Raw genomic sequence first — 54,206 nt, forward strand, 5'->3', positions numbered from 1 at the left:
ACGCGAGGCAGACGAACAGCGTGCCGAGCAGGACGGGCTCGCCCCACCGGGCGGAGGCGAGGTTCACGGCCACCCCGAGCAGCACCGCACCGACGACCGTGTGGGTGAGCCCGCGATGGGTGCCGCGGCCGGTGTCGCGGCGGCCCTTCGTCAGGTCGTACACCAACGCGGACAGCGGCCGGATCACCCGCGACGCCAGCCACGACGCCACGGAGAACCGGCGGGTGGCCTCGGAGGACGGGTGGTCGAGGTCCGGGAGCAGAGCGGCCCCCGCGCACACCCCGGCGAAAGTCAGGATCGATCCCGCGGAGGGCTGGACGTCGGCGATCCGCGGCGCGAACCCCGCGACCGCGAGCCCCAGGGCCGCACCGGACGTGGCATGAGAGACCCCGAGCACCCGAGAACCGTAGGCGCGCGGCGCGGCACCGGCCGCGAGGCACGCCGTGACCGCCCACCCCGATCGCCACATGGTCACCCGTGGCGGTTGTGACGGGTCGGTCGGGGTCGCGTCGATCTACAGACCCAGGTGGCCCAGAATGCGTTGCGCCGCCAGGGTGGCGGTCAGATCGCCCCCGCGGACCTCGGCCTCCAGCGTCGGCAGCTCCGCCTGCACCGCAGGGTCCGTCGCGACCCGGTCCAGGAGCTGGTCACGGACCATCGCCCACATCCACTCCACCTGCTGCGTCGCGCGCTTCGGTGACAGCTCGCCGTGCTCGTCGAGGGTGGCGCGGTGCTCGGTGACCTTCTCCCACACCTCTGCCATTCCGGCCCCGGTCTGCGCGCTGCAGGCCAGTACCGGCGGCTGCCAGCTCTCGCTGGTGGGCGTCATCATCCGCAGCGCGCCGGCCAGCTCGCGCGCGGCGGCCTTCGCGGGGCGCTCGTGGTCGCCGTCGGCCTTGTTGACCGCGACGACGTCGGCGAGCTCGAGGATGCCCTTCTTGATGCCCTGGAGCGCGTCGCCGGTGCGGGCGATGGTGAGCAGCAGGAACGTGTCGACCATCCCCGCGACCGTCACCTCCGACTGCCCCACGCCCACGGTCTCCACCAGCACCACGTCGAAGCCCGCGGCCTCCATCAGCACGATCGTCTCGCGGGTGGCGCGGGCGACCCCGCCCAGCGTGCCCGCCGACGGCGACGGCCGGACGAACGCGTTCGCGTCGTTGGCGAGCTTGGCCATCCGGGTCTTGTCGCCGAGGATCGAGCCGCGGGTGCGCGTGGACGAGGGGTCGACGGCCAGCACGGCGACCTTGTGGCCGGCGCCGGTGAGCATCGTGCCGAGCGCCTCGATGAACGTCGACTTGCCGACGCCGGGCACGCCGCTGATGCCCACGCGATGAGCCCCACCCGCCTGCGGCAGCAGCTCCATCAACAGCTGCTGGGCGGCCTCGCGGTGGTCGGCCCGGCGGCTCTCGACGAGCGTGACGGCCCGCGCGAGCACCGACCGGTTGCCCTCCAGCACCCCCTTGGCGAGCGCAGGGACGTCGACGGCTCGGCGCTCAGCCACAGAACACCTCGTGCGCGGATATCGGTGTCCCGACCCTGATCTCCGCGCACGGGCGCGGTAGCGCAGGTCTCATCTGTCCAACGCGGCCGTCAGCTTGGCCAGCAGCTCGACGGCCGACTCCGCGATCACCGTGCCGGGCGGGAACACCGCCGCCGCGCCCATCTCGAGGAGCGTGGGCACGTCGGCGGGCGGGATCACCCCGCCCACGATGATCATGATGTCGGACCGGTCGAGCTTCGCCAGCTCGTCGCGCAGCTCCGGCACCAGCGTCAAGTGGCCCGCGGCGAGCGACGACACCCCGACGACGTGCACGTCGGCCTCCACGGCCTGGCGCGCCACCTCCGCGGGGGTCTGGAACAGCGGGCCCACGTCGACGTCGAAGCCGAGGTCGGCGAACGCCGTGGAGATCACCTTCTGGCCGCGGTCGTGGCCGTCCTGGCCCATCTTCGCGACCAGGATGCGGGGCTGGCGGCCCTCCGCCTCCGCGAACTCCTCGACGGCCTCGCGCGCCCGGGCCACGGCGGGGCTGGTGCCCGATTCCTTCGAGTACACGCCGGAGATGATCCTGATCTGTCCCGCGTGCCGGCCGAACACCTTCTCCAGCGCGTCGGAGATCTCCCCGACGGTGGCCATCGCGCGGGACGCGTCGACGGCGAGGTGCAGCAGGTTCTGCTCGTCGGTGCGGGTGGAGCCCTCGGCGATCCGGGCGGCCGCGTTGGTGAGGGCGGTGAGCGCGGAGTCGACCCGGCGGTCGTCGCGCTCCTCGCGCAGGCGCCGCAGCTTCTCCAACTGCTCGGTGCGGACCCCGGCGTTGTCGACCTTGCGGACCTCCAGCTCCTCGTCCGAGGTGGCGACGTACTTGTTGATACCGATGACGGGCTGGCGGCCGGAGTCGATGCGGGCCTGGGTGCGGGCCGCGGCCTCCTCGACACGCAGCTTCGGGATGCCCTCGTCGATGGCCTGCGCCATGCCGCCGGCCTGCTCGACCTCGGTGATGTGCGCCCACGCGCGCCGGGCGAGGTCGTAGGTGAGCCGCTCGACGTAGTGGCTGCCGCCCCACGGGTCGATCACGTTCGTGGTGCCGGACTCCTGCTGCAGCAGCAGCTGGGTGTTGCGCGCGATGCGCGCGGAGAAGTCGGTGGGCAGCGCGAGCGCCTCGTCGAGGGCGTTGGTGTGCAGGCTCTGCGTGTGGCCCTGGGTGGCGGCCATCGCCTCGATGCAGGTGCGCATGACGTTGTTGTAGGGGTCCTGCGCGGTGAGCGACCAGCCCGAGGTCTGGCTGTGGGTGCGCAGCGAGAGCGACTTCGCGTTCTTCGGGTCGAACTGGTGCACCAGCTTCGACCACAGCAGCCGCGCGGCCCGGAGCTTCGCGACCTCCATGAAGAAGTTCATGCCGATCGCCCAGAAGAAGCTCAGGCGGGGCGCGAACGTGTCGACGTCCAGCCCGGCGTCGATCCCGGCGCGCAGGTACTCGACGCCGTCGGCGAGCGTGTAGGCCAGCTCCAGGTCGTTCGTCGCGCCGGCTTCCTGGATGTGGTAGCCGGAGATGGAGATCGAGTTGAACTTCGGCATCTCCCGCGAGGTGTAGGAGAAGATGTCGGAGATGATCTGCATCGAGGGCTGCGGCGGGTAGATGTAGGTGTTGCGGACCATGAACTCCTTGAGGATGTCGTTCTGGATGGTCCCCGTGAGCTGCGCCGGCTTCACCCCCTGCTCCTCCGCCGCGACGATGTAGAGCGCGAGCACCGGGAGCACCGCACCGTTCATGGTCATCGAGACCGACATCCTGTCGAGCGGGATGCCGTCGAAGAGCTGGCGCATGTCGTAGATCGAGTCGATGGCCACGCCCGCCATGCCGACGTCACCGGCCACGCGGGGGTGGTCGGAGTCGTAGCCGCGGTGGGTGGCCAGGTCGAACGCGATCGACAGGCCCTTCTGCCCGGCGGCGAGGTTGCGCCGGTAGAACGCGTTGGACTCCGTGGCGGTGGAGAAGCCCGCGTACTGGCGGATCGTCCACGGCTGCGTCGCGTACATGGCCGGGTAGGGCCCGCGCAGGTACGGCGTGATCCCGGGGTAGGTGTCGAGGAAGTCGACGCCGTCGAGGTCGGCGGCCGTGTAGAGCGGCTTGACGCCGATGCCCTCGGGCGCCTCCCACGTCTCGGGCGCGGGGTCGGGGGCCCACTCACCGGTGGGGGCGCCGGTCTCCAGCGAGACGGTGGTGAAGTCGGGAATGGTCATCGCGCGCCTCCTGGGGTCGTGCGCGGAAATCCGGGCGGGAACACTGTTATCCGCTCACGGGTGGTCACAGGGCGGACCACACCGCGTCGATGGTGGCCAGAGCGTCGCCGCCGGCGTAGAGCTGCGCGTCGACGCCCGGCACGTCGGCCTTGCCGGCGAGCAGGACGTAGGTGGCGCCGGCCTCGCGCAGCGCGGCGACGGTGGCCTCGGCGCGCTCGCCGTAGAGCGCATCGGTGCTGCAGAGGACCGCGACCGGCGAGCCGGTGTCGGTCCAGGCCTTCACCACGTCCTCGACGGTCTCGGTCGGCCCGGCCTCGACGGCCTCGATCCCCCCCGCCTGCAACAGGTTGCGGGCGAAGCCGGCGCGGGCGGTGTAGGCCGCGAGCGGGCCCAGCGTGGCCAGGAACGCGCGCGGTCGGGCGCCGGACTCGGCGAGCACCGTGTCGGAGCGGTCGCGGTAGGACTCGTAGGCCCCGGCGGGGCGGTAGACCGGGAGACCGCCGCCGGCCGCGGCCGGGAGCGGGTCGCGGTGGACCGGCTTCTCGTCGAGGTCGGGGAACTCGCTGACGCCGGTCAGCGGCACCTTCCGCGTCGCGATGTCCTTCTGGCGCTTCGCACGCACTCCGGCGATCTGCTCGGCCACGAACCCGGAGTCCAGCGCCGCGACGGCGCCGCCGGCGGCCTCGATCTCCTGGAAGAACGCCCAGGCGGCCTTCGCGAGGGAGTCGGTGAGCGACTCGACGAACCAGGAGCCGCCTGCCGGGTCGATCACGCGGGCGAGGTGCGACTCCTCCACCAGCAGCGACTGGGTGTTGCGCGCGATCCGCCGCGAGAACGGGGTGGACCGACCCAGCGCCGCGTCGAACGGCGCGACCGTGACGGCGTCGGCCCCGCCCACGCCGGCCGCGAACCCGGCGACGGTGCCGCGCAGCAGGTTCACGTAGGGGTCGCGGCGGGTGAGCATCGTCGGGGACGCGACGGCGTGCTGGGTCTGTGTGGTCCCCGGCGCGGCGCCGCTCGCCTCCAGCACCCGGGCCCAGACCCGGCGGCCGGCGCGGAGCTTCGCGATGGTCGGGAACTGCTCGGCGGTGGCGGCGACGCGGAACTCCAGCAGCCGCGCGGCCGCGTCGACGTCCACGCCCGCCCCGGTCAGCGTGCGCAGGTAGGCGACGCCCGCGGCGAGGGAGAACCCGAGCTCCTGGGCGTCGGACCCGCCCGCGGAGTGCACGGGCAACCCGTCGACGACGATCGCCTTCACCTGCGGGAACTCCGCCACGACCCGCTGGGCGAGCGGGACGACCGAGTCGAGGTCCGGGCCGGAGCCGGTGCGGGCGCGCACCCCGATCGGGTCGACCCCGAGCGTGCCGAGCAGCGCGACCGGATCGATCCCGCGCTCGGTGGCCAGCGCCAGGAACTCCTCGGCGCCCCCACCATCGAGCACGATCGGCGCGAGGTCGAGGAACACTCCGTCGAGCACGGTGGGCAGGTCGGCCGGGGCGGTGCCGCCGTCGCCGACGGTGAGCCAGATCGAGTTGACGCCGTTCTCGAGGTCGGCGAGCACCGCGGTGTGGGCGGTCTGCGGGTCGGGCTCGGCGTGGCGTTGCCGCACGTCCCAGCCGTCCGGCACCGGCCCCCGGGCGCGTGCGCCGCGGACGAACGGCTGCTGCCCCGGCACCCCGGCGGCGGGGAGGTCGGCGACGTCCTCGGCGGTGTAGAGCGGGAGGACCCCGATGCCCTCGGGTGAGGTGCGCACGAGCTTCGCGACGCCGGCGCCGGGCTCCGCGTCGTCGGTGATGCGCCGGGACTTCTTCAGCACCCCGTCGACCAGCTCCACCCACTGCTCACGGGAGGCGGCGGGGAACTCCCCGGCCAGCACGAGCTCGTCGGGTGCTTCAGGTGCGCCTGCTTCTTCGCGGCCGTCGACCATGCGCGGAGTCTAGTGACAGTCGGGGTTGACCGTTCCACTCCGAGACGGGTGACACCGCTTACTCGGCGAACCGCGGGGACAACTGCAGCGCCATCCGCGGGCAGTCGCGCACGGCCTGCTCGGCGGCTCCGCGCAGGGCCCGCGGGACGGGCACGTCGGTGGCGGTGAGCGGGTAGCCCCACTCGTCGCGGCCGATGAGCTCGGGCAGGAGCTCGACGCAGCCGCCGCGGCCGCGGCAGCGGGTCCAGTCCAGGTGCAGGGTCGTCATGATCGGGCTCCGAAGACGCGCAGGGCACTGCCGACCAGCCGCACGGTGCCGTCGGGGTGGTGGCAGGCGCCGCGGCCCTCGGTGAGCCCGGCGAGGCGGTACAGCTCGGCCCGATCATCAGGCCGGCTCCCGTGTCCGGCCGCGACCCGCCCCAGCTCGGCGGCGAGGCGCGGCAGCCCGTTGACGCACGGTCCGCACTGGCCGGCGCTCTGCCCGGCAAGGTAGGCGGTGATGCGGGCGGTCTCGGCGAGACCCGACGCCCCGGCCGGGAGCACGATGAGCACCCCCGCGCCCGGTGACGCGCCGAACGTGCCCAGCGACGCCCGGCAGAACGCGGCGCCCGCGACCTCGTGCGGGGCCAGCCAGGCGCCGTGGAAGCCCCCGACCAGCACCGGGGTCTCGCCACGCGGACCGGCGAGCCCGACGACGTCTCGCAGGGGCGCCCCGTGGTCCACCTCGAACACCCCCGGCCGTGCGACCGCGCCGCTGATCGTCACCAGCGCGGTGCCGGGCTCGGCCGCGGTGCCGCGGGAGCGGAACCAGGCCGCGCCGGACCGCGCGATCAGCCCGAGGTGGGCCAGGGTCTCCACGTTCTGGACGAGGGTCGGCCGGCCGTGCACCCCGGACTCCACCACCCGCCGGAACTTGTCCCCGGGCACCGCTCGACGCCCCTCCAGCCCCGCGACGACGGCCGTCTCCTCCCCGGAGACGAAGTGCTCCCCCGCGGCCACGACGTCGACCGGTACACGGTCGGAGCGCTGCGCCACGGCCGCCCGCACCGCGGCGACCGCAGCCGGTGTGACCACGAGATGCGCCCGGTCGGCGCCGACCGCGTCGGCCGCCACCGCCAGCCCGTCGAGCACGAGATGCGGCGCGGTGGTGAGCAGCACCCGATCCTTGGAGCTGGCCGGCTCGCCCTCCGAGCCGTTGCCGACGACGACGGGCGTCCGGCCGGTGACCGTCACCGCGGCGTTCACGGCAGCGAGCTTGCGCGCCATCGGGAATCCGGCACCGCCGCGCCCGGTGAGGCCGGCGGCCGCGACCTCGGCGATCACGGCGGCTCCGCGCAGCGGCACCGGGCGCAGCGGCGGGCGTGTCGCGTCCAGGAGCGGGCTGGTACGCACAGGCGGGTCCAGGGTGGCGGTCATCGGGGTCCTTCCGGGGGTCCGGTGCCGACGAGAGGCGGCGCGGTGACGGGAACGGGGGCGAGGTCGGGCACCTCCGCGAAGCGCTCGGAGACCCGCCAGCCGACCGCGGCGAGCACGGTGGCGACACACACCCCGGTGATCGTGAGCATCCAGCCGGTCGAGGCGTCGGAGCCGGAGCCCAGGCCATGGGCCAGGGCGATCGGCCAGGACGCGTAGGCGGCCCAGTGGATCCCGCGCCAGACGCGGGGCCCGATCCGGTCGCGCAGCACGCTCGTGACTACCAGCGCCAGGATCAGGTCGAGCCCGAGGGCCCCGAGGCCGTACCAGAACGGGTGCGCGCCCGCGGAGAACGGGACGACGAGCGACACGAGGTTCAGCCCCGCGTAGGGGTCGAACAGCAGCGTGCCGACGTGGATCGCCAGGAACACCCCGGCGAGCAGGCTCGCGCTGCGGTGCACGGCGGTGACGGCGAAGCGGGGCAGCCCGGGCAGCGGTCGGCCCGACCGCGTCGCGACGCCCAGCGCGACGACGAGGGTGAGCAGGACGAGCGACACGACGCCGGTGCCGCGGCCGAGGTACCACAGGGCGTCGCTCATGACGGCCACTCTCCGAGAGCCACGATCGTGAACGAGGCTCCGTCGAGGCGGGCCGGGACGCCGAGCGAGCGCAGCCACGGCAGCGCGTCGAGCCCGCGCACGACCGCCGCGGTCGTGAGCGTGTTGGCCTCGACGCACGTGCCGGCGGCGACGCTGACGGTGCGCCACACGGGCTTCGCCGGGACGCCGGTGCGGGGGTCGAGCAGGTGGTGGGCCGTGCCGTGGTCCCAGATGCGGCTCACGGTGCTGGACGTGGCCAGCGCGCCGCCGGCGGCCAGGGTGACCGGGGCGACCGGGTCCTCCGCCTGGTCGCGGACGAGCACGCGCCAGCCGTCGTCGGGGGCGGGACCGGCGGTGGCGATGTCGCCGCCCAGCGCCACGAGCACCCCGGTGCCGCACGCGCGCGCCACCTCGGCGGCGCTGCGGTCGGCCGCCCAGGCCTTGGCCGTGGCGCCGAGGTCGAGCTGCGTGCCCGCGGGCACGGTGAGGGTGTCGCCGTCGAGGCGAAGGCGCCGCCAGGCCGGTTCGGGGGCGGCCAGGAAGGTCCGGATCGGTCCGCCTCCGAGCAGGGCGAAGTCCCGGTCGTAGCCGGCGGCGTTCATCGCGTGGGCGAGAGTCGGGTCGACGTCGCCGTCGGTCCGCTCGGCCGCCAGCACCGCCGTCGTCACGAGCTCGGCCAGCATCGGGCTCACCGGGGTCGGCGAGCCGTCGCCGGGGAGCATCATGATCTCGGAGTCGGGGCGGAAGCGGTTGCACGCCGCCTCCACCTGCCGCGTCACGTCCTCCACCACGCGGCGGGCCACGGGCAGCGCGTCCGGGTCGGTGACCACGAGCCGCGCCGTGGTGCTCCACAGCGGCCACTGGGCGGTGCCCGGCCCCACCGGGAGGGTCTCCAGGAGCGGCATCACGAGCCGCCCGAGGAGGCCTGTGATCCGCCACTCGTCGAGCCCTGGCCGACCGAGGTCCCCGAGGGCTGCCAGGAGTTCGACGACGAGCCGTCGGTGGAGGTCGTGGCGGTGGTGGAGGAGCTGGTCGTGCTCGCGGAGGCAGTGCCGTGACCGGCGACGACGGCGAGACCGACGGCCCCGGCCACGCCCACACCGGCGATCGCCGCCGTCACGAGGACGACCCTGCGCTGTCCCGCTGCACGCGGTGTCCGGTTCATGCATCCGACGGTGCCGACGTTGCCTGTGCGTCCGCTGTGCCGATCATGTGGACGCGATTCTTCTACGCGGTGTAGAACTACTACAGAACGTAGAAGTTCCCGTGAGGAGGCTCCCGTGGATGCCCTGGACCTGTCCCGCTGGCAGTTCGGGATCACGACGATCTACCACTTCCTGTTCGTCCCGCTGACGATCGGTCTGTCGGTCGTCGTCGCCGCGCTGCAGACCGCGTGGCACCGCACCGGGCGGCCGGAGTACCTGCGCGCCACGAAGTTCTTCGGGAAGCTGTTCCTGATCAACTTCGCGATGGGCGTGGTCACCGGGATCGTGCAGGAGTTCCAGTTCGGGATGAACTGGTCGGCCTACTCGACGTTCGTCGGCGACGTCTTCGGCGCCCCGCTGGCCCTGGAGGCGCTGCTGGCGTTCTTCCTGGAGTCCACGTTCATCGGTCTGTGGATCTTCGGCTGGGACCGGCTGCCGAAGCGCGTGCACCTGGCCACCATCTGGCTGGCCGCGATCGGCTCCAACCTCTCGGCGTTCTTCATCCTGGCCGCGAACGCGTGGATGCGGCACCCCGTCGGCTTCGTCGTGGACCCGATCACGAGACGGGCCCGGCTCACCGACATCGTCGCGGTGCTGACCAACCCGCAGGCGATCTCCACCTACGTGCACGTGCTCGGCGCGTCGTTCGTGGTGGCCGGGCTGTTCGTGGTGGCGGTGAGCGCGCTACGCATTCTCCGCGGAGATCACGACGACCTCTTCCGTCGCACGCTGCGCGCGGGCCTCGCCACCACCGCGGTCGCCGGCATCGTCGTCGCCCTCTCGGGGCACAACCAGGCCCAGCTGTTGGCCGGGTACTCGCCGATGAAGCTCGCGTCGGCCGAGGCGCTGTGGAAGACCGAGCAGCCCGCCGGGTTCTCGCTGTTCGCCGTCGGCGACGTCGAGGGCAGCCGCAACAGCATCAACGTCCAGATCCCGTACCTGCTGAGCTTCCTGGCCACCGACACGTTCTCCGCGCCCGTGCAGGGCATCACCGAGCTGCAGGCCCAGAGCGTCGCGCAGTACGGACCCGGCGACTACATCCCCGACGTGCCCGTCCTGTACTGGGCGTTCCGGCTGATGATGGGGCTGGGCATGGCCGGTGTCGGCGTCGGCGTGGCCGGGCTGTGGCTCACCCGTCGCGGTCGGCTGCCGGTGCAGCGCTGGATGTACAAGCTGGCCATCGCGGCCCTGCCCGCGGCGTTGGCGGCCAACATCTTCGGCTGGGTGCTGACCGAGGTCGGCCGGCAGCCCTGGACGGTGGTGGGCGAGCTGCTCACCGCGGCCAGCGTCTCCCCCGGCGTCAGCCTCGTCGAGGTCGCGATCTCACTCACGGTGTTCACCGCCCTCTACGGCGCGCTCGCGGTCGTCGAGGCCCGGTTGCTGTGGCGCTACGTGAAGGCCGGGCCCGAGCCCGTCGACACCGCCGCCGCGTCGTCCGATTCAGGGGAGCCGGAGAAGCTCCCGGCGTTCGGGTACTAGGAGAGCCGTCATGGACCTGCCCACCGTCTGGTTCGTCGCCATCGCCGTGCTGTGGACCGGCTACTTCGTCCTGGAGGGGTTCGACTTCGGCGTCGGCATGCTGCTGCCGGCGCTCGGCCGCCACCGCGGCACGGCGCTGAAGGCCATCGGCCCGGTCTGGGACGGCAACGAGGTCTGGCTGATCACCGCGATCGGCGCGATGTTCGCCGCCTTCCCCGCCTGGTACGGGGCCACGCTGTCGGGCTTCTACGTGCCGGTGCTGCTCGTCGTGCTCGCGCTGATCGTGCGGGGGGTGGCACTGGAGTACCGGGGGAAGGCCCCGCGGAGCGAAGGCGGAGCGGGCGTCGACACGGCCGGCGAGCAGTGGCGCGCCCGGTGCGACCTCGGGATCGTCGTCGGCAGCGCCGTCCCGGCGTTCGTCTGGGGCCTGGTGTTCGCCAACCTCGTGCGCGGCGTCGAGCTGGGCGCCGACGGCGTGGTCACCTCGTCGCCGGCGGACCTGCTCAACCCCTACGCGCTGCTGGGCGGCCTGGTGACGCTCACGCTGTTCGCCCTGCACGGCGCGGTGTTCGTGGCCCTGAAGACCGACGGGCCCGCGCGGTTCCTGGGCCGGGCCCTGGTGAAGCGGCTGGCCCCGGTGGCGGTCGTGGCCCTGGCCGTCTTCCTGGCGCAGACCGCGGCCGGTTGGGTCACCGTCGTCGTCGTGGGGCTCCTCGTCGCCGCGGCGCTGCTCGCCGTGCGGGGGCGGGAGGGGTGGGCGTTCGTCGCCACCGCCGTCACGATCGCGGCGCTGACCGTGGTGATCTTCGGGTCGCTGTACCCGGCGGTACTGCCGTCGCTGACCGACCCCGCGTTCGACCTCACGGTGGCCAACGCCGCATCGGGGCCCTACACGCTGACGCTGCTGAGCTGGGTGGGCGGGATCTTCCTGCCGGTCGTGATCGCCTACCAGTCGTGGAGCTACTGGGTCTTCCGCCGGCGCGTGACGGCATGAAGCCGCTGGACCCGCGGCTGGTGGCGACCACCCGGTCGGTCCGGGTCCACCTCGTCGTCGCGATCGCGTGCGGAGCGGCGCTGACCGGGCTGATCCTGGTGCAGGCCCGGCTGCTGGCGGGGGTGATCTCGGGCGGGCCGGCCACGGCCGCGCTCGCGGCGCTCGCCCTCGTCGTGTCCGCCCGGGTCGTCCTGGCCTACGGGGCCGAGACCGCGGCCCTGCGCAGCGCGGCGCGCGTCAAGTCCGATCTGCGCCGCCGGCTGGTCGCCCACGTGACCGGCCCGGCCGCCGACCCCGTGACGACCGACGCGGGCGAGCTCGCCACCCTCGCGACCCGGGGCCTCGACGCGCTCGACGACTACGTGGCCCGCTACCTGCCCCAGCTCGTGCTCGCCGTGCTCGTGCCCGTCGCCGTGCTGGTCGTCGTGGCGCGCGCCGACTGGATCTCCGCGCTGGTCATCGCCTGCACCGTGCCGCTGATCCCGGTGTTCATGGCCCTGATCGGCTGGCACACCCAGGACCGGACGGCCCGCCAGTGGCGGCTGCTGGAGCGGCTCGGCGGCCATTTCCTCGACGTGGTCGAGGGCCTGCCGACGCTCGCGATCTTCCGCCGGGCGAAGGCCGAGGCCGAACTGATCCGCCGCGTGACCGACGAGCACCGCCGCGCCACGATGGGCACGCTGCGCGTCGCGTTCCTCTCGGCGTTCGTCCTGGAGCTGCTCGCGACGATCGCGGTGGCCCTGGTGGCCGTCGAGGTGGGGCTGCGGCTGCTCTACGGCCAGCTCGGCCTGGACACCGCCCTGCTCGTCCTGGTCCTCGCTCCGGAGGCCTACCTGCCGCTGCGCGAGGTCGGGGCGCGGTTCCACGCGAGCATGGAGGGCGTCGCGGCCGCCGGGCGGGTGTTCGCGGTCCTGGACGGCCCCGGCGGGCCCGCGCCCGAGCCGGCCGCTCCCGCCGAGCCGCCCACCGGCGCCGAGATCCGCTTCCACGGCGTCGGCCTGACCTACCCGGGCCGCACGGAACCGGCGCTGGCGGGCGTCGACCTGGTGCTGCGCCCCGGCACCACCACGCTCGTGACGGGCCGCAGCGGCGCGGGCAAGACCACGCTCCTGTCGCTGCTGCTGCGCTTCACCGAACCCGACGCGGGCCGGATCACGGTGGGCGAGGTCGATCTCGCGGACATCCCCGCCGGGGACTGGCGCCGCCGGGTGGCCTGGGTTCCCCAACGCCCCTACCTCCTCGACGCGTCGGTGGCCGACAACATCCGGCTCGGCACCATCGGCGGGGACGTCGAGACGGCCGCACGCCTGGCCGGCGCCCACGACGTGATCACCGCCCTCCCCGACGGCTACGCCACCCGCCTCGGTGAGCGCGGTACGAGGCTCTCGGCCGGGCAGCGCCAGCGGATCGCCCTGGCGCGCGCGTTCCTGCGGGTGGCGCGGACCCCCGACGCGATCGTCCTGCTCGACGAGCCGACGGCCCACCTGGACCCGGAGAACGCGGCCCTGGTCCGGGCCGGCGTGGCGCGCCTCCTGGAGGGCCGCACGGGGCTGATCGTGGCCCACGACGGAGGCTGGTCGGGGCTGGCCGACGAGGTGGTGGCCCTCCCCTGGTGCCAGGAAAGCCACTTTGCTGGCATCGGGGGTGGCTCGTGAGTCCTCTGCTGAGGATGGTCGCTCTTGCTCGGCCGCGGGGAGCGCGGTTCGCCCTCGGGGTGCTCGCCGGCGCCGTCGCCACCGCCTCCGCCGTCGCCCTGCTCGCGGCCGCGGCCTGGCTGATCGCGACCGCCGCCGAGCACCCGCCGCTCACGGCACTGAGCGTCGCGATCGTCGCCACCCGTGCGCTCGGCGTCACCCGTGGCCTCGCCCGCTACCTGGAACGCCTCGTCACCCACGACGCCGCGCTGCGCACCCTCGCCGACGTGCGGGTCCGGGTGTACGCGCGGCTGGCGGCCACCGAGCCCGTGCGCCGGTTCCGCTCCGGTGACCTCGTCACCCGCCTCGTCGGCGACACCGACGCCACCCAGGACCTGCTGATCCGTGGACTCACCCCACCGTTGGCCGCGCTCGTGGCCGGCGCCGGGGTCGTCACGTTGTCGACCATCGTGTTCGTACCGGGCGGGCTCGTGCTCGCCGCCGGGTTGGTGCTCGGCGGGCTCGCCGTGCCGCTGGCCGCCGCCGCGGCCGGGCGCGGCCCCGGGCGCCGCCGGGCCGCCGCGAACGCCGATCTGTCGACGGCGCTCGTCGACGCCCTGCACGGCGCCCCCGACCTCGTCGCCTACGGCGCCATGCCCGCCGCCGTGGCCCGCATCGCACGCGCCGACGCCGAGCTCACCCGCGTGGCCCGCCGCGACGCCGGCCTCCTCGGGCTGGGCGCCGGCGCATCCGCGCTGGTCACGGGACTGACGCTGTGGGCGACGCTGCTGCTGGGCGTCGCCCACCTGGGCACGGTGTCCCTCGCCGTCGTCGTGCTCACCGCCCTGGCCGCGTTCGAGATCGTCGCCCCGCTGCCCGCGGCGGCGGCGCGGCTCGGGGCGGTGCGGGCGTCGGGCGCCCGGTTGTTCGACGTGCTCGACACCCCGCCCGCCGTGCAGCTCCGGCCCGCGGGCCCCGTCACCGCGGAGCGCGGCCTGCACGTGCGGGACCTGCGCGTGCGCTACGCCCCCGGCGAGCCCTGGGCCCTCGACGGCCTCGACCTCGACGTCGCCCCCGGACAGCGCGTGGCGGTGGTCGGACCGAGCGGAGCGGGCAAGAGCACACTCGCCGACGTGCTGTTGCGCTTCCGCGACCCCGACGCGGGCACCGTCGCGCTCGACGGCGTCGACCTCACGTCCCAGGAGCCCTACGACACCAGGGCCACGATCAGTGGTGTGCCCCAGGACCCGCACGTCTTCGCGAGCACCGTCGCGGCGAACCTGCGCCTGGCCCGGGAGGGAGCCACCGACGCCGACCTGCGCGACGTGCTCGACCGCGTCGGCATGGGCTCCACCACGCTCGACGAGGAGGTCGGCGCCCACGGCACGCGCCTGTCGGGCGGCATGCGCCAGCGTCTCGCCCTGGCCCGGGCGCTGCTCGCCGACCCGCGGATCCTCGTGCTCGACGAACCGACAACCCACCTGGACCCGAACACGGCCCGTGCCGTCCTCGACGATCTCCTCGACGCCACCGCGGACCGTTCGATGCTCCTCGTGACCCACGACCTCGCCGGGCTCGACCGGCTCGACGAGATCGTCGTCGTCCGCGAGGGTCGGGTGGAGCAGCGCGGCACCGACGCCGAGCTCCGCGCCCGTCCCGGCTGGTACGCCGCCGCCACCACTCTCAGCGATCGATAGGCTACTACCCGTGACTGCGTTCTCACGCCGACCACCATCACGGCACCTGTTCCCGCCGCGCCGCCGGTCCGGGAGTCTCGGGCTGGCCCTGCCTGTCCTCGCCCTGCTCACAGTCGTCCTCACCGCCTGCGCGAGCACCCCGCCGCCCGCGTCGGTCGTCACCACGGTGACCGCGGCGCTGGCCGGCGACTGGAACTGGCAGAAGCAGGGCTCGCCGATGGCCCTCGGCGTCACCCACACGCAGTCGAGCCTCGATCCCGAGGAGCCGGCGGCCGCCCGGCAGAGCGGCGAGCAGATCCTCCGGACCGCCGACGCCGGCGGCTGGCAGAACGTCCACCTGATGGGCTTCGGCACGCTCAACCCCGAGGCCTCCCCCGGCGACTACGACTGGTCCAGCCTCGACACGCGCATGAAGCTCGTCAAGGACACGGGCGGGAAGACCGTCCTGACGCTGTGCTGCTCACCGGACTGGATGAAGGGCGGCGCGCCGGGCCAGACCGACTGGTCGCAGATCGAGGTGGCCCCCACCCCGGACCACTACGACGACTTCGCCGCCCTCGCCGCGGCGGCGGTGAAGCGCTACCCGCAGATCCAGCGCGTGCTGGTCTGGAACGAGCTCAAGGGCTTCTACGACGACAGCCGGAACCGCTGGGACTTCGAGGCCTACACCGCGCTCTACAACAAGGTCTACACCGCGGTGAAGGCCGTGCGCCCCGACCTCCCCGTCGGCGGGCCCTACATCGTGCTCGACAGCCTCGACCCCGGCCAGAACGACGGCTCCGACATCAGCGGCCAGTGGGGCGTGGCCGACCAGCGCCCGCTCGACGTCATCACCTACTGGCTGCAGCACAAGGTGGGCGCCGACTTCCTGGCCGTCGACGGCGGCACGTCCACCCGTCAGATGACGCCCCCCACGTCGCTGCGCGAGGGGGCCCAGAAGTTCGCCGACCTCGACGCCTGGCTGAAACAGCAGACCGACCTGCCGATCTGGTGGGCCGAGTTCTACCCGGACCTGCCCGGCGGCGGCGACAGCGCGCCCAACAGCCCGGCCAGCGCCGCCGCCACCCTGTCCGCGCTGGCGGCGTTCGCGCGGTCGGGGGCCGCCGGGGCCCTGCTGTGGGGGCCGCAGGCGAGCAGGGACCTCGGCTACGCCGCGCTGTGGACCGACAGCACGAAGTCCGGCGGCGGCCGGGCCACCCCGCTCACCGCGGCCTGGCAGTGGCTGGTACCCCGGCTGGCCAGGGGCGACGTGGAGATCGGCTACTCCACGACCCTGCCGCTGGTGGCGTTCCGCGAGGGCGGCAGCGCGCTGGTGGTGAACCTGACCGGCGACGCCGTCACCGTGCCGAAGGCCGCCGACCCGATCCCCGCGTGGACGTCGTCGATCACCAGCATCAGCTCATGAGGGGGCGCCGGGCACGTCCGGCAGCACCGTGAGCGTGCTCGGCGCACCCGGGAGGATCTTGCGCACGTAGGAGCGCGCGGCCGCGGTCGTGCCCACGTCCTTGCCCTCCTGCTCCGACAGGAACCACCGGTGCTCCAGGATTTCGTGGAACACCTCGGCGGGCGCGAGCCGGTCGTCCAGCTCGGCCGGCACCATGCCCATCACCCGGTCGAAGATCTCCGACCGCCAGCGGTGCGCCGCCACCGTCTCCGGCACCGGGCGGCCTTCCTTCTGTTCGAGGTGGGCGCGGTAGCTCAGCACGTCGTTGAGCAGGCGCCGGGCCTGGTTCTCGGTGACCTGCAGGCCCGTCAGCGCGAACAGCCGGGTGCGGTGGCGGCCCGCCTCGGCCACCCGCGTGTGCACCCGCAGCCGCGTGCCCTCGTCGGTGGTGATCAGCTCGATCTCGTCGACGTCGAAGCCCAGCTCGTTGAGCCGGTCCACCCGCTCGGCCACGCGGTAGCGCTGCTCGTCGGGGCGGAAGTGCTCCTCGCGCGTCAGCTCGTCCCACAGCGCGTGGTAGCGGCGCGGGATCTCCCCGGCGATCTCGACGGGGTCGACGTCGGGCGGCAGCAGCCCGCCGTACTGCAGGTCGAACAGCTCCCCGCCCACGCGCTCGGCGGCGTAGTCGATGTCGAAGCGGCGCTGGCCGTCGCTGAGCGTCGCGTGCATCTCGGCGGTCTCGGCGTCGACGAGGTAGGCACCGATGCTGCCCGCGTCCGGGCGGAACAGGGTGTTGGACAGCGAGCAGTCACCCCAGAACAGCCCCGCGAGGTGCAGCCGCACGAGCAGCTGCACCATCGCGTCGACGAGGCGGTCGGTGGTCTGCGGCGTGTGCCCGTGGCTGAACACGTAGCGGTAGGACATGGAGTAGTCCAGGAACCGTGTGACCAGGATGGCGTCCTGCGGGGTGTTCTCGTCGATCCACGCCCGCTCCACGCAGACGCCCAGCACCGACACCGACGGCATCCCGAGGGTCTCCAGCTCGCCGAGCAGGCGGTACTCCCGGCGGGCCAGGCGCTCGTCGATCTCCTTGAGCGCGTAGACCATGCCGTCGACCTCGACGAACCGCACGACGTGCCGCGAGATGCCGCGGTGCGCCATCTCGAGCAGCCGGTCGTCCTCCCAGGTCTCCAGCGGCTGCTCCCAGGGCAGGGACAGAAGGCCCGCCGCCTGGGACGCCGGGGGCCGGAAGATGAAGCGCATCAGGCCTTCGGGCCGCCCGCCACGTAGATGACCTGGCCCGAGACGAACCCGGCGCCCTCGCTGACGAAGAACGACACGGTGTGGGCGATGTCGTCGACCTGCCCGGCGCGGGCCACCGGGATGGCGGCGGCGCGCGCGGACACGTAGGTCTCCCAGTCCTCGCCGATGCGCTCCGCGGTGGCCTTGGTCATGTCGCTGACGATGAACCCCGGCGCGATGCAGTTGGCGGTGACGCCGAACTTGCCCAGCTCGATGGCGAGGGTCTTGGTGAAGCCCTGCAGGCCCGCCTTGGCCGTGGAGTAGTTGGCCTGGCCGCGGTTGCCCAGCGCCGAGGTGGAGGAGAGGTTGACGATGCGGCCCCACTTCGCGTCGACCATGTGCTTCTGCACGGCCTTGCTCATGAGGAACGAGCCCTTGAGGTGCACCCCCATGACGGTGTCCCAGTCGGTCTCGGTCATCTTGAACAGCAGGTTGTCGCGGGTGACGCCGGCGTTGTTGATCAGCACCGTGGGCGCGCCGAGCTCCGTGGCGACCCGCGCGACGGCGGCCTCGACCTGCGCCGCGTCGGCCACGTCGGCGCCGACGCCCAGGGCCTTCCCGCCCGCGGCCTCGATCGCCTCCACGGTGCCCTTGGTGGCCGCCTCGTCGAGGTCGATGACGGCGACGGCGAGGCCGTCCGCGGCCAGGCGCAGTGCGGTGGCCGCACCGATCCCCCGGGCCGCTCCGGTCACGATCGCCACCCGCTGGGGCACGTTCTCGGTCATCTCATCCTCTTCCTGCTTCGGTGAAGGGCCACCGCGCAGTCTTTCTGGCCCGGCGCTCGCGCGCTATGCCGGGGTGACGCGCGTCGCCCGGCCGGATCGGCCACGGACGGTACTGCTCCGATCGGCCGTACCCGACCGTCCGTCCGACGGAGCCCGCCGCTGAACGATCTTCCGCGGAGTTCGACAACCCGTGTCCGCACCGTCACCGCTCCGTTATCCGGATGGTCGAGCCTTCGGGCGGTTACAGGCGGTGACAGCCTCATCGCCCGTGCACCTGGCGTCGGGGGGCGCAGGCCCCCCTCTCCGATCGACTCCCGAGATGCGAGGGCCCAGTGTCCGATCAAGCAGCGGCCGACAGTGCAGTGTCCGAGCGTGCCACCCGACCCGCCTGGCTGCCGCTCGCGGCGGCGGCGGTGGTCGTCCCCACGGTGCTGGCGGGGCTGACGCTCCTGTGGCCCCGGCCGCAGATCGAGACCGAGCTGACCAGGACCGGCACCGAGGCTCTCGCGGCCGCCGGGTTCCCGGGCGCGGCGCTGTCGCTCGACGGCCGCGACGCGACGATCACCGGCATCCCCGCCGGGGCCGACCGGCAGCGCGCCATCGACGCGGTGCAGGCGGTCACCGGGGTGCGGGTCGCCGCCTTCCCCGCGCCCGGCTCCGGGGGCGGCGGCGGCAACGGCGGCGGTGCTCCCGCGGTCGCGGCCCAGCCGTTCGGGATCGCCCACCAGGGCGACAACCTCGTTCTCACCGGTGTCGTCGGCTCCGACGACCAGCGCGCCCAGCTCGTGGCCGCCGCCACCGCGCAGGCCGCCGGACGCGGGGTCGTCGACCAGCTCACCGTCACCCCGGGTGCACCCCTGCCCGCGGGTGTCGACGGCACGTCGGTCGGGGCGGCCGCCGCGGCCGTCGCCGCCGGGACGGGCAGCGCGGCCGTGTCGATCGCGCCGTCCGGTGTGACGCTCAGCGGCGCCGTCGCCGACGAGGCCGCCAAGGCCGCCGCGGCGAAGGCCGTGGCCGCGGCGCTGCCGGGTGCCACCGTCGACGACCAGCTCACCGTCGCCGCGGCCACCGCGACCGGGGGCGACCTCGACGCGGCCACGAAGCAGCAGCTCCAGTCGTCGATCTCGGCTCTGCTGGCCGGCGCGCCGATCGCGTTCGAACCGGACAGCCCGCAGCTCACCCCGCAGGGCAGCGGCACGGTCGCGACGGTGCTCGACCTGCTCAAGGCCGCACCGGGAGCCCGTGTCGAGGTCGACGGCTTCGTCGCGCCCGGCAAGGGCAACGGGAAGCTCACGGCCCAGCAGCTGTCGGACCAGCGCGCGGGCACCGTCCGCGACGCGCTGGTGGCCGGCGGCGTCGCGGCCGACCACATCACCGCCGCCGGCAAGGGCGAGGGTCCCGCCCGCCGCGTCGTCATCACCGTCGTCTGAGGAGGGACCGTCATGCTCTGGTTGTTCACCCAGGTCTGGGTCTGGATCATCGTCGCGCTCGCGCTCGGTGTGCTCGCCGGCTGGCTGTTCTGGGCCCGCCCTGTGCGTCGTGCCGCCGACGCGCTCGACTCCGCCTGATCCCTTCCCCCGCCGCTCCCCCCTTCCCCCTGGAGGACGTTCCCCGTGTCGTGGCTCTACGGCCAGACCTGGCTCTGGTACCTGATCGCGTTCCTCGTCGGCGTCCTGCTGGCGTGGTTGTTCCTCGTCCGCCCGCAGCAGCGCAGGCTCCGCGCGCTGCAGAGCCGGGGTGCGACGCCGGCTGCCGACGCCGCTCCCGGCCCGGCCGGGGACACCGGCCCCACCGGCGACGAGGACACGGCGGTGCTCGGCACCGTGCCGGCCGCGGCCGCGGTCGGTCTGGGCGGTGCCGGCCTCGCCGCAGCGGCGGTGGCCGAGCACGCCGCCGCGTCCGACCACACGGCCGAGCCGGAGCCGGTGACCGAGCAGCTCCCGGCGGTCGACCCCGCCCTCAGCACGCTCGACACCGGCACCATCGCACGAGGTGCCGACGACCGCACCGCACCGCTGGTCGCCCTCGGCGAGAGCGGGGCCCCCGCACCGGCCGACGACTCCCCGACCGAGACCATCACGACGGGCGACCGCGACCAGGTCGGCGACGGCAACGTGTCCGGCGACGGCAACGTGTCCGGCGACGGCAACGTCGTCGGGGACGGCAGCGCGACCGGTTCCGGAGCGGCGGCCGCGGGTCTCGCGGCAGGCGGCGCCGCAGCGCTGGGTGCGGCCGCGATCGCCGGTCACGGCGGTAGCGAGAGCGGTGGCGAGGCAGGATCCGCTGCTGCCGCCACCGCGGCCGAGCCCGCCGCGCAGGGTGGAGCGGGCGCGCCCGCCGGGACCTCCGGCGACGGCCAGGTCCCGGACCCGGCCGACGACCCCACCACGGAGTTCCCGACCACGCCCGCCACGGACACCGACACGACCGGGGCATCCGACGAGGCGATCCCGCCGGCCGCGGCCGGCACCCCGGACGCGGAGGACGCCTCCGCAACCGACGCCCCCGGCACCACCGCCCCTTCTGGAATCGACTCCCTGGACCCGGCGGTCGCTACCGCAACCGACGCGGCAGCCCCGTCCCCCACGGACGCCGCCTCCGCCACCGGCGACGGGTCGGCGGGGACGGTCGGTCTCGCGGCAGGGGCGGGCGCGCTGGGTGTGGCCGGCCTCGGCTCGGCGGAGCCGACCACGGCCGGGGCCCAGCCCCCCGCCACCACGCCGGACGCCGATGCACTGCCGGCAGGTGCACCGTCAGCAGACGCAGCGGCCGGGGACGCGCCGACCGCCGATGCGACGACCGCTCACACCCCGGCCGATGAGGTGGGGCCGTCGGAGTTCCCGACCTCGGATGTGGCGGCTTCCGACGCTCCCACCACAACGAACCCGGCCGTCGCGACACCGGCGTCGGGCGCGGTGGGTCCCGCCCCGGACCCGGCGGCCCCGGCCACCACCGACACGGCAGCCACCAACACGGCAGCCACCGACGTCGGGTCGGAGCAGACCGACGCACCGTCCGGCGACCTCGCCACTGCCGGCACCGCGGTGGTGGGAGCGGTGGGAGCGCACGCCCTCGCCGACACCACCGGCTCGGCTGCCACTGACCCGGGCACCACCGGCACGGACACCAGCGGCTCGGACACCAGCGGCTCGGGCACCAGCGGCTCGGGCACCAGCGGCCCCGAGAGCGCCGCGTCGGACAGCGCCGCGTCAGACACCTCAGCGTCAGACACCTCAGCGTCAGACACCTCAGCGTCCGGCATCCCGGGGTCCGGCATTCCGGGTCCCGACAGCCTCGCGTCCGACGGCCCGCGGTCCGACCACCCCGCCTCCGGCAGCCCGGGGTCCGACAGCCCGGGCCCCGAGCACACCGGGACCGGAGCCCCCACCGGGGACGCCGCGGCCGGCGGCAGGGGCGAGCCGGCGGGCCCCGGATCGCCCGCCGCAGCAGGCGTCGCGGCGGGGGCGGGCGCGCCGGGGGTGGCCGGTCTGGCCGCCGCCCACGGCTCCGACCCGGATTCGGCCACGGCCGGTACCCCGTACGGCCCCGGCTCGGCGCACCCCGCGTCGGACGGATCGGCGCCGGGGGCCGAGTACACGATCAAGGGCAACGCCGACTCGATGCTCTACCACGCGCCGGAGTCGCCCTACTACGTGCGCACGCGGGCCGAGGCGTGGTTCGCCACGGCCGAGGCGGCGGAAGCGGCCGGGTTCCAGCCGTGGCACCGCAACCGCAAGCGGGCCGCGGTCCAGGGGCTCGTCCAGGCTCCGACGTTCGAGGCGGGCCCCTACCCGGGCTCCGCCACGCCGAACGCGGACGGCTCCGCGCCCACCCCGGCGTTCATGATCAAGGGCAACGAGGACTCGATGCTATACCACCTGCCCACCTCCCCCTACTACGGGCGGACGAAGGCCGAGGTGTGGTTCATCCACGAGTCCGATGCCCAGGCGGCGGGCTTCACCGCCTGGCAGCGCACGTAGCCGTCCTTGATCGCTACGAGCCGCACCGCAGCGCCCGGTCCGGGGCACCACGGTGCGGCTCGTGGCGATCTTCAGACCGCCCCGGGGCGATGACGTGCGGCGCACGGCGATCATCGGCGACCGAGGGCGGGTGCGGGCTTGCCGCCAGGATGCGCGCCACCGACCTGTCGTTCGTCGCCGCGAGGACCGAGTGGCCCCACCACGTGCAACGGCGCCCGGCGGGGGAATCCTCCACCGGGCGCCGTGATCGCCACGAAGCTCAGAGACCCGGTTTCTCCGCGGCCGGCCGCGAACCCTGCACCCGGGCCGCGATCGCGCCGAACGCCATGTTGCGGGCGTGGTCGGGCGAGCCGTGGTCGGGCTTCTCGTCGATCGGGAAGGGCGGGAAGCCGCAGTCGTCGGTCTGGCCGATCTGGTTGCGGTCGATGACGTTCGCCACCCGGACCAGGTGGTGGGTGATCTCCTGCGACGACTCCACCCGCGGCGACGGCGTCACCGTCGAGCCGGGGTAGGCCACCTGCACCACGCCGTCGGTGTCGGAGCGCAGGTGCCCGCCCGCGGAGGGCACGGAGTCGCGGTCGCCGCCCGGGCCGGTGTGGATGTCGATGGTCACGCGCTCCCCCGCGGTGAACCGGGCCATCACGCGGTTGTTCAGCTCGACGAAGTGCGGCGGCAGCCCGGCGCCGGTCCACGGGTTGCGCGGGCTCTCGCGGGTGGCGAGGCGGCCCAGGGTCAAGATCACCGGCACCCGCCCGGCCCCCGCGGCGGACGCCGGGCGGATGTCCTGCCCGCACTCGTCGACCAGGGCGGCCTCGAACTCCTCGCGGCTGCAGCCCCCCACCGGGTCCTTCGACGGGTGGAGCAGCGCGAGCATCGACGGCGCGATCACGGCCTGCTCCACCGGGTCCGTGGCGTGGGGCATCGACCTCGTCACCGGGCCGGCCGCGTGCTTCGACAGCTGCCGGCCGTGGCCGTCCACCACGCCGGCCGGCAGCGAGCCGACGGGCTCGGTGGGCAAACCGGTGGCGGTCCGCGGATCGTAGGCAGCCATGGGTGTACGCACTCCGAATCGGATCAGTCGTACGGTGACGTCCAGGGGCGCGCATCTGCGGGTGCCGAAGGTACTGCGTGATCTGCGTCACGTCAACGCACGTTGATCATGACCGGACCGCGCGCCACGCAGGATGATCGTCCCGCACGTGATGGACGAGAGGGCAGCCGCCCCGAGGAGGAGAACTGCACATGATCCCGTTGGCCGAGAACGAGCACCTGTTCACGTCCGAGTCCGTCACCGAGGGCCACCCGGACAAGATGGCCGACCAGATCTCCGACGCCATCCTCGACGCCGCGCTGGCCGGCGACCCCACCTCGCGCGTCGCCTGCGAGACGCTGATCACCACCGGGCTCGTCGTGGTGGCCGGCGAGATCACCACCTCCGCGCAGATCGACTTCGCCGACATCGTGCGCACCACCGTCAACGGCATCGGCTACGACCGCGGCGAGTACGGCTTCGACGGCCACCACTGCGCCGTCATGATCACGCTGGACAAGCAGTCCCCCGACATCGCCCAGGGCGTCGACCAGGCGTACGAGAACCGCGTGGTCGAGGGCACGCTGTCGGAGGACGAGCTCGACAGCGACGGCGCCGGCGACCAGGGCATGATGTTCGGCTTCGCCTGCCGCGAGACCCCCGAGCTCATGCCGCTGCCGATCGCGCTGGCCCACCGCCTGTCGCGGCGCCTCGCCGCGGTACGCAAGGACGGCACGCTGCCCTACCTCCGCCCGGACGGCAAGACCCAGGTCACGGTCCGTTACCGCGACGGCGAGCCCGTGGGCGTCGAGAAGATCCTCATCTCCACGCAGCACGCCGAGGAGGTCGAGACCGCGCAGATCAAGGCCGACCTCTGGGAGCACGTGGTGGTGCCGGAGATCCCGGCGGAGCTCTACTCGCCGGAGGAGCTTCGGGAGAACTACTACGTCAACCCGACGGGCCGCTTCGTCATCGGCGGCCCCGTGGGCGACGCGGGCCTGACCGGACGCAAGATCATCGTCGACACGTACGGCGGCTTCGCCCGCCACGGCGGCGGCGCGTTCTCCGGCAAGGACTCCTCCAAGGTGGACCGCTCGGCCGCCTACGCCGCGCGCTGGGTCGCCAAGAACATCGTGGCCGCCGGGCTGGCGGACAAGGTCGAGGTGCAGGTCGCCTACGCCATCGGCGTGGCGCGGCCGCTGTCGCTGCTGGTGGAGACGTTCGGCACCGAGCAGGTGCCGCTCTCGACCATCCGCAAGCTCGTCGACGAGCACTTCGACCTGCGCCCCGCCGCGTTCCGCCGCCACCTGCAGCTCAACCGCCCGATATTCGCCAAGACCGCCGCGTACGGCCACTTCGGCCGCGACGACCCCGACTTCACGTGGGAGATCACCGACAAGGCCGACGAGCTGCGCGCGGCGGCCGGTCTGTGAACTCCGATCTCGCCATCGCCAAGGCGGCCTCCCTGCGGCCGCTGTCGGAGATCGCCGGCGGTATGGGGATCGACGAGCGGCTGCTGCTCCCCTACGGCCGCGCCGTCGCCAAGATCGACCTCGCCGCCGTCGAGGAGTTGGCGGACGGCCCGAAGGCCAAGTACGTGGTGGTCTCGGCCGTCACGCCCACACCGCTCGGCGAGGGCAAGACCACCACCACCGTCGGGCTGGGCCAGGCCATGGCGCGCACCGGCCGCCGGGCCACCGTGGCGCTGCGCCAGCCGTCGATGGGGCCGACGTTCGGCATCAAGGGCGGTGCCGCCGGCGGCGGGTACAGCCAGGTCGTGCCCATGGAGACGCTCAACCTGCACCTCACGGGCGACTTCCACGCGGTCACCGCGGCGCACAACATGCTCTCGGCGATCGTCGACAACCACCTGTTCCAGGGCAACGAGGCCGAGCTCGCCCCGCACGAGATCACCTGGCGTCGCGTGCTCGACGTCAACGACCGCGCGCTGCGCAACATCGTCTCCGGGCTCGGGTCGCGCCTGGACGGCGTGCCGCGCCAGACCGGCTTCGACATCACGGCGGCGTCGGAGGTCATGGCCATCTTCGCGCTGGCCCGCTCGGTGCCCGACATGCGCGAGCGGATGGGCCGCATCGTCGTCGGTTACACGGTTGCCGGCAAGCCCGTCACGGCCGAGGACGTCGGCGGCGCCGGCGCGATGGCGGTGATCATGCGCGACGCCATGGCCCCCAACCTGTTGCAGACGCTGGAGAACACGCCCGTGCTCGTGCACGCGGGGCCGTTCGGCAACATCGCCCACGGCAACTCCTCGGTGATCGCCGATCTCATCGGCATCCACACCGGCGAGTACCTGATCACCGAGGCCGGGTTCGGCGCCGACATGGGCGCCGAGCGGTTCTTCAACATCAAGTGCCGCGCCTCGGGCCTGACGCCCGACGCGGCGGTCGTCGTGGCCACGGTGCGGGCGCTGAAGGTGCACTCGGGCCGGCACACGGTGGTGGCCGGGCGCCCGCTGCCCGGGGCACTGCTCGCCGAGAACCCGGACGAGGTGCACGAGGGCGGCGCCAACCTGCGCAAACAGATCGAGAACGTCCGGATCCACGGGGTGCCGGTGGTGGTCGCGATCAACGCGTTCCCCGACGACCACCCTTCCGAGCTCGCGGCCATCGCGGAGATCGCGGCGTCGATGGGGGCCCGCTCGGCGGTCTGCACCCACTTCGCCGACGGCGGCGCCGGGGCCACCGATCTCGCCGACGCCGTCGCGGAGGCGTGCGAGGAGCCGTCGCAGTTCCGGTTCCTCTACCCCGACTCGGCCACGCTGCGGGAGAAGATCGAGACCGTGGCCACGGAGGTCTACGGGGCCGAAGGGGTGGACTACACCGTCCCGGCCGCCCGGCAGGTGGACTCGTTCGAGCGCAACGGCTTCGGGGCGCTGCCGGTGTGCATCGCGAAGACCCACCTGTCGATCTCCTCGGACCCCGCGCTGCGCGGGGCGCCGACCGGCTGGCGGCTGCCGGTGCGCGAGGTCCGCGCGTCGGTGGGGGCGGGGTTCGTGTACCCGATCTGCGGCGACATGCGGACGATGCCGGGCCTCGGGGCCCATCCCGCGGCCCACGCGATCGACCTCGACGCCAACGGGGAGATCGTCAACCTGTCGTGACCCGCGGACCGGCCCCGGATGGGCGTACCACGCGCATTCCGTACGTCACGTCCACGCGTGGATCCGCGCGCAGCGGGTACCTGACGGGGTGGCGAAATCCGGAGAGAGCACCCTGACCGTCCTGTTGGCGATGGCGGCCAACATCGGGGTCGCGATCGCCAAGCTCGTGGCCGGCGTGCTGACGGGCAGCTCCGCGATGCTGTCGGAGGGCGCCCACTCCGTCGGCGACACCGGCACCGAGCTGCTGTTGCTCACCGCGTTGAAGCGCTCGGCCAGGCCCGCCGACCGCAGCCACCCGTTCGGCTACGGCAAGGAGCGGTACTTCTGGTCGCTGCTCGCCTCGGTCTCGATCTTCACCGCCGGCGCGCTGTTCTCGATCTACCAGGGCGTGACGACGCTGGCGGGCGAGCCGGAGGAGCACCAGAACGTGGTCGTGGCGTACGTGGTGCTGGCCGTCGCCTTCCTGATGGAGGGCACGTCGCTGGTGCAGGCCGTCCGTCAGGTGCGCCGGGAGCGCAGCGAGCAGCAGGTGGGCCTGCGCACCTACCTGCGCCGCTCCGACGACCCGACGGTCACCACCGTGCTGTTCGAGGACAGCACGGCACTCGTCGGGCTGCTGCTCGCGTTCGCCGGCCTGGCGCTCACGCAGCTCACCGGCTACCCGGTCTGGGACGGGATCGCCTCGCTCGCGATCGGGCTGCTGCTCGTCGTCGTCGCCTACGGGCTGGGCCGCTCCAACATGGCCCTGCTGATCGGGCGCCAGGCCGATCCCCAGCTGGTCGCGGATGTGACGACGTGGCTGCGCGACCAGTCCGAGGTGGTGGCCGTGGTGGACATCCTGACGATGCTCACCGGCACCGACCGGGTCCTGCTCGGCGCCCGGCTGGACTTCGACGACCGCTCGACCTCCGACGAGATCGAGAACGCCTGCGTGCGGATGGACGAGGAGCTGCGCAGTGCGTTCCCCGACCTGGACGAGATCTTCCTGACCCCGGTGCCGCGCAACGATCCCGAGCTGCGGGCGCGGGTCCAGGCCCGCTACGGCGAGCTGCTGGGCTGACTGGCGGACGGCGAGCAGCACGCGGTCGGGGAGCACCTGCCAGATGGTGTCCACCTCGCGGAATCCGCCCGTGCCCGCGCCGCGGGCGCGACGGCGCACGGTCGCGTGGCTCGCAGTCCGGAACCGCGCCCTACCCGAGGAGGCATCGCGGCGGATCTGGCGCCACCACCGGTTCGGCGTCCTGGACCTGCCTACTCGAACAGCTCCGGCTCGTCGCGGCTGATCCGCTCCCAGATCGGCTGGAACTGGAACCACCCCGCGAACTCGTAGCCGACCTGGCTGCGGGTCAGCTCGGCCTCCTCGCGGGAGATCTGCCGCGGCGGCTTCCCGAGCCCGGCGGCCGCGGCGTAGGCGTTGAGCTGGCACTGCGCCGTGCGCTCCAGCGTGAGGAACCACCAGGCGGCGCTGTCGACGCTGGTGCCGACGGTCAGCATCCCGTGGTTGCGCAGGATCACGGCCTTGTGGCTGCCCAGGGCGACGCCGATGCGGCGGCCCTCCTCGCGGTCGAGCACCACGCCGGTGAACGTGTCGTGCACGCCCACGTCCTCGTAGAACGCGCAGGAGTCCTGCGTCAGGGGCTCGATCCCCATCTCCAGGCTCGACAGCGTCTTGCCGGCGGGACCGTGCGCGTGGGCGGCGGCCAGCACGTCCGGACGGGCGGCGTGCACGGCGCAGTGGATGGCCACCGCGGCCCCGTTGACGGCGCGCTCACCCTCGACGACCTGTCCGTCCTCGTCGACGCGCACGAGGTCGCTGCTGCGCATCATCGAGAAGTGGTGGCCGAAGGGGTTGACCCAGAACGTGTCGGGCGCCTCCGGGTCGCGCACGGTGATGTGACCGGCGACGCCCTCGTCGAGGCCCGCGCGGCTGAACATCCGGAACGCGGCCGCGAGCTTGGCCTTGCGGTGGGCGCGCTCCTCCTCGACGGTCTCGAACGTCGGAGGCGTCGCCATGTAGAGCGTGCGGGCGCTGGGCGCCTGGTCGAACGGGGTGTCCTGGGTCTGCGTCACGTTGCTCCCCCTTGTCGGTGACCGATGTCTCCGCCCCAGTGTGCACCCGGAGGCGGAGGATCGACGGCGATGGAGACCCGGCAGTGGTGGCGCTGGCTGTTGCTGGCCGCGTGCACCGTGCCCCTGACGCTCGGCCTGGCCGCGCTGTCGGTGCCCTCGCCCGCCCTGTTCGCCGGCCTGCTGGTGGCCACCGTCCTGGCATTGCTGGGGACGGCACCGGCCACCGTGCCGACGGCCGCGACGACCGCGGGTCAGGCGGTGATCGGCGTCGTCATCGGCGTGCTCGCCCGGCCCTCGACGCTCGCGGGGATCGCGCAGGACTGGCTGCCGGTGCTGCTCGTGGGCGCCGGAACCCTGGCCGTCAGCATGGGCGCGGGCCTGCTCCTGGGCCTGCGCAGGGGCGTGTCGCCACTCACCGGGATGCTCGCGCTCACCGCGGGCGGCGCGTCGGGCCTGGTGGCGATCAGCCGGGAACTCGGGGGCGACGAGCGGGTGGTCGCCGTGGTGCAGTACCTGCGGGTCGGCGTCGTCACGGCGACGATGCCGCTGGTGGCCGCGCTCGCGTTCGGCGTGGGCGGCGGCGCGCAGGCCCCGGCCGGTGTCGACGCCCCCTGGTACCTCGACGTCGGGTTCCTGGTCGTGTGCATGGCCGCCGGGCTGCTGCTGGCCCGGATCACGCGGGTGCCGGCCGGTGGGCTGCTGGGCCCGATGGTGGTGGCGATCGCGCTCAACCTGGCGGGATGGTCGCTCGGCGCCACCCCGCCCGACCTGCTCGTCGAGATCGCCTACGCCGTGATCGGCTGGCAGGCCGGGGTGCGCTTCACGCGCGCCAGCCTGCGTCTGGTGGTCGGCGTGCTCCCGCTGGCGTTCGCGCTCATCGTCGGGATCATCGCGGCCTGCGCGGGGCTGGGCGTGCTGCTGTCGCAGATCACCGGGGTGACCCTGCTCGAGGGCTACCTGGCCACCACCCCCGGCGGGGTCTACGCGGTGCTGGCCACGGCGATATCGGCGGGCACGAACGTGACGTTCGTGGTGGCGGTGCAGGTGCTGCGGGTGATCGTCATGCTGCTCGTGGCGCCCGCGCTCGCCCGGACGCTGCGGCGCGCCCCGACCACACCGTGACCGCGGCCGCGGCGTAGGACACGAGCCCCGTCCAGCGGGCGATCGCGCACGCCGTGGCGGTGGCCCCGGCCAGCACCGCGAGCCGGCCGAGCACGCCGGCCGTTCCGGACACGGGGGCACGACCGGCGGGCACGTGACCGGGATCGACACCCACGAGTCGTTCCTGGCCCGGCTCCGCGCCGACGCGGACGCGGCCGGGGTGGGCGCGCAGGTCGAGACCCGGCCGGCCCCGTGCCGGACAGCCCCCTGCCCGACGCGTGCGCCGACCCCGTCCGGGCCGGGGGCTCGGCCCGCACCATGGGCTTCGACGCGGCCCGGGCGCGGCCTACGTGCTGAAATCGGACTGATTCTGTCGGTGGGTCCGGTTAGCGTCCGCATCATGACCGCCATCGCCACCCTCGGAGCCGTCGTCCTGGACTGCCGCGAGCCGCTCCGCACCGCCGAGTTCTACAGCGCCCTGCTCGACGTGCCCATCACGCGCACCGAGGACGACTGGGTCCAGCTCGCCCCCATCGGCGGGGTCGATCTCGCCTTCCAGCTCGCCCCCGACCACGTGCCGCCGATCTGGCCGGGCCACGAGCACCCGCAGCAGTTCCACCTCGACGTCGACGTGCCCGATCTCGACGTCGCCGAGGAGCAGGTGCTGGCCATCGGGGCGATCAGGCACGCGGTACAGCCGGGCACCACGTTCCGCGTGTTCCTCGACCCCGCCGGGCACCCCTTCTGCCTGTGCGCCTGCCCTCCCGGCGACCAGCAGGGCTAACGGCGCTGCTGCACCTCGGCCAGGCGTTCGCGGGCCTGCTTGACGGCGTCCGGGTCGGGCACGGGGCCGTCGCCGAGCAGGTCCAGCGCGTCGGCCACGGCCCCGCGGAGGTCCTCGCACTCCGCGCCCCGGTCGGCGAGCTGCACCTGCATCGTCCACAGGTCCACGAACACCGCCACCTTGGAGCGCAGCACCCAGGGGTCGAAGGGCTTGGTGATGTAGTCCACGGCCCCGGCCTGGTAGCCGCGGAACGCGAGATGCGGGTCGTAGTCCACAGCCGTGAGGAACAGGATCGGGATGTGCCGGGTACGCTCCCGCTGCTTGACGTGGCCGGCGGTCTCGAAGCCGTCCATGCCGGGCATGTGGGCGTCGAGCAGGATCACCGCGTAGTCCTCGGTGAGCAGCTTCTTGAGCGCGTCCTCGCCGCTGCTCACGGACACGACCTCGATCGGCAGCCCCTCGAGGATCGCCTGCAGCGCCAGGAGGTTCTCGCGGCGGTCGTCCACCGCCAGCACGCGGGCCGTGGGGCGGGTCATGTGCGCGCCCTCCCGCCGCGGCGGCGCTTCGGTTTCGGCTCCACCCACGTCGCCATCAGGGCCAGCAGCGCGTCGAGGTCCACCGGCTTCGTGACGTACTCGGTGGCGCCGGCGGCCAGGCTCGACTCGCGGTCGCCCGGCATCGCCTTGGCCGTGAGGAACACCACCGGCAGGTCGCGCCCGCCCGGCATGGCCCGGATGCGGCGGGTGGTCTCGTTGCCGTCGAGGTCGGGCATCATCGCGTCCATCAGCACCACGTCGATCTCCGGGTGCTGGGCGAGCAGCCGGATGCCCTCGGCGCCGTTGTCGGCGTAGAGCACGGTGAGCCCGTGCATCTCCAGCGCGCTGGTCAGCGCGAACACGTTGCGCACGTCGTCGTCCACGATGAGCACGGTGGCCCCGGTGAGCTGCGGGGCGGCGCGCACCCCGGCCGCTCCCCCGGGCGCGGTGCGCAGGATCGGGCCCGACGACGGCGCCGGTGGCGGGCCGGACGAGGGCACCGACTCGGGCGGGCGGCGCGGCGTCACGCGCGCGGCCGCGGCCGTGACGCTGGGCAGGTGGTCGGGCAGCAGCAGCGTGAACACCGATCCCACTCCCACCTCGGACGTCACGTCGATGCGGCCGCCCAGCATCCGGGCCAGCTCCCGGGAGATCGACAGGCCCAGCCCGGTGCCGCCGTACTTGCGGCTTGTGGTGCCGTCGGCCTGCTGGAACGCCTCGAAGATCATGTCCAGCTTGTCGTTCTGGATGCCGATGCCGCTGTCGCGCACGGCGAACGCGATCACCGAACCGGCGCCGTCCAGGCCGGCCACGCCGTGCAGCGTGCCGCGCGGAGCGCGGGAGATCGTCAGCTCCACCTGCCCGGACTCGGTGAACTTGACGGCGTTGGCCAGCAGGTTGCGCAGGATCTGGCCCAGTCGCTGCCCGTCGGTGGTGATCGTCTCGGGCAGGTCGTCGGCCGCGGAGACGTGCAGCTGCAGGCCCTTGTGCTCGGCCTGGGGCCCGAAGGTCTGGGAGACGTCGGTGCAGACGCCCGCGAGCTCCACCGCGGTGGCCTCGACGTCCACCCGCCCGGCCTCGATCTTCGACAGGTCCAGGATGTCGTCGATCAGGCGCAGCAGGTCCGATCCGGCCCCGTGGATGGTGCTGGCGAACTCGATCTGCCGCGGCGTCAGGTTCTCGTCGGAGTTGTCGGCGAGCAACCGGGAGAGCAGGAGCAGCGAGTTGAGCGGCGTGCGCAGCTCGTGGCTCATGTTCGCGTAGAACTCGGACTTGTACTGGCTGGCCAGCGCCAGCTGCTGCGCCTTCTCCTCCACGCCGCGCCGCGCCGCGTCGATCTCCATGTTCTTGATCTCGACGTTGCGGTTCTGCTCCGAGAGCTGCTCGGCCTTCTCCTCCAGCTCGGCGTTCGCCCGCTGCAGCTCGGCCGACTGGTCCTGCAGCTCCATCGCCAGACCCTGGCTCTGCACCAGCAGCTCCTCCGTGCGGCGGTTGGCCTGGATGGTGGTGATCGCGACACCGATCGAGGCCACCAGCCGCTCCAGGAACGTCAGGTGCAGGGCCGAGAACGGCGACACCGAACCCAGCTCGATCACGCCCAGGCACTCGCCCTCGAACTGGACGGGCAGCACCACCACGGCGTGCGGTGCGGCCGAGCCGACGCCGGAGCGGATCGGGAGGTAGCCGCCCGGCACGTTCTCCACGTGGATGGCCTGGCGGGTGGCGGCGGCCTGGCCGACCAGCCCCTCGCCCGCGGCGAACGACAGCCCGTCCGCGGCGGCGAGCGCGTAGCCGCCGTGGATCACCCAACGGGGCTCCGGGTCGCCCGGCACCGCGAGGAAGAACGCGCCGACCTGCGCGTTCACCAGCGGCGCGACCTCATTCATGATCATCTGACAGACCGCGCCGAGGTCCCGCTGGCCCTGCAGCAGCTCACTGATGCGAGCGAGGTTGGAGTCGAGCCAGCCCTGGCCCTGGTTCTCGGTGGTGGTCTCGCGCAGCGTCACGATCATCTGGTTGATCGTGTCCTTGAGGTCGGCGACCTCGCCGCGGGCCGCCACGCTGATCTGCTGGGTGAGGTCGCCGCTGGCCACCGACGTGGACACCGCGGAGATCGCCCGCAGCTGCGTGGTGAGTGTGGAGGCGAGCTGGTTGACGTTCTCGGTGAGATCGCGCCAGGTGCCGGACACGCCGCGGACCTGGGCCTGCCCGCCGAGCATCCCGTCGGTGCCCACCTCGCGGGCCACGCGCGTGACCTCGTCGGCGAAGCTGGAGAGCTGGTCGACCATCGTGTTCACCGTCGACTTGAGCTCCAGGATCTCCCCCCGCGCGTCGACGGTGATCTTCTGCGAGAGATCGCCGCGGGCCACCGCCGTGGTGACCTGCGCGATGTTGCGGACCTGCCCGGTGAGGTTCGACGCCAGCTCGTTGACGTTCTCGGTGAGGTCGCGCCACGTGCCTGCGACGCCCTTCACCTCCGCCTGCCCGCCGAGCTTGCCCTCGATACCGACCTCGCGGGCCACGCGGGTGACCTCGTCGGCGAAGCTCTGCAGCTGGTCGACCATGATGTTGACCGTCGACTTGAGCTCCAGGATCTCGCCGCGGGCGTCCACCGTGATCTTCTGCGACAGGTCGCCCTGCGCGACCGCCGTGGTGACCTGGGCGATGTTGCGCACCTGGCGCGTGAGGTTGGACGCCAGCTCGTTGACGTTCTCGGTGAGGTCGCGCCACGTGCCCGCGACGCCCTCGACCTCGGCCTGCCCGCCGAGCTTGCCCTCGGTGCCCACCTCGCGGGCCACGCGCGTGACCTCGTCGGCGAAGCTCTGCAGCTGGTCGACCATCGTGTTGACGGTGCTCTTGAGCTCGAGGATCTCGCCGCGGGCGTCGACGGTGATCTTCTGCGACAGGTCGCCGCGCGCCACCGCCGTGGTGACCTGCGCGATGTTTCGCACCTGGCCCGTGAGGTTGGAGGCCATGTAGTTGACGTTGTCGGTGAGGTTGCGCCAGGTGCCGGCCACGCCTTCCACCTCGGCCTGCCCGCCGAGGCGGCCCTCGGTGCCGACCTCGCGGGCCACGCGGGTGACCTCGTCGGCGAAGCTGGAGAGCTGGTCCACCATCGTGTTGACCGTCGACTTGAGCTCCAGGATCTCCCCGGACGCGTCCACGGTGATCTTCTGCGACAGGTCGCCGCGCGCCACCGCCGTGGTGACCTGCGCGATGTTGCGCACCTGCCCCGTGAGGTTGGACGCGAGCTGGTTGACGTTCTCGGTGAGGTCGCGCCACGTGCCCGAGACCCCCGCGACGGTGGCCTGGCCGCCGAGCCGGCCGTCGGTGCCGACCTCGCGCGCCACCCGCGTGACCTCCGCGGCGAAGCTGGAGAGCTGGTCGACCATCGTGTTGACCGTCGACTTGAGCTCCAGGATCTCGCCGCGGGCGTCGACCGTGATCTTCTGCGACAGGTCGCCGGACGCCACCGCCGTGGCCACCTGCGCGATGCCGCGCACCTGGTCGGTGAGGTTGGTGGCCATGAGGTTCACCGCGTCCGTGAGGTTCTTCCACGTGCCCGCGACGTCGGGCACGGCCGCCTGCCCCCCGAGGCGCCCGTCGGTGCCCACCTCGCGGGCGACCCGGGTCACCTCGTCGGCGAACAGCCGCAGCGTGGACGTCAGCGCGTTGATCGTGTCGGCGAGCTCGGCCACCTCGCCCCGGGCGTTGACGGTGATGGTGCTCGAGAGGTCGCCCTGGGCGATGGCCGTGGCGGCGCTGGAGATCGACCGCACCTGGTTGGTGAGGTTGGAGGCCATCGTGTTGACCGAGTCGGTGAGGTCCTTCCAGGTGCCCGCGACGCCGCGCACGTCGGCCTGGCCCCCGAGACGCCCGTCGGTGCCCACCTCGCGCGCCACCCGGGTGACCTCGTCGGCGAAGCTGGAGAGCTGGTCGACCATCGTGTTGACGGTGCGCCCGATGCGCCGGAACTCGCCGCGAAGCGGCCTGCCCTCGATCTCCAGGGCCATGTGCTCGGACAGGTTGCCCTCGGCGACCGCCTCGATGACGCGCGCGATCTCGGCGGTGGGGGCGGCGAGGTCGTCGATCAGGGCGTTGACGGCCCGGGCGCCCGCGGCCCAGTCGCCGTCGTAGGACTCCTCGTCGATCCGGTCGGTCATCTTGCCCTCACGGCCGACGACCCGGCCGATGCGCAGCAGGTCGCGGTTGCGGCGCTGCTGCAGCGTGACCATCTCGTTGAACTGGTCGACCACCTCGCCCGCGGCGCCGTCACGGTGCTTGAGGCGCACGTCGAAGCGGCCCTGACGGATCTGCGACAGCGCCTCGGCCAGCTCGTTCAGCACCGCGTCGGGCGCCTGGTCGACCGTCTCGTCCCCGGGCCGCCCCCGCCGTGCCGCCGTCATACCGCCGCCCTCCCCGTGCGACCCGCACGCACTCCGTCACGGTAGGCGACCAGCCTAGGCCATGGGGCACATCACCCGGGCGGCGTGCTCGGGCACGACGGGGCAGACTGCACCCCGTGCTCGCTTCGTACGAACGGCGGATCCGGCTGCCGCCCGACGCACGCTCCGCGGGCCGCGCCCGACGGATGCTGCAGGACGCGCTCGCCGCGCCCGGCAGCGGCGTCGACGCGGACGGGGTCGACGCCGACCTGGTGGACACCACCGTCCTGCTGGCCAGCGAGCTCTGCGAGAACGCGGCGATCCACGCCGGCACGGAGTTCGAGCTCGAGCTGACCGTCGACGACACGGCGCTGACCGTCGCCGTCACCGACCGCGGTGCCGGCCCGCTGGAGCTGCACCTCGCCCAGCCGCGTCGGCAGTACGGGCGCGCGGCCTCGCACGGCCGCGGCCTGGAGATGGTGGCGCGGCTGGCGTCGCGGTGGGGCACTCGGCACGAGTCCGACGGGCGGCACGCCATCTGGTTCGTGATGGACCGGCCCACGGTCACCGCCGCGCCGCGGCGCGGCGACACGGAACGGGCGCAGGGCGAGTGGGCCCAGCGGGTGTGGTCCGAGGCCGAGCAGGCCCGCTGGCTGCTGCACGTGCCACCGGCACTGGTCGACCGGCTGCAGCCGATGGAGCTCGTCAGCGAGCTGCTGCGGCGGCTGCGCGAGCTGCTGGGTGCCGACGCCGTGCGCGTCGAGGTCGACGAGGGCGACGGCTCCGGGCCGCAGGAGGTGGCGCGCGACGGGGCCGGGATCGGCACCACCGTCGCCGTGCCGCTGCCGCTCACGCCGCCGCTGCGCGGCACCCTGGAGGTCGTCACGGCGGGCCCGCCCGAGGAGGAGCGCACCCGCGACCTCGTCGAGCTCATCGCCTACCGCGTCGCGATGGCCGTCGAGTCGCGGTGGCTGCGCGAGGTCGACCAGCGCCGCCGGGCCTGGATGACCTACCTCGCCGAGACCAGCGAGCTGCTGGGCCAGTCGCTCGACGTCGAGTTGGCGGTGGCCGTGGTCCCGCAGGTGGTGGTCCCGCGGCTGGGCCGGTGGTGCGCGGTGCACCTGGTGGACCAGGCCGGGCGCCTGCGGCTGGCCGCCTTCACCCACGCCGACGAGAACGAGCTCACCGAGCTGCGCGCCGTCCTCGATCCCGACGCCCGCCCGGGCCTGCCCGCGCAGCTGCGCACGGAGCTCTCGGCGCTGATCCGCGACGGCCGGAACCCGGCGCGGTTCGCGGTGCCCACCGACGGTCTCGCCGTGGCGCTGCGGGCCCGCGGCGCGACGATCGGCACGCTGGTGGTCGGGCGGCCCGACGGGCGGCCGCACAGCCCCGAGGACGTCGTGCTGATCGGGGACATCGCCCGCCGCGCCGCGCTCGCGATCCACAACGCGCAGAGCACCGCCGCGCACGTGGCGGTGTCGCAGGCCCTGCAGCATGCCCTGCTCCCCCGCGCCCTGCCGATCGCGCCGGGCGTCGACTTCGCCGCCGAGTACCTGCCCGCCAGCACCGGCAGCGACGTCGGCGGCGACTTCTACGACGTGCTGACCGTCGACCCGTCGCACTGGCTCGTGTCCATCGGCGACGTCTGCGGCAAGGGCGCCCGCGCCGCGGCCCGCACCGGCCTGGTCCGCGACGTGCTCCGCGTGCTGGTGCGCGGCGGCCGCACGCCGCAGGACGCCGTGCTGATGCTCAACGACGTCATGATGGAGGCGGGCGACCCGCTGCAGTACTGCACGCTGGCCACGGCGATGGTCAGCCGGCCGCGGCCCGGCGGCCCGCCCGGCCTGGACGTCGCGCTGGTACTGGCGGGGCACCTGCAGCCGGCGGTCGTCCGGGCGGACGGCACGGCGGAGCTGGTGGGCCGGTTCGGCACCGCCGTCGGGCTGATCCCGGGCATCACGCTGGAGACCACGCACCACCACCTCGCCCCGGGCGACACCCTGCTGGCCTACACCGACGGGGTCACCGAGCGCCGCCGCCGCCACGAGCACTTCGGCGCCGACCGGCTGCTCGCGGCGGCCGCCGGCGCGGCCGGGGGCGGCGCCGCGCAGGTGGTGGCGGCGGTCCGCGAGGAGGTGGAGCGCTTCTCCCGCGACCGGCGCGGCGACGACATCGCCCTGCTGGCGGTGCGGGCGACGCCCTGAGCCCGAAGGGAGTGGCGGCCGGCACTGCGCCCGCTGTGCGGGCGGCGACGGGCCGGGACCCGACATCCAGGGGCTCGCCGACCCGTTCCCGTTCCACCCCACCGGGATCGGCTCGCTGCGGGTCGCCTCGTCCGTGGCGCGACTGGTGGCGCCGCCCGCCACCCGGTAGACAGCGCACCGTGTACCGGGTGCTGCACGTCGACCTCGACCAGTTCATCGCGGCCGTCGAGATGCTGCGCCGCCCGGAGCTCGCCGGGCGGCCCGTCGTCGTGGGCGGCCAGGGCGACCCGACCCGGCGCGGGGTGGTGGCCACGGCGTCGTACGCGGCGCGGGAGTTCGGCGTCCGGTCCGGGATGCCGCTGCGCACCGCCCTGAAGCGCTGTCCCGACGCGGTGTTCCTGCCCAGCGACAAGCCCGCGTACGAGGAGGCGTCCGGGCGGGTGATGGACGTGCTGCGCGGCCTGGACGCGGTCGTCGAGGTGATGGGCTGGGACGAGGCGTTCCTCGGCGTGGAGGCCGACGACCCGGTGGCGTTCGCGCAGGATGTGCGGCGGGCGGTGCTCGAGGCGACCGGGCTGCACAGCTGCGTCGGGATCGGTGACAACCTGCTGCGCGCGAAGACCGCGACGGAGTTCGCGAAGCCGCCCGACGGCTCGGGGGTGTTCACCCTCACCGCGCAGAACTGGGACGCCGTGATGGCGCACCGGCCCACGCGGGCGCTGTGGGGCGTCGGGCCGAAGACCGCGGCGAAGCTCACCGGGCGCGGGATCCACACCGTGGCCGACCTCGCCGCCACGGACCCGGCCGCGCTGGCCGCCGACCTCGGCCCGACGATGGGGCCGTACTACGTGCAGCTCGGCCGGGGCATCGGGCGCACGGTGGTCGAGGGCACGCCGTGGGTGCGGCGCTCGCTGAGCCACGAGACGACGTTCCCGGCCGACCTCACCGACTGGGACGACGTCCGGGCCGAGGTGGTGACGCTGGCCCGGCAGGTGGCGGCCGACCTCCTGAAGGAGGAGCGCGACGTGGCGCGGGTGGCGGTGAAGGTCCGCTTCGCGCCGTTCACCACCCGCACCCGCAGCGCCACGCTGGAGGCGCCCACCACGGACGCGGCGGCGTTGGAGGCGGCGGCCCTGCGGGTGCTGGGCCTGTTCACCCCCGGCCGGGCGGTCCGCCTGCTCGGGGTGCGGGCGGAGTTCACCCCGCAGTCGTGAGCGGATATCGGTGCGGGAACACCGTTATCCGCGCACGGGCCGCGTCAGCGGCGTTCCAGCCAGCGGACGGCCTCGTCCACCGTGGCCACGGTGGGCACGTCGGGGGCGGGCGGGCGGTCCAGCAGCACCACCGCCACGCCCAGCTCGCGGGCGGCCACCAGCTTCGCCGCGGTCATCGCCCCGCCGCTGTCGCGGGTGACCACGACGTCGATGCCGTGCTCGCGCAGCAGGCCGCGTTCCGCGTCGGCGGTGAACGGGCCGCGGTCCAGCACGAGGTGGTGGCGGTCCGGGAGCGGCGGGGGTGGGGAGTCCACCGCCCGCAGGAGGAACCAGTGCCCGTCCATCCCCGCGAACGCGGCGAGGTCCCCGCTGCCGGTGGCGAGGAACACCCGCTCCCCCATGCCGTCCACGAGACGCGCCGCCGCGGCGGCGTCGGGGACGCGGTGCCAGCGGTCCCCCGGGCCCGCGACCCAGCCGGCGCGGCGCAGCACCAGCAGCGGGACCCCGGCCGCGGCGGTGGCGGCCACCGCGTGGTCGGTCATCGTGCGGGCGAAGGGGTGGGTGGCGTCGACCACCGCGTCGACCGCGTGCTCCACGACCCAGCGGCGCAGGCCCTCCGCCCCGCCGAACCCGCCGATCCGCACGTCGCCCGACGGCAGTGACGGCACCGCCACCCGTCCGGCCAGCGAAGAGGTGACCGCGAAACCGGTCCGTCCGTGCAGGGCCGACGCCAGCTGCCGCGCCTCCCCGGTGCCGCCGAGGACGAGGACGTTCACTCCCGGCGCCGCAGCAGGTAGGTGTCCATGATCCAGCCCTTGCGCGCCCGCTCCCGGGCCCAGACCTCGCGGATCTCGTCCTTCACGGCCTGCAGGTCGCCGTGCACGAGCACCTCGTCGGCCGAGCCGACGTAGGCGCCCCAGAAGATGTCGAGGTCGGTGTCGGGGAGGTCGGCGAACGCGTTGCGGGAGTCGAGCATCACCACCACGTCGTCGGCGTCGGCCGGGAAACCCCCGGCGGCGAGCCGGCGTCCGGTGGTGACGGTGAACGGGCGCCCGACCCGGTTGAGGATCAACCGGTGCGCGGCCGCGAGGGCCTGCACGCTGCTGATCCCGGGGATCGAGACCACCTCGAACGGGACCGCGTCGATCTTCTCGAGAATGCGCAGGGTACCGTCGTAGACGGCGGGGTCGCCCCACACCAGGAACGCCCCGACCTCGTCCGGCCCCAGCTCGTCGGTGATCATCCGGGCGTACACGGCCTCGCGCCGGTCCTGCCAGTCGACGACGGCGGCCTCGTACGCCCCCGCGGCCCGGTCACGCTCGGGGTCCGGGGCCCCGACGACCCGGTGCGGACGCGTCACGTGCCGGGCCAGCAGCTCCGTGCGCAGGGCGGCCAGGTCGGACTTCGCCTCGCCCTTGTCGATCGTGAAGAAGACGTCGACGCGGTTCATGGCGGCCACGGCCTGCAACGTCAGATGGTCGGGATCGCCCGCCCCGATGCCGATGACGTAGACGGTGCGCACTAGCTCTCCGGCGGATCGGCGAGGTCGGCCACCCGCACGACCAGCGCGCCCGGCTCGATCCGCATCCGCAGCTCGGAGGCCTCGCCGATCGGGTCGCCGTCGATCTGGGAGGGCTGGGGCTCGTCGGCCTCGATCACGATCGACGTGGCCTGCCAGTGCTCGACCCGCTCGTGCCCGCGGCGCTTGCGGCTCGCGATCCGTGCCGCCACCGCGACCCAGCCGGCGAGACCGGTCGGCGCGATGTTGACGATGTCGAGCCGCCCGTCGTCGATCTCGGCCTTCGGCATCAGCACCAGGCCGCCGAGCAGGGTGCCGCTGTTGCCGACGAGCACCGTGCGGGTGCGGCGGCGCATCGGCTCACCGTCGTCGAAGGTGAGCGTGACGCGCGTGCGGCGCCCGCGCATGGCCCGCAGTCCCGACACGACGTACGCGAGCGGCCCGACCCGGCTCTTGAGCCCTTCGGGGGTGTTCTCCATGATCGCCGCGTCGAACCCGGTGCCCGCCATGACGAGGAACACGCGCTCGTCCTCGGCGCCGTCCACCCGGATGCGGCCGACGTCGATGGGGCGGTCGTCGCCGGTGAGCGCCACCCGGACGGCCGCGACGAGCTCCAGCGGCGTGCCGAGGGTCTTGGCGAGGAGGTTGCCGGTGCCCTGCGGCACGAGGCCCATCGCGACCCCGGTGCCCGCGAGGGCCTCGGCCACCGCGCGGACGGTGCCGTCGCCGCCGCAGGCCAGCACCACGTCGGCGCCCTTGTCCACGGCGTCCTGCGCCTGGCCGGTGCCCGGGTCGTCCACCGTGGTCTCGATCCACAGCGGCTCGGCCCAGCCCAGACCGGTGCAGACCGACGCGATCCGGTCCCGCGTGCCGTTCTCGATCTTCGTCGGGTTGACGACGACGGCGGGGACGGGCCGGTCCTCCTCCTCGGCCTGCAGACGGTCCTGGGCGGCCACGGCACGCCGCTCCCTTCCGATCACGAACGCGACGGTCCCGAGGACCAGGACGGCGACCAGCACCGCAAGCGCGACGAACCACCACTCGGCAGGCACGGCGGAACCCTATGTGGAGGGCCCACTACCCGAACGGTCAGGGAGCGGTGTACTCCAGCCCCAGGTCGGAGGCCACCTGCTCGTCGGTGAGCGCACCGCGGTGGGTGGACAGGCCCCGGGCGAGGCCCGGGTCGGCGGCCAGCGCGGCCTCCCAGCCCTGGTTCGCCAGGCGCAGCACGTAGGGCAGCGTGGCGTTGGTGAGGGCGTAGGTGGAGGTGTTCGGCACCGCGCCGGGCATGTTCGCGACGCAGTAGAAGACCGAGTTGTGCACCCGGTAGGTGGGATCGGCGTGCGTGGTGGGGCGCGAGTCCTCGAAGCAGCCGCCCTGGTCGATGGCTATGTCGACGAGCACCGAGCCCGGCTTCATCCGGCTGACCAGCTCGTTGCTGACCAGGCGCGGCGCGCGGGCGCCGGGGACGAGCACGGCACCGATGACGAGGTCGGCCTCGAGGCAGGCCTTCTCCAGCTCGTGGGCGTTCGAGACGAGGGTGCGGACGCGGCCGGCGTAGCGCTCGTCGAGGTGGCGCAGCTTGGCGACGTCCAGGTCGAGGACCGTGACGTCGGCGCCGAGGCCGACGGCCATCGCGACGGCGTGCTGGCCGGAGACGCCGGCACCGATGACGACGACCGTGGCGGGCGCCACGCCGGGCACGCCGCCCAGCAGCACACCGCGCCCACCCGACGCGGCCAGGAGCGCGTTCGCGCCGGCCTGCGGGGCCAGGCGGCCCGCGACCTCGCTCATCGGGGCGAGCAGCGGCAGGGAGCCGTCGGGCAGCCGGACGGTTTCGTAGGCGATGGCGGTGGTGCCGGAGTCGAGCAGCGCCTGCGTGCACTCCAGCGACGCGGCGAGGTGCAGGTAGGTGAACAGCACCTGGCCCTCGCGCAGCCGGTGGAACTCCTGCGCGACGGGCTCCTTGACCTTGAGCAGCAGGTCCGCGGACGACCAGACCTTGTCGGCGTCCTCGACGATGTGGGCGCCGACGGCCTCGAAGTCGGCGTCGCTGATGGAGCTGCCGAGCCCGGCCCCCTGCTCCACGAGCACCTCGTGCCCGGAGCGGATGAGCTCGTGTGCCCCCGAGGGGGTCAGCGCAATGCGGAACTCATTGTTCTTGACCTCACGGGGCACACCGATTCGCATCACTCTAGAATGAAGATCCTGCCGATATGCTGCAAGCGAGCCGCAGATGATTCTCAGGAGGCCCGTCATGCCGCTACCACCTGCGGGAGCAGTCCCGGCGAAAGCCCTTCCACCGCAGGAAGTTCGCCTGGACGGCACCGACCGCGCCCTGCTGCGTGCCCTCGTGGACGACGCCCGCATCTCGAACAAGGACCTGGCCGCGCGGGTGGGCATCGCCCAGTCCACGTGTCTGGCCCGGGTGCGGGCACTGCGGGACAGCGGAGTGATCCGCGGCTACCACGCCGACATCGACCCCCGGGCGCTGGGCCACGGCCTCCAGGCCATGATCGCGATCCGGCTGCAGCCCGACGCCCGCACCGCGATCCGCGAGTTCGTCGCCACCCTGAGCCGACGCCCGGAGGTACTGGAGGTGTACTTCGTGGCCGGCGCCAACGACTTCCTCGTGCACGTGGCCACGGCCAGCACGGACGAGCTGCGCGACTTCGTCGCCGACCACCTCAACCGCAACCCCGCGATCGCCGGCACCGAGACGAACCTCATCTTCGAGCACACGAGGGCGGCCGGCCGCCGCGTCTGAGGTGCGGGACGGGCGGCGGCACGGGAGGCTGGACCCATGCGAGTACTGGTGACCGGTGCGTCCGGGTTCGTCGGCGGCCGGTTGTGCCCGGCCCTGGAGGCAGCGGGCCACGAGGTGCTCGCCATGACCCGCAGCCCCGAGCGGTACTCGGGGGCGGGCAAGGCCGTGGCCGGCGACGTCCACGACGCCGCCTCGCTCGACACCGCGCTGGCCGGCTGCGACGCCGCCTACTACCTCGTGCACTCGCTCGACGACCCCAACTTCCAGGAGCGCGACGCCGAGGCCGCACGCACGTTCGCCACGGCGGCGGCGAAGGCCGGCGTCACCCGGATCGTCTACATGGGCGGGCTCGGCGACGACGCCGACGACCTCTCGGCCCACCTGCGCAGCCGCCGCGAGGTGGAGGAGCTGCTGGGCTCGGCCGGGGTTCCGGTCACCACGCTGCGCGCGGGGATCATCGTCGGGCACGGCGGCATCTCCTGGGAGATGACGCGCCAGCTCGTCGAGCACCTCCCCGCCATGATCACCCCGCGCTGGGTGCGCACCCGGACGCAGCCGATCGCGGTCGCCGACGTCGTGCGGTACCTGGTCGGTGTGCTGGAGGTGCCGGAGACCTCCGGCCGGGCGTTCGACGTGGGCGGCCCCGACGTGCTCGAGTACGTCGAGATGCTGCGGCGGGTGGCCACCATCGAGGGCCGCACGATGATCGTGGTGCCGGTCCCGTTCCTGTCGCCCCAGCTGTCGTCGCGCTGGCTGTCGTTCGTCACCGACGTCGACGTGCAGACGGGCCGCTCGCTGATCGACTCCATGGCCAACGAGGTGGTGGTGCGCGACGACAGCATCCGCGGGCTCGTACCGTTCGAACCCATGGACTACGACGAGATGGTGCTGGCGGCGCTCGGCGAGCGAGCGAAGGCGGCCCGGGCATGACGGTCCTCGACCGGGCCATCCGGCGCCTGCCGAAGTGGCTCACCGAGAAGGTGCCCCGCGACCACTGGGAGACCGACGAGGCGTTCCACCGCCGCCGAAAGGTCGTGGTCGGCACCGCGCTGGCCGGGGCGGGCGTGCTCGGGGCGTCGCTCTCGACCAGGCCCGACTCCCCCCAGTTCTACGGCCTGACCGCCGCCACCGCGGCCACCTGGGTGGTCGGCGGGCTGGTGTCGGGGCCGCTGCACCTCGGGCGCAGTCTCGGTCCCGGGGGCACGCTGCGCCGCCCGGTGATCACGCCGGTGGCGCTGGGCGTGGGCGCGTTCGGCCTGTTCTACGGCGCCGCACTCGTGGCACGGAAGATCCCGGTGCTCGACCGCGCCATCTCCTCGGTGCTCAGCTACGCCGACCAGGGCGACAACGGCCTGGTCCTGCTCACGACCCTGTCGAACGGGGCCGCCGAGGAGGTGTTCTTCCGGGGCGCGCTCTACGCGGCGTTGACGGAGAAGAACTCCGTGGCCGCGTCCACGGGCGTGTACATGCTCGCGACGGTGGCCACCCGCAACCCGGCGCTCGTGCTCGCGTCCGGGGTGATGGGGGCCCTGTTCGGCCTGCAGCGCCGGGCGACGGGCGGCATCCAGGCGCCGCTGCTCACGCACCTGACGTGGTCGACGCTGATGCTGCGCTACCTGCCCCCGCTGTTCCGCAAACACCCCGAGATGCCGGTCGAGGCTCAGGACTGACCCGCCTCAGCCGGGGCGCACGGCCGGCGCACCCACCACGAGGTGCCCGCCGACGACGCGCGCGTACCCGGCGATCGTGGACCCGCCGTGGTCCGTCGCGTTGAGCAGGAAGCAGCCGCCGAACTGCGCGACGACCTCGGCCGGCACCGTCAGCCGGTAGCCGCGGGCGCCGAACGGGGTGCCGCGCCGGCCACCCCCGCGATGATCGCGCCGATCCGCTCGCCCACCGGGGAGCTCACGGCTCGAACGTCGCGTCCACCTCCACCACGACCTCGACGACGAGCGGCTCGTGGCGCCCGGCCAGGGTCGGCACGACCTCGTCGAGCACGCTCAGCAGCCCGGCGTGGTCCTCGACCCGCACGGCCGGGCAGCCGAGCGCCTGCGCCATCCCGCTCACGCTGACCTCGGTGAACGCGGGCCACGGGGCCTTGCCGTCCCCGTGCCGCTCGGCGAGCCGGTCCATGATCGCGTAGCGGCCGTTGGCGAGCACGAGGAACAGCACGCCGGTGCCGTAGTGCGCCGCGCTCCACAGCGCCTGGACCGCGTAGAGCGAGGACCCGTCGCCCACCACCGCGACGACGGGCGTGCCCGGCCGGGCCATCCGCACCCCGACCGCGGCCGGCAGCGCGAACCCGAGCCCGCCCATGGCCGCCGACAGGAACCCGAGCGGGGCCCGCGCGGGCAGCAGGCGGTGCAGGTCCGGGCGGCTCGACGGCGTCTCCTCGATGACGACGGTGTCGGCCGCGACCCGCTCGGCCAGGGCCGCCAGCACGTGCGCGGCCCGCAGCGGCTCCCCGTCGGCGGGGGGTTCCGGCGGCACGGCACGGGGCACGCGGGCCATGAGCGGACGGGCCGCGACCCGTGCGGCGAGCACCCGGCACACCGCCGCGGGAGGCGCGAGCACCGCGAGGTCGACGGGGCTGTGGTGCGCGTCCTCGGCGTCGTCGGTGACCAGCGCGACGCGGGTACCGGCCTCGACGAACGGCCCGGGCTCGTAGGGGTACTGCCGGAACACCGGCGCCCCGACCGCGAGCACCACGTCGTGCGGGGACAGCAGGGCGCGCAGCCGCGCCCGGCCGGCGGGCAGGTGCCCGGCGAACTGCGGGTGGTCCTGGGGGAACCCCGCCCGGGCGGCGAACGCCTCCTGCCACACCGGGCAGCCCAGCCGTTCCGCGAGCGCGACCAGCGCCTCCCAGGTCGCCGGGTGGTCGGCGTCGGCGCCCACCACCAGCGCGGGCGCGACCGCACCGTCGAGCAGCGCGACGAGCCCGTCGAGCGCCTCGGGATCCACCCCGGTGGCGCGCCGCAGCACGGACGGCGCCGACGGGCCCTCCTCCCCCGCGGGCGCCGACCAGTCGTCGCTGGGCACGATCACCAGCGCGGGCCCGCGGCCGGCCCGGGCCTCGTGCCAGGCGCGGGCGACCGCGCCCGGCACGTCCTGCGGGCGCGCGGGCTGGTTCACCCACACCGGGTAGCGCCCGGCGAGCCCGTCGAGCTCACCGGCCAGGAACGGCACGGAGGCGAGGTGGCGGCGGTCCTGCTGCCCGACGATCACCACGAGCGGGACGCGGTTGACCCGGGCCGTGGCCAGCGCGCCGACCGCGTTGCCCAGCCCCGCGGTCGTGTGCAGGTTGACCAGCGCGGGGGCGTCCCGCGCGGTCGCCCAGCCGGTGGCCATGCCGACGACGGAGCCCTCGTGCAGGCCGAGCACGAAGTCGACGTCGTCGGGCAGGTCGACGAGGAACGCGACCTCCGTGGAACCGGGGTTGGCGAAGATCGTGGTGAGGCCGTGGCGGCGGAGGACGTCGAACGTGGCGTCGCGGACCGTCCTCATGCGGTCGTGCGCCCGGCCGCCGCCACGCCCGCCGCACCCACCGCCGCGACGGCGGCGAACAGGAAGAAGCCCCACGGGAACGCGACGCCGGCCGCGAGCAGCGGCGCCGTGACCAGCGGGCCCGCGATCGCCCCGATGCGCCCGACCCCGCTCGACGCACCGAGCGCCGTGGCCCGGGCGGCGTCGGGGTAGCGCTGCCCGACGTAGGCGTAGACGAGCACCTGCGAGCTGAACGTGAAGATGCCGGCCAGCAGCACCGTGCCGTAGATGGCGACGCCGGGCAGGCGCACGGTGAGCAGCGCCAGGAACACCGCGGCGAGGACGAACCACACCAGCGCCGCCGTGCGTGTCCCGATCCGGTTGGCCACCTGGCCCGCGACGAGCAGGCCGATGACCGCGCCGACGTTGAGGGTCAGCAGCAGCGCGAGCGAGGCGCCGAGCCGGTAGCCGGCCGCGATCATGATCTGCGGCAGCCAGGTGTTGAGGCCGTAGACCAGCAGCAGGCCCATGATCGACGCCAGCCAGAACGCGAGCGTGGCGCGGCGGTAGCCGGGCCGGAAGAGCACGGCGACCGGGTTCCCGGTCCCCTTCCCGCCTTGCTGCGCGAAGACCTCCGACTCCGGCAGCCGCAGCACGAGCGCCGGCAGCAGCAGCACGGCGATCAGGCCGCCGATGACGAACATCGGGCGCCAGCCCAGGCCCAGCGAGGAGATCACCACGATCCCGAGCAGCGAGCTGAGCACCGCCCCGGCGTGGTAGCCGGTCATCATCGTGGTGGTGGCGCTGCCCGCACGCCCGCGGGGCGCGGTCTCGTTCACCATCGCCAGGGCCACGGGCAGCACCCCGCCCAGCCCGATGCCGGCGAGGAAGCGCAGCGCGCCGAACGTCCAGGGGTCCTGGGCGAACGCGCAGGCCAGCGTCAGGATCGAGAACACGACGACGGTGCCGATCATGGCCCGGCGCCGCCCGACGAGGTCGGTGACGGGCCCCACCACCAGCGCCCCGACCATGACGCCGACCAGCCCGACCGTCGCGATCAGGGCCGCGGTACCGGGGTCGAGCCCCCAGGACGGTTCCTTCAGCAGCGACGGGATGACGACGCCGAGGACGACGAGGTCGAACCCCTCCAGCGCGATCGTCACCCAGCACAGCGGCGCCACCCAGCCCCTGCGCGCACTCGTCGACCGCCCCGCCACCGACTCCGTCGTCATGCCGGGCAGTATCGGCAGGGGAGCCCGGGTCTGTCTGCCTCTCCTCCCACTCAGCGGAGAGCGCGGGTGACCCCGGCCGCGGCCACCCGCACCGCCGGGACCAGCAGCTGCAGGTTCCCGGTGGCGCTCGGCACCACCGCCGACAGGCTCGCCACCACCTCCCCGTCGGGGGCGGTGATGGGCGCGGCGACCGTGGACGTGCCCTCGGTCATCTCGTCGCGCGAGAGGCAGTAGCCGGCCCGGCGGATGTCGGCGAGCGCCCGGCGTAGCTGGACGGGATCGGTGATGGTGCCCGAGGCCAGCCGGGGCAGACCCCGGTCCAGCACCTCGTCGACGAACTCCGGCGGGGCGTGGGCGAGCAGCACCTTGCCGGGCCCGCTGCCGTGCAGCGGCAGCTTCCGGCCGACCCGCGAGCGCACCCGGACCTCGACGTGCCCGGCGAGGCGTTCCAGGAACAGGGCCTCGTGGCCGTCGAGCACCACGAGGTGCACGAGGTGGCCGGTGACGGCCGAGAGGTCCTGCATCGACGGCAGCGCGGCGTCACGCAGGTCGCGGGCCACCGGCGCGAGCGAGCCGACCTGCCACAGCCGCAGCCCGATCCGGTAGCGGCCGCGCGCCACCCGCTCCAGCGCGCCCCACTCGACGAGCTCCGCGACGAGCCGGTAGGCCGTGGCCGAGGGCAGGCCGGTGGCCGCCGCGATCGCGCCCAGCGACAGCTCGGGGCGGTGGTCGGAGAACGCGCCCAGCACGGCCAGCGCCCCGTCGAGCACCGACCGGCCGGCCTGCCGCGTCCCCCCGGCCACCGGCTACCCCTCGAGGAAGGCGGCCAGGCCGTCGAGGAGGCGGTCGACGTCGCCGTCGTGGACGTAGGGGGCGAGCCCGATCCGCAGCGCGCCCGTGTCGCCCAGCCCGAGCCGCCGCGACGCCTCCAGCGCGTAGAAGGAGCTGGCCGGGGCGTTGACACCGCGCGCGGCCAGGAACTCGTAGGCGGCCTGCTCGCGGCCGCCGAGCCCGAGCAGCAGCGTGGGGGTGCGGTGCTCGGCGCGGGAGTACAGCGTGACGCCCGGCAGCTCGGCCAGCCCCTTCTCGATGCGCTCGCGCAGCGCGTCCTCGTGGGCCTCGACGGCGGCCATGGAGTGCAGCAGCCGCTCGCGCCGGGCCCCGGAGCCGGGGACCAGGTCCGCCAGGACATCGACGGCGGCGGTGGTGCCGGCGAGCAGCTCGTAGGGCAGGGTGCCGAGCTCGAAGCGCTCGGGCACGGCGTCGGAGGAGGGTGCCAGCTTCTGCGGGCGCAGGGTCTCCCAGAGCGCGGGCGCCGCGGCCACGACGCCGCAGTGCGGGCCGAGGAACTTGTAGGGCGAGCAGGCGTAGAAGTCGGCGCCCAGCGCCTCGACGTGCACGGCGGTGTGCGCGGAGTAGTGCACGCCGTCGACGTAGGTCAGGGCCCCCGCCGCGCGGGCGAGGTCGGTGATGGCCCGCACCGGGGGCCGCGTGCCGATCAGGTTCGACGCGGCGGTGACGGCGACGAGCCGGGTGCGCGGCGAGAGCACGGCGGCGACGTCCTCCTCGGTGAGCTCGCCGGTGGCGGGGTCGAAGTCGGCCCACCGCACGGTGGCCCCGACCGCCTCGGCCGCCAGCACCCACGGCCGGATGTTCGCGTCGTGGTCGAGCCGGGTGACGACCACCTCGTCGCCCGGCTCCCAGGTGGCGGCCAGCGTGCGGGCCACGTCGAACGTCAGCTGGGTCATGCTGCGCCCGAACACGACGCCGCCCCCGGTCCCGTCACCCACCGTCGCGCCCAGCAGGTCGGCCATCGCGGCCCGCGCGCCGAGCACGATGTCGTCGGCGGCCCGTTCCGCGGCCGTGACCCGGCCGCGGTTGGCCAGCGGCGAGGTCATCGCGGCGGCGACCGCCGCGGCGACGGCCTCGGGCACCTGCGAGCCGCCCGGCCCGTCGAAGTGGGCGTAGCCCGCCTCCAGCGCGGGGAAGCGGTCGCGGACGGCCTGCACGTCGTAGCTGCTCACGCCGATCACCCTGTCACGGGTCCGGGGCCCGACACCACACGGTGCAACAGGGCGGCGACCCGCTCGACCGTGGGCGGGCGCCACGCCCGCAGCACCACGCCGTCGGCCGCGGCGGTGAGCGCATCGGCGGTCGGGAACCTCGAACCCGACGACGGGCCGACCCCGTTGCCCGCGCCCGCGCGGCAGCGGCGATGATCGGGGGCGTGCACGTGGCCCCCGATATCCGACCGTCCGACCGGTCGGTCGCGGGGCGGCCGGGATCCCGTCTGCTGCGCCGCTGGACGGCGGGGCTCCCCGCCGCGCTGTGGCGGGCCGCCCGGCGCGTGCCACTCGCGGCGTCGATCGTCGCCCTGGCGTGGTCGATGGGGCTGGCCACCGGATCGCTGGGTGGCCCGCGCCCCCGCATGCTGCACCTCATCGGCACCGGGATCGCTCCCCTCCAGGCCGGCCGCTGGTGGACGCCCGTCACCGCGATGCTCTGGTGGGGCGGTCCGGGCGGCTACATCGGCGCCACCGCCCTGGTCCTCGTCGCGGGCAGCGTGGCCGAGCGGCGCATCGGCACGCGGCGGGCGCTGGCGATCCTCCTCGGCACGCAGGTCGCGGGCACGCTCGTCGCACTCGCCGGCATCTCCGTCGGCCGGGCCGCCGGTGGGGCGTGGGCCACGGCGCTGGCCCACCAGCTGACCATCGGCATCGCCCCGGGTGCGATCGGGCTGGCGCTCGCGGCCAGCAGCGGGCTCTCGGCGCTGTGGCGCCGCCGGCTGCGGGTGGTGCTCGTGGTCGGGCTCGTGATGGTCGTCGCCTACTCCGGCCAGCTCTCGGACGTCGTGGCCCTGACGGCCGGGATGATCGGCCTGGTGCTCGGACGCCGGGTGTTCCGCACGCACGGGCCGGGTGAGGGGGGCACCGGCCCCCGGCGGCGCGCCGGTCGTCCCTCCCAGGCCGAGACGCGCGTGCTCGTCGCGCTGCTCGTGGCCGGCTCGGCGGTGGGACCCGTGGTCGCCGCGCTCGCCCAGGCCCCCATCGGGCCGCTGTCGGTGCTGCAGTACATCGTGCTGTCGCCCCCGCCGTCGGCGGCCACCGTCCAGCGGGTGTGCGCCACCGCGCCCGTCGCGGAGTGCCGGGAGTTCCAGGCCCGCCTGCGGCTGTCCGGTGTCGGCCCCGCCATCGCGGCCGTCGTGCCCGTGCTGCTGCTGCTCGTGGTCGCCGAGGGGCTGCGCCGCGGGCGCCGCGCCGCCCGCCACGTCGGGATCGGGCTGAACCTGCTGCTCGCCGCCCTGGGTGTCGGCTTCGCGGTCGTCGTGGGCTCCACCCCCGAGCGGCAGCTGGTGGTGTTCGGCGGGGCGCCGGGGGTGCAGACCGTTCTGGGCCTCGTGCTGCCGTCACTGCTGCCGCTGGCCGTGGCCGTCCTGCTGGTCGTCACCCGTCGCCAGTTCGACGTCAAGGCGCCGCACGGCACCTACCGGCGCCTGGCCGGGGTCTGCGCCGCCACGCTCGGCGTGGTGTCGGCATTGTTCCTCGGCGGGGGCACGGCCGTCGCGCAGCAGTTCGACCGGCCCCCGACGACCATGGCCCTGCTCGCCGAGCTGCCGCTGCGGTTCCTGCCGCCGGGCTACCTCGGTGAGGTCGAGCCGGACTTCCTGCCCGAGGGCTACCTCGCCACGCTGCTGTTCGAGTGGACCGGCACCGCGTTCTGGCTGGTGGTGGCGGGCGGCCTGCTGCGCGCGTTCACGCGTCCGCGGTTCGAGGAGGCCGGCGCCGACGCGGCACGGGCCCGTGCCCTGCTGGAACGGCGCGGCGGCTCCGACCTCGGCTGGATCACCACCTGGCCGGGCCACCACTACTGGTTCGGTCCCGGCGACCGCACCGCCGTCGCGTACCGCGTGATCAACTCCGTGGCCCTGACCACCGCCGACCCCATCGGCTGCGCACCGGAGGGCCCCGACGCGCTCGGCCCGACCGTCGAACGCTTCGCCGAGTTCTGCAGCCGGCGGGGCTGGACGCCCGCGCTCTACAGCGTCACCTCCGCCACCCGCGACGCCACCGCCGGGCTCGGCTGGAACGCGGTGCAGGTAGCCGAGGAGACCGTGCTCCCGCTGGACGGCCTGGAGTTCACCGGCAAGAAGTGGCAGGACATCCGCACCGCGTTCAACAAGGCCGAGAAGGACGGCATCACCGCCGAGTGGCTGTCCTACGACTCGGCGCCGCTCGCGCTCACCGACCAGATCCGGGCGATCAGCGAGGAGTGGGTGGCCGACAAGGGCCTGCCCGAGATGGGTTTCACCCTGGGCGGGCTCGACGAGCTGGCCGACGACGCCGTGCGGTGTCTCGTCGCCGTCGACGCGGAACGCACCGTGCACGGCGTCACGAGCTGGATGCCGATCCACCGCGACGGCCGCGTCGCCGGCTGGACGCTCGACTTCATGCGCCGCCGCAGCGCGGGTGGGTTCCGCGGCGCCATGGAGTTCCTCATCGCCTCGGCGGCGCGCGACCTGCGCGACGAGGGCTACGAGCTCCTCTCGCTCTCGGGCGCCCCGCTCGCGCAGACCGACCGCCCCGAGGAGGGGCCGGTCGGGCGCCTGCAACGCGTGCTGGACCTGGCGGGCCGCACGCTGGAGCCCGTCTACGGCTTCCGGTCGCTGCTCGCGTTCAAGGCGAAGTTCCAGCCGCGCTACGAGCCGCTCTACCTCACCTATCCCGACCCGGTGGCGCTGCCCGCGATCGGGCTCGCGATCGGCCGTGCCTACCTGCCGGGCATGAAGACCCGCCAGTACGGCCGGCTGCTCAGCCGGCTGCGCCCGTAGGCGGCTGGGCGGCTGGGCGACTGGGCGACTGGGCGACTGGGGGGCTACCAGGCGGCGGGATCGCCCGGATCGGAGTCGGCCGGGCCGGGATCGGCGCGGTGGCGGCCCTGGCGCAGGCCCCGCTGGTAGGTGCTGAGCCGGTCGCGGACGCGGTCGGGCACCCGGTCCGGGTGCTCGACCTCCGGCACCCCGGCCCCGCCGCGCGGTGGTGGCACGAGCTGGTTGCCGGGACGCCGACGGGGCAGGCCCGTGGCCGTCTGGGCCTCGGGCTCCGGACGGGCGGCGCGCTCGGCGGCGGCCCGCCACTCGACGTCGCTGGGGGTCTCCCAGTTGCGCGGCCCGCCGCCGGCCGGCGTGCCGTTCCCGGGATCACCGCCCTCGCCGCCGCCGTGGCGGGGACCCGGGCGTGCGGCGCCCGTCGCGTGCCCGTTGGAGTGCCCGTTCGCGTATCCGTTGACGGGGCTGCGGGACTGCCCGATGTGGCGGGCGGGCGCGGGATCGGGCTCGTCCTCGCGGAACCAGGCCGAGGCGACCGCGGCGAAGATCGGGGTGGCGTCGTCGTCCGCGGGATCGTGGGCGAGATCGGCCATCGGCCCGAACAGCTCGTCGACCTGCGATCCGGCCGACGGCGCGTGGTCGGAGGCCCGGTCGGACGGAACGCCGTCGTGACCGTTGCGGCCGCCGCCGTTCGTGCGGTGCCCGAGATCCGGGACGAGGGGCGTGAAGTCCAGCCGCTGGGCCCCGGGCGGGGGCGGCTCCAGGAGGGTCGACTCGGCGAGCATCCGGTCCAGCGGCAGGGGACCCGACAGGGGGTCGAGCTCGTCCGCGGCCCGGAGGTCGGCGGGCTGCGGACCGGTCTGCCGGAGGTCGGGCTGCCGGTCGGGCGGCGCGGCGGAGCGCCGCAGGTCGGAGCCGAAGGCGAGGGGATCCGCGGCCGGGTCGGGCTCGCCGCGCAGGCGGGTGACGTCCGGGCGCGGGGCGGGACGCGTGTCGGGGCCCGGAGCATCACCGAAGGGCTCGCGGGCGATCGGCCCGGGCTCCCGGTTCCGCCGCGCCGACCAGGCGGTCAGGCCGCGGTCGGGCTCGCGGGTCGGCGCCGGGTCGAGGGTGACGACCGACCCCGGGCAGTGGATGGTCGCGACGGGCCCCGCGTCCCGCGCGCCGCCGTCGGGCGAGCGCAGGACGATGCCCGACAGCGACCGCTGGGCCAGCCGCTGGGCCGCGCCCAGCGCGCGGCGGCCGCCCAGCCCCTCGGGGTCGTGACGGGTGGCCCCGCCGGCCCGGACCTCGACGACGACGCCGCCGGGCGCCTCGGCCGCGCAGCAGACGTCGACGCGGGCCCCGGGATAGACGGCCGTGACGTGGTCGACGACCTCGGCGAGGACGTGGAGCAGCTCGGTGGCGGCGGCGGGGGTGACGTCGGCGCCGGGGACCGTCCGGACGTCGACGCGGCGGGGTTCCTCGGCCGCGGACGCCGCGGCGGCGAGCACGTCGGCGAGGCGCCGGGCCGGGCCGGGCGGCACCCCGGGGTCCTGCCCGTGCAGCATGAGGAGGCTCTCGGTGTCGCGGCGCATCCGGGCGACGGTCTCGAGCAGCTCGGGGAGCCCGGCGGGCTCGGGCTGGAGCGGGTCGGACTGCATCCGGGCCAGCAGCCACCGGTGGCGGTCGACGCGGGCCTGCAGACGCCGGACGACGCCGGCGGTGGCGTCGATGTCGGCCGGGATCTCGCGCGGGCCGGTGTCGGGACCGCGACTCCAGCGATCCTCCCAGGACGGCCCGAGACCCGACGGTGCCTGACCCGACGGTGCCTGACCCGACGGTGCCTGACCCGACGGTGCCTGACCCGACGGT

The 54,206-nt window shown here is 74.2% G+C and carries 44 protein-coding genes and 1 pseudogene (1 of these 45 only partly in view); 19 read left to right on the forward strand and 26 right to left on the reverse strand.

Annotation, left to right across the window (positions count from 1 at the left end; genetic code table 11):
• The 9 genes from BGP03_RS26655 to BGP03_RS26695 form a co-directional block, all read right to left on the reverse strand.
• Positions 1-397: the 5' portion of a metal-dependent hydrolase gene (locus tag BGP03_RS26655; protein WP_298797644.1), read on the reverse strand. The gene continues 407 nt to the left of window position 1, outside the view; 397 of the gene's 804 nt are visible here — the first part of the coding sequence; its start codon is at positions 395-397; its stop codon lies beyond the left edge, outside the window.
• Between the two features lie 117 nt (positions 398-514).
• Positions 515-1,504, reverse strand: a complete 990-nt coding sequence (meaB, locus tag BGP03_RS26660; RefSeq protein ID WP_298797643.1) for a methylmalonyl Co-A mutase-associated GTPase MeaB — start codon at positions 1,502-1,504, stop codon at positions 515-517.
• 69 nt (positions 1,505-1,573) lie between these two features.
• Positions 1,574-3,742: a methylmalonyl-CoA mutase gene (gene scpA / locus BGP03_RS26665; protein WP_298797641.1), complete on the reverse strand. Its 2,169-nt coding sequence runs from the start codon at positions 3,740-3,742 to the stop codon at positions 1,574-1,576.
• Between the two features lie 64 nt (positions 3,743-3,806).
• Complete coding sequence (locus BGP03_RS26670; protein WP_298797640.1) at positions 3,807-5,669, reverse strand: methylmalonyl-CoA mutase family protein; 1,863 nt, start codon at positions 5,667-5,669, stop codon at positions 3,807-3,809.
• Positions 5,670-5,727: 58 nt separating this feature from the next.
• The gene (locus BGP03_RS26675; RefSeq protein ID WP_296369934.1) at positions 5,728-5,937 is read right to left on the reverse strand and encodes a ferredoxin; all 210 of its coding nucleotides are present in this window, start codon (positions 5,935-5,937) and stop codon (positions 5,728-5,730) included.
• On the reverse strand, positions 5,934-7,085 hold the full coding sequence (locus BGP03_RS26680) for an NADH-ubiquinone oxidoreductase-F iron-sulfur binding region domain-containing protein (RefSeq protein ID WP_298797637.1): 1,152 nt from the start codon (positions 7,083-7,085) through the stop codon (positions 5,934-5,936). Before BGP03_RS26680 ends, BGP03_RS26675 begins: the two co-directional genes overlap by 4 nt.
• Entirely contained in the window at positions 7,082-7,681 is a 600-nt protein-coding gene (locus tag BGP03_RS26685; protein ID WP_298797635.1) for a ferric reductase-like transmembrane domain-containing protein, read from the reverse strand. The genes BGP03_RS26680 and BGP03_RS26685 overlap by 4 nt, the downstream gene beginning before the upstream one ends.
• Positions 7,678-8,586 (reverse strand): FAD:protein FMN transferase, encoded by a 909-nt coding sequence (locus BGP03_RS26690; RefSeq protein ID WP_298797633.1) that lies wholly within the window; start codon positions 8,584-8,586, stop codon positions 7,678-7,680. Before BGP03_RS26690 ends, BGP03_RS26685 begins: the two co-directional genes overlap by 4 nt.
• Positions 8,586-8,846 carry a hypothetical protein gene (locus tag BGP03_RS26695; RefSeq protein ID WP_296369938.1) on the reverse strand — a complete coding sequence of 87 codons (261 nt, stop codon included), beginning with the start codon at positions 8,844-8,846 and terminating at the stop codon, positions 8,586-8,588. Before BGP03_RS26695 ends, BGP03_RS26690 begins: the two co-directional genes overlap by 1 nt.
• Before the next feature lie 115 nt (positions 8,847-8,961).
• On the opposite strand from BGP03_RS26695, the gene BGP03_RS26700 reads away from it, so the two are divergent.
• From BGP03_RS26700 to BGP03_RS26720, 5 genes are read left to right on the forward strand one after another with little or no spacing between them, the layout of a single operon-like run.
• Entirely contained in the window at positions 8,962-10,365 is a 1,404-nt protein-coding gene (locus tag BGP03_RS26700) for a cytochrome ubiquinol oxidase subunit I (protein ID WP_298797631.1), read from the forward strand.
• 10 nt (positions 10,366-10,375) lie between these two features.
• Positions 10,376-11,359 carry a cytochrome d ubiquinol oxidase subunit II gene (cydB, locus tag BGP03_RS26705; RefSeq protein ID WP_298797629.1) on the forward strand — a complete coding sequence of 328 codons (984 nt, stop codon included), beginning with the start codon at positions 10,376-10,378 and terminating at the stop codon, positions 11,357-11,359.
• Positions 11,356-13,014, forward strand: coding sequence for a thiol reductant ABC exporter subunit CydD (gene cydD, locus BGP03_RS26710; RefSeq protein WP_298797628.1), 1,659 nt, complete (start codon positions 11,356-11,358; stop codon positions 13,012-13,014). Before cydB ends, cydD begins: the two co-directional genes overlap by 4 nt.
• A gap of 14 nt (positions 13,015-13,028) precedes the next feature.
• On the forward strand, positions 13,029-14,690 hold the full coding sequence (gene cydC / locus BGP03_RS26715) for a thiol reductant ABC exporter subunit CydC (protein ID WP_298797626.1): 1,662 nt from the start codon (positions 13,029-13,031) through the stop codon (positions 14,688-14,690).
• Positions 14,691-14,700: 10 nt separating this feature from the next.
• The gene (locus BGP03_RS26720; RefSeq protein WP_296369944.1) at positions 14,701-16,095 is read left to right on the forward strand and encodes a hypothetical protein; all 1,395 of its coding nucleotides are present in this window, start codon (positions 14,701-14,703) and stop codon (positions 16,093-16,095) included.
• Here the strand turns inward: BGP03_RS26720 and BGP03_RS26725 are convergent.
• The gene (locus BGP03_RS26725) at positions 16,090-17,337 is read right to left on the reverse strand and encodes a DUF4032 domain-containing protein (RefSeq protein WP_298797625.1); all 1,248 of its coding nucleotides are present in this window, start codon (positions 17,335-17,337) and stop codon (positions 16,090-16,092) included. The genes BGP03_RS26720 and BGP03_RS26725 overlap by 6 nt on opposite strands.
• A complete protein-coding gene (locus BGP03_RS26730) occupies positions 17,337-18,101 on the reverse strand; it encodes an SDR family oxidoreductase (protein ID WP_296369948.1) in 765 nt (254 codons plus the stop codon). The genes BGP03_RS26725 and BGP03_RS26730 overlap by 1 nt, the downstream gene beginning before the upstream one ends.
• 362 nt (positions 18,102-18,463) lie before the next feature.
• On the opposite strand from BGP03_RS26730, the gene BGP03_RS26735 reads away from it, so the two are divergent.
• The 3 genes from BGP03_RS26735 to BGP03_RS26745 are packed head-to-tail and all read left to right on the forward strand — an operon-like array spanning position 18,464 to position 22,081.
• Entirely contained in the window at positions 18,464-19,531 is a 1,068-nt protein-coding gene (locus BGP03_RS26735) for an OmpA family protein (protein ID WP_298797623.1), read from the forward strand.
• Positions 19,532-19,543: 12 nt separating this feature from the next.
• A complete protein-coding gene (locus BGP03_RS26740) occupies positions 19,544-19,669 on the forward strand; it encodes a hypothetical protein (protein WP_296369952.1) in 126 nt (41 codons plus the stop codon).
• Positions 19,670-19,714: 45 nt separating this feature from the next.
• The gene (locus BGP03_RS26745) at positions 19,715-22,081 is read left to right on the forward strand and encodes a hypothetical protein (RefSeq protein WP_298797621.1); all 2,367 of its coding nucleotides are present in this window, start codon (positions 19,715-19,717) and stop codon (positions 22,079-22,081) included.
• Positions 22,082-22,340: 259 nt separating this feature from the next.
• Here the strand turns inward: BGP03_RS26745 and BGP03_RS26750 are convergent, their stop codons facing one another.
• On the reverse strand, positions 22,341-23,132 hold the full coding sequence (locus tag BGP03_RS26750) for a hypothetical protein (RefSeq protein ID WP_296369956.1): 792 nt from the start codon (positions 23,130-23,132) through the stop codon (positions 22,341-22,343).
• Positions 23,133-23,323: 191 nt separating this feature from the next.
• Here BGP03_RS26750 and metK point away from each other — a divergent pair, with 191 nt between their 5' ends.
• From metK to BGP03_RS26765, 3 genes are all read left to right on the forward strand, one after another.
• Complete coding sequence (metK, locus tag BGP03_RS26755; RefSeq protein ID WP_296369958.1) at positions 23,324-24,544, forward strand: methionine adenosyltransferase; 1,221 nt, start codon at positions 23,324-23,326, stop codon at positions 24,542-24,544.
• On the forward strand, positions 24,541-26,232 hold the full coding sequence (locus BGP03_RS26760) for a formate--tetrahydrofolate ligase (protein ID WP_298797620.1): 1,692 nt from the start codon (positions 24,541-24,543) through the stop codon (positions 26,230-26,232). The genes metK and BGP03_RS26760 overlap by 4 nt, the downstream gene beginning before the upstream one ends.
• A gap of 88 nt (positions 26,233-26,320) precedes the next feature.
• The gene (locus BGP03_RS26765; RefSeq protein WP_296369961.1) at positions 26,321-27,292 is read left to right on the forward strand and encodes a cation diffusion facilitator family transporter; all 972 of its coding nucleotides are present in this window, start codon (positions 26,321-26,323) and stop codon (positions 27,290-27,292) included.
• A 191-nt stretch (positions 27,293-27,483) separates the two neighbouring features.
• Here BGP03_RS26765 and BGP03_RS26770 read toward each other — a convergent pair whose 3' ends face one another.
• Positions 27,484-28,302, reverse strand: coding sequence for a class II aldolase/adducin family protein (locus tag BGP03_RS26770; protein WP_296369964.1), 819 nt, complete (start codon positions 28,300-28,302; stop codon positions 27,484-27,486).
• Positions 28,303-28,371: 69 nt separating this feature from the next.
• Between BGP03_RS26770 and BGP03_RS26775 the strand changes: the two genes are divergently transcribed.
• Together BGP03_RS26775 and BGP03_RS26780 are read left to right on the forward strand one after the other, a co-directional pair.
• Complete coding sequence (locus BGP03_RS26775) at positions 28,372-29,424, forward strand: AbrB family transcriptional regulator (RefSeq protein ID WP_296369965.1); 1,053 nt, start codon at positions 28,372-28,374, stop codon at positions 29,422-29,424.
• 379 nt (positions 29,425-29,803) lie between these two features.
• Positions 29,804-30,187: a VOC family protein gene (locus BGP03_RS26780; RefSeq protein WP_296369967.1), complete on the forward strand. Its 384-nt coding sequence runs from the start codon at positions 29,804-29,806 to the stop codon at positions 30,185-30,187.
• Here the strand turns inward: BGP03_RS26780 and BGP03_RS26785 are convergent.
• Together BGP03_RS26785 and BGP03_RS26790 are read right to left on the reverse strand one after the other, a co-directional pair.
• Complete coding sequence (locus BGP03_RS26785; RefSeq protein ID WP_296369970.1) at positions 30,184-30,723, reverse strand: response regulator; 540 nt, start codon at positions 30,721-30,723, stop codon at positions 30,184-30,186. The genes BGP03_RS26780 and BGP03_RS26785 overlap by 4 nt on opposite strands.
• Complete coding sequence (locus BGP03_RS26790) at positions 30,720-35,129, reverse strand: HAMP domain-containing protein (protein ID WP_296369972.1); 4,410 nt, start codon at positions 35,127-35,129, stop codon at positions 30,720-30,722. The genes BGP03_RS26785 and BGP03_RS26790 overlap by 4 nt, the downstream gene beginning before the upstream one ends.
• Before the next feature lie 116 nt (positions 35,130-35,245).
• Between BGP03_RS26790 and BGP03_RS26795 the strand changes: the two genes are divergently transcribed.
• Complete coding sequence (locus BGP03_RS26795; RefSeq protein ID WP_296369974.1) at positions 35,246-37,312, forward strand: SpoIIE family protein phosphatase; 2,067 nt, start codon at positions 35,246-35,248, stop codon at positions 37,310-37,312.
• A gap of 179 nt (positions 37,313-37,491) precedes the next feature.
• Positions 37,492-38,526, forward strand: coding sequence for a DNA polymerase IV (locus tag BGP03_RS26800; RefSeq protein ID WP_296369975.1), 1,035 nt, complete (start codon positions 37,492-37,494; stop codon positions 38,524-38,526).
• Between the two features lie 44 nt (positions 38,527-38,570).
• Here the strand turns inward: BGP03_RS26800 and BGP03_RS26805 are convergent, their stop codons facing one another.
• Genes BGP03_RS26805 through ald form a run of 4 tightly spaced genes read right to left on the reverse strand, consistent with a single transcriptional unit; the run spans position 38,571 to position 42,235 of the window.
• A complete protein-coding gene (locus tag BGP03_RS26805) occupies positions 38,571-39,302 on the reverse strand; it encodes a cobalt-precorrin-6A reductase (RefSeq protein WP_296369977.1) in 732 nt (243 codons plus the stop codon).
• Positions 39,299-40,048 (reverse strand): precorrin-6A synthase (deacetylating), encoded by a 750-nt coding sequence (gene cobF / locus BGP03_RS26810; protein WP_296369979.1) that lies wholly within the window; start codon positions 40,046-40,048, stop codon positions 39,299-39,301. The genes BGP03_RS26805 and cobF overlap by 4 nt, the downstream gene beginning before the upstream one ends.
• On the reverse strand, positions 40,048-41,097 hold the full coding sequence (locus BGP03_RS26815) for a diacylglycerol kinase family protein (protein ID WP_296369982.1): 1,050 nt from the start codon (positions 41,095-41,097) through the stop codon (positions 40,048-40,050). The genes cobF and BGP03_RS26815 overlap by 1 nt, the downstream gene beginning before the upstream one ends.
• A gap of 37 nt (positions 41,098-41,134) precedes the next feature.
• Entirely contained in the window at positions 41,135-42,235 is a 1,101-nt protein-coding gene (gene ald / locus BGP03_RS26820; RefSeq protein WP_296369984.1) for an alanine dehydrogenase, read from the reverse strand.
• Positions 42,236-42,302: 67 nt separating this feature from the next.
• On the opposite strand from ald, the gene BGP03_RS26825 reads away from it, so the two are divergent.
• From BGP03_RS26825 to BGP03_RS26835, 3 genes are read left to right on the forward strand one after another with little or no spacing between them, the layout of a single operon-like run.
• Positions 42,303-42,812: an Lrp/AsnC family transcriptional regulator gene (locus tag BGP03_RS26825; RefSeq protein ID WP_296369986.1), complete on the forward strand. Its 510-nt coding sequence runs from the start codon at positions 42,303-42,305 to the stop codon at positions 42,810-42,812.
• A gap of 36 nt (positions 42,813-42,848) precedes the next feature.
• Positions 42,849-43,742 (forward strand): NAD(P)H-binding protein, encoded by an 894-nt coding sequence (locus BGP03_RS26830; RefSeq protein WP_296369987.1) that lies wholly within the window; start codon positions 42,849-42,851, stop codon positions 43,740-43,742.
• Positions 43,739-44,482, forward strand: coding sequence for a type II CAAX endopeptidase family protein (locus BGP03_RS26835; protein WP_296369989.1), 744 nt, complete (start codon positions 43,739-43,741; stop codon positions 44,480-44,482). Before BGP03_RS26830 ends, BGP03_RS26835 begins: the two co-directional genes overlap by 4 nt.
• Positions 44,483-44,488: 6 nt before the next feature.
• Here BGP03_RS26835 and BGP03_RS26840 read toward each other — a convergent pair whose 3' ends face one another.
• From BGP03_RS26840 to BGP03_RS26865, 6 genes are all read right to left on the reverse strand, one after another.
• A complete protein-coding gene (locus tag BGP03_RS26840; protein ID WP_296369991.1) occupies positions 44,489-44,629 on the reverse strand; it encodes a hypothetical protein in 141 nt (46 codons plus the stop codon).
• Positions 44,630-44,717: 88 nt separating this feature from the next.
• On the reverse strand, positions 44,718-46,316 hold the full coding sequence (locus tag BGP03_RS26845; RefSeq protein WP_296369993.1) for a thiamine pyrophosphate-dependent enzyme: 1,599 nt from the start codon (positions 46,314-46,316) through the stop codon (positions 44,718-44,720).
• Positions 46,313-47,527 carry an aromatic acid/H+ symport family MFS transporter gene (locus BGP03_RS26850; protein ID WP_298797619.1) on the reverse strand — a complete coding sequence of 405 codons (1,215 nt, stop codon included), beginning with the start codon at positions 47,525-47,527 and terminating at the stop codon, positions 46,313-46,315. The genes BGP03_RS26845 and BGP03_RS26850 overlap by 4 nt, the downstream gene beginning before the upstream one ends.
• Positions 47,528-47,577: 50 nt before the next feature.
• Positions 47,578-48,330 carry an IclR family transcriptional regulator gene (locus BGP03_RS26855; RefSeq protein WP_296369996.1) on the reverse strand — a complete coding sequence of 251 codons (753 nt, stop codon included), beginning with the start codon at positions 48,328-48,330 and terminating at the stop codon, positions 47,578-47,580.
• Positions 48,331-48,333: 3 nt separating this feature from the next.
• The gene (locus tag BGP03_RS26860) at positions 48,334-49,557 is read right to left on the reverse strand and encodes a cysteine desulfurase-like protein (protein ID WP_296370112.1); all 1,224 of its coding nucleotides are present in this window, start codon (positions 49,555-49,557) and stop codon (positions 48,334-48,336) included.
• Positions 49,557-49,760 (reverse strand): hypothetical protein, encoded by a 204-nt coding sequence (locus BGP03_RS26865; protein ID WP_296369997.1) that lies wholly within the window; start codon positions 49,758-49,760, stop codon positions 49,557-49,559. Before BGP03_RS26865 ends, BGP03_RS26860 begins: the two co-directional genes overlap by 1 nt.
• Here BGP03_RS26865 and BGP03_RS26870 point away from each other — a divergent pair.
• Positions 49,755-52,355 carry a DUF2156 domain-containing protein gene (locus BGP03_RS26870; RefSeq protein WP_296369998.1) on the forward strand — a complete coding sequence of 867 codons (2,601 nt, stop codon included), beginning with the start codon at positions 49,755-49,757 and terminating at the stop codon, positions 52,353-52,355. The two genes, BGP03_RS26865 and BGP03_RS26870, sit on opposite strands and share 6 nt — an antisense overlap.
• Positions 52,356-52,399: 44 nt before the next feature.
• Here BGP03_RS26870 and BGP03_RS26875 read toward each other — a convergent pair.
• Positions 52,400-54,206 (reverse strand): annotated as a pseudogene (locus tag BGP03_RS26875) (hypothetical protein); the annotation flags it as partial.

It is taken from the genome of Pseudonocardia sp. 73-21 (assembly GCF_001899645.1).
Taxonomy (GTDB): domain Bacteria; phylum Actinomycetota; class Actinomycetes; order Mycobacteriales; family Pseudonocardiaceae; genus Pseudonocardia.

Bases quoted from the DNA above. Each gene is read 5' to 3' on its own strand.
- BGP03_RS26845 (WP_296369993.1), bottom strand. From the start codon at position 46,316: ATGAGGACGGTCCGCGACGCCACGTTCGACGTCCTCCGCCGCCACGGC.
- BGP03_RS26785 (WP_296369970.1), bottom strand. From the start codon at position 30,723: ATGACCCGCCCCACGGCCCGCGTGCTGGCGGTGGACGACCGCCGCGAG.
- BGP03_RS26685 (WP_298797635.1), bottom strand. From the start codon at position 7,681: ATGAGCGACGCCCTGTGGTACCTCGGCCGCGGCACCGGCGTCGTGTCG.
- metK (WP_296369958.1), top strand. From the start codon at position 23,324: ATGATCCCGTTGGCCGAGAACGAGCACCTGTTCACGTCCGAGTCCGTC.
- cydC (WP_298797626.1), top strand. From the start codon at position 13,029: ATGGTCGCTCTTGCTCGGCCGCGGGGAGCGCGGTTCGCCCTCGGGGTG.
- BGP03_RS26850 (WP_298797619.1), bottom strand. From the start codon at position 47,527: ATGACGACGGAGTCGGTGGCGGGGCGGTCGACGAGTGCGCGCAGGGGC.
- BGP03_RS26780 (WP_296369967.1), top strand. From the start codon at position 29,804: ATGACCGCCATCGCCACCCTCGGAGCCGTCGTCCTGGACTGCCGCGAG.
- cydD (WP_298797628.1), top strand. From the start codon at position 11,356: ATGAAGCCGCTGGACCCGCGGCTGGTGGCGACCACCCGGTCGGTCCGG.
- BGP03_RS26830 (WP_296369987.1), top strand. From the start codon at position 42,849: ATGCGAGTACTGGTGACCGGTGCGTCCGGGTTCGTCGGCGGCCGGTTG.
- BGP03_RS26750 (WP_296369956.1), bottom strand. From the start codon at position 23,132: ATGGCTGCCTACGATCCGCGGACCGCCACCGGTTTGCCCACCGAGCCC.
- BGP03_RS26835 (WP_296369989.1), top strand. From the start codon at position 43,739: ATGACGGTCCTCGACCGGGCCATCCGGCGCCTGCCGAAGTGGCTCACC.
- BGP03_RS26775 (WP_296369965.1), top strand. From the start codon at position 28,372: ATGGAGACCCGGCAGTGGTGGCGCTGGCTGTTGCTGGCCGCGTGCACC.
- BGP03_RS26670 (WP_298797640.1), bottom strand. From the start codon at position 5,669: ATGGTCGACGGCCGCGAAGAAGCAGGCGCACCTGAAGCACCCGACGAG.
- BGP03_RS26680 (WP_298797637.1), bottom strand. From the start codon at position 7,085: ATGACCGCCACCCTGGACCCGCCTGTGCGTACCAGCCCGCTCCTGGAC.
- BGP03_RS26690 (WP_298797633.1), bottom strand. From the start codon at position 8,586: ATGCCGCTCCTGGAGACCCTCCCGGTGGGGCCGGGCACCGCCCAGTGG.
- BGP03_RS26730 (WP_296369948.1), bottom strand. From the start codon at position 18,101: ATGACCGAGAACGTGCCCCAGCGGGTGGCGATCGTGACCGGAGCGGCC.
- BGP03_RS26825 (WP_296369986.1), top strand. From the start codon at position 42,303: ATGCCGCTACCACCTGCGGGAGCAGTCCCGGCGAAAGCCCTTCCACCG.
- ald (WP_296369984.1), bottom strand. From the start codon at position 42,235: ATGCGAATCGGTGTGCCCCGTGAGGTCAAGAACAATGAGTTCCGCATT.
- cydB (WP_298797629.1), top strand. From the start codon at position 10,376: ATGGACCTGCCCACCGTCTGGTTCGTCGCCATCGCCGTGCTGTGGACC.
- BGP03_RS26740 (WP_296369952.1), top strand. From the start codon at position 19,544: ATGCTCTGGTTGTTCACCCAGGTCTGGGTCTGGATCATCGTCGCGCTC.
- scpA (WP_298797641.1), bottom strand. From the start codon at position 3,742: ATGACCATTCCCGACTTCACCACCGTCTCGCTGGAGACCGGCGCCCCC.
- BGP03_RS26695 (WP_296369938.1), bottom strand. From the start codon at position 8,846: ATGAACCGGACACCGCGTGCAGCGGGACAGCGCAGGGTCGTCCTCGTG.
- BGP03_RS26725 (WP_298797625.1), bottom strand. From the start codon at position 17,337: ATGCGCTTCATCTTCCGGCCCCCGGCGTCCCAGGCGGCGGGCCTTCTG.
- BGP03_RS26790 (WP_296369972.1), bottom strand. From the start codon at position 35,129: ATGACGGCGGCACGGCGGGGGCGGCCCGGGGACGAGACGGTCGACCAG.
- BGP03_RS26675 (WP_296369934.1), bottom strand. From the start codon at position 5,937: ATGACGACCCTGCACCTGGACTGGACCCGCTGCCGCGGCCGCGGCGGC.